This window comes from Tannerella forsythia 92A2 (assembly GCF_000238215.1).
Classification (GTDB): Bacteria; Bacteroidota; Bacteroidia; order Bacteroidales; family Tannerellaceae; genus Tannerella; species Tannerella forsythia.
Genome location: NC_016610.1, coordinates 2536521 through 2594191 on the forward strand (window position 1 = coordinate 2536521; position 57671 = coordinate 2594191).

The window sequence follows — 57671 nt, forward strand, 5'->3', positions numbered from 1 at the left end:
ATGGGGCAACAGGAGGAGTGGCATTAAGTTTCCGCTTTAGCCAAGGTTCTTCATTTAATTCTGCTGCGAGAACTTTGGCTGCTTGTTCTACGACTCCTGTGGAGCAGAATGGGAATACGTATAAAACAAGTATTACCGGATGGGTTCAATCTACTATTTCATCGGATTTGTTTTATGTTACATTGAATGTAACATATACCCACCCCAATAATTATTTTGTGGTAGATTATTTTGTGCGGGCTCCATCCAATCTTTCAACTCCTAATCAAACAGTTCATATATATCTTGATCATGATGCAAATATTTTAGGGTCTGATGGTTCTCGTGGCTATAAAACTGAAAATGCAACAGGACAATTTGTGGGTAATTATCGATTACCTACAGATAATAGTTCGACTTGCAGTCGTTATGCTTCAGGGATATCTCCATCTACTCATGGATTTAAAACTAAGGGGAGTTTTAGAAGTTATTTTACAGGGTATTATGGCTCTCGCAATAGTATAGGATCAGATATTAAATTGTCGAATACAGTCAATACATCATCATGTATAGATGACGGAGTTGCCGTAGAGTTTACGGTGGGTCCATTTACTACGGCCGGACAAGTACTCGCCAAGCAGGTATTACATGGATACGGTAATACGAAAGGAGAATTTGATAATACACCGGTAACGGATCCAACGGTTTCGAGCGTGTCGTCTTCTCCGGTAACGGTTGAACTTACCTCGAATGCCTATTCCGAATCTGAAGGAAACGGCGATCATGCAACCAACACGGTCAAGATACGTGTCAGTGGGGGGCAGTTAACTCAAGATCAGGTATGTAATTTTACGTTGCATAACGGTACCGCTCAGCAAGGTACTCATTTTACGTATGTGAAAGGAGTTACTATTCCTGCCGGAGATTATAACACAGCTAAGGAAATTACCCTGAATAACATCACGATCAAAGATAATACGACGTGTAATAACGACCTTACCTTCCAAATATCGATTGATGATCCCGGTAAATGCAATGATTTGATACGAAAAAGCCCGACCAATAATCAGGCTACCATTACGATTCGGGATGATGAAGTTCACCCTGTCATTACGACGAACTTGCCCGATCTGGAATACCATTACGGACAGACTGTACCTGCCATAACGTTTGCAACGAATCCAACCAATGCGACGGTGACCTGGACGAACTCGAACACGAGCATCGGCCTGAATTCTTCCGGAAATGGAAATTTGCCTTCGTTTACTGCAAAAAACGAGAGCAATGCCCCGATTATGGCAACGATTACCGCTACGCCGCAGGGAATTTGTCCCGGAGCGCCGAAGACATTTACGATCAAGGTGCATTCCAAACTTAAGATTACATACGACTATAACGGAGGGACAGCTCCGACGACATCCAATCCGGCGACATACTTATATGATCAGTCGATGACCATCCAGAATGAACCGACACGAAAAGGGTATACGTTTAAGGGATGGACATGTCAGGAGTTGAACATTACAACCCCGGCTAAACCGTTCGTCATTCCCGCACATACGGATAAGAACCTCACCCTTCGTGCCGACTGGGGACTTGACAGCTATACGATTACATATACACTCGATGGCGGAGTCGTGGAGGGCGGTTCGAACCCGACGTTGTATGACGTGAATACACCGAGTTTCTCGTTGAGAGCCCCCAGAAAACCCGGCTTTACGTTTACGGGCTGGACGGGCAGCAACGGAACGTCTCCGAGTACATCGGTTTCGATCCCCCAAGGCTCTACCGGAAATAAAAACTACACGGCAAACTGGACCGAAAATACGTATACGATTTCGTATAACTACAATTCCGGTAATGCGCCGGCTTCACCCAATAAGGCGAACTATAAGATTACGGAGGTGCCTTTTGACATCAATTCTACGGCCACCGCTAATCAACCCACCCGTACCGGCTATGATTTTACCGGTTGGACCGGGCCTAATGCTACATCGGTTACAAAAACCGTCCATGTAACAAATGCCGTCTTTCTTCCTACGGGCGATCCGCAAAACTTGTCGTATACGGCTAACTGGACGCCGATCAATTATACGTTGACTTATCATCTGAACGGAGGGACGGCTTCGAATCCGACGAACTATACCATTGAATCGGCCGAACTGAGTCTCAACAGGCCTACTCGTTCGGGGTATACGTTTGCCGGCTGGAGTGGAACGGAGCTAAGCGGCCAAGTGATGGACGTGAGGATTCCGCGAGGCTCGACCGGAAACCGTGAATATACGGCTAACTGGACACCTATCAATTATACCATCACATATCTGGATGGTTCGGCTACCATTACGGTACCGGGAGCACCGACGCAATTCAACGATCCGCAGTTGCCGCTTACCATTAACAATGAGCCGACCAAACCGGGCTGGACCTTTACAGGCTGGACAGGCGGCGCCGGAGCAGATGGCGGCAAAGTGATTACCATCCCCAACAATACGCATGCGAATCAAAGCTATACGGCTACGTGGTCGTCGATTGCCTATACGATCACTTTCAACCCGAATGGTGGAGTAAATCCGACGATTCAGCCGAACTGGACAAGTTACGATATGTCTAAGCTTCCGTTAAGTGGTGTCAGTGTGACTCCTACGCGTACAGGATATACTTTTAACGGATGGACAGGACACGGGCTGACGAATCATAAGGCACCATTTACCATCGCTTCTACGACCAACGGAGTACCCGGCAACCTGACCTATACGGCACAGTGGACCCTGGATACGTATAACCTGAACTATGACTTGGGCGGCGGAACGGTTGCAACCGCAAATCCTGCGACATATACCTATACAACTTCCACAATTACGCTCAACAACCCTACGCGTACAGGCTATACGTTTGCCGGCTGGACGGGAACGGGTATCGTGGGAACGAGCATGTCTGTACAGATTCCGCAGGGCTCGGTCGGGCATCGTTCGTATACGGCCACGTGGACGGCTGACAGATACACGATCACTTACGATCTGGCCGAAGGAACGGTGACTACACCGAATCCCGACGAGTATTACGTCACGACTCCTACGATTACGCTCCATAATCCGACGCGTTCGGGCTATACGTTTGCCGGCTGGACGGGAACGGGTATTTCCGGTTCGTCCATGTCGGTACAGATTCCGTTGGGCTCTACCGGCAACCGGACCTATACGGCCACATGGACCCCGATTACGTATACGATTAAATATGTAGATGATGACGGAGCGACCGTATTAACGACTGTTTCTGCCGGAGCCCCGACACAGTTTAACGATACCGAACTTCCTAAGACCTTCTCTGTTACGGCTACTAAACCCGGTTTCACATTCGTAGGCTGGGAGCAGGGCGCCGGTGCAAGCGGAGGACCGGCTATTACGATTCCGAAAGTATCGTCTTCACATGCGCACCAGACCTATAAAGCGATCTGGACATCCAATGCTTATACCATTACGTTCAATGCGAACGGCGGGATTAATCCATCAATCCCCTCTATATGGACAGGGTATGATATGCCTAAGTTGCCTTTGAACAATGTGTCTGTAACACCTACTTATCGAGGGTATACGTTTGCCGGCTGGAACGGACATGGGTTGACAAATCAGACGGCACCGTTCAATATCACCTCTTCTACCAACGGAGTGCCGGGAAATCTGACATACATTGCTCAATGGAACATTATCACCTATAATATAACGTATACACTCGCCGGAGGGACAGTCTCTCCGACGAACCCTGCCTCGTATCAGGTAACGACTCCGGCCATCACACTGAACAACCCGACCCGCACGGGGTATGCCTTTGCAGGGTGGACGGGTACTGACCTGACGACTCCGTCTACCTCTGTGACCATCCCCACCGGCTCTATCGGAGATCGTAATTATACGGCTACATGGTCGGAAAACGGATATACGATTACGTATAACCTGAATAACGGAATGGCACCGGCTACGCCTAACAAGGCGACATTTAAGATTACTGAGGTACCGTTTGTCATCAACACGACCGCTCCAGCCAATCAGCCTACCCGTACGGGATATGATTTTACCGGTTGGACAGGACATGACTTAACGGTTGCTAACAAGACCATCAACGTGCAGGCAAGTACGTTCTCGACCCCGGGTACGCCGGAAAACCTGACCTATACGGCGCATTGGAATCCGATTACGTATACGATCCATTATACGCTGGACCATGGAACGGAAGGAGCAGGGCACGTTACGTCCTACACGGTCGAGACGGCTACCTTTAATTTGGTGCCTCCGACACGTACCGGCTGGACGTTCGTAGGCTGGACCGGAAGCAACGGCTCGGTGCCGCAAACCACCGTTACCGTTCCTCAGGGATCAACGGGCGATTTGAACTACACGGCCCACTGGAGCGCCAATGCTTACACGATAACATTTAATCCGAATGGAGGAGTGAATCCTACGATTCCATCTAATCTGGCAGGATATAATGTGACGGATTTACCACTTGACGTAAACTTGACCCCGACCCGCCTGGGATATACTTTCAAAGGATGGACGGGGCACGGACTGCCGGGCACACCGGATCCGTTCCGGATCGAAAATACGACACCGGGTGTACCGGGTAACCTGACCTTTACGGCTACGTGGGACTTAAATAACTATACGTTACACTATCATCTGAATGGTGGAGTCCATGTGCCGGGAAATCCGTCTACTTATAATGTAACACAATTACCGGTTGACATTGCAACCGAACCGACACATTTGAATCCGAAAGCGATTTTCATCGGATGGACATGTCGTGAAATACCGACAGCACCCATGGCATTGACATTCACTATTCCGGCAAATACAGCAGGGGATTTGAACTTCGATGCACATTGGACCAGGGATTTGGACAGTCTGAACAATAACCATCCGGGTAAGATCAACGATACGTTGTTTGTGTGTGAGGGACCGCGTATCCTATATGGCGATCCGCAGGGAAAATCCTGGCAATGGATATTACCCGACGGACGGATACTGACGACGAAGAACATTGATGCAATGAAATCCGGACGTTATGTGTGCAGCACAAACTATGGAACCAGAATTGTCAACGATACGCTACATGTGTACTTCCTGATGGAAAACAGTAGTTCATCCATCCGTTATATTACGACAACGGGCGCTAAATTGAATCGTGTACAGGAGTTTGTGCTTGATATTCCGCGTGAGATGTGGCCACATGTTACTTCCAACTGGAGCGTCTCCGGAGGAGGAGTTATCCGAAAAGCTTCGGCCGACTCGCTAATGGTGACCTGGAGTACGATGGGTGAGAAAGCAGTTACTGCCGATGTGACATTTACGTATGCCGGTATCCAATGCAGCAAGCGGGTATCTACGAATATTCAAATCAGTCAGCACTCGCTTGGGTTCTTTGTCAATCATCGGGCTACGGGCGGACAGCGAGATGGTTCGTCGTGGCAAAATGCCTTCCTGAACATTACCGATGCGCTTGCTCATGCTACGGTGGGCGACCGTATCTGGGTGGCTCAGGGAACGTATCAGCCTATGTCCGGACGATCCTTTGAGATTCTGCAAGACAGTATCGAGATTTATGGCGGTTTTGAGGGAACGGAAGAATACTTGTATCAACGTAACATTGCCCTGTATCCGACGATCGTAAAAGGAAACGGGACGTCGGTGTGGAAGGTGAAAAATTCGATGAGAAGCCGTATTGACGGGTTCGTGATCGAAGACGGACGTGCCGAGCGAGGTGCCGGCGTGCTCTACGAAAGCGCTTCGGGTACGGTAGCTAACGCGATTATCCGTGATAATATAGCCACTAAGCAGGGAGGAGGAATCTATCTGCCTGCACCGTTACACGGTCATCCGGCATCATTGATTGTCAATACTGAAATCAGTGGAAATCAGTCATCCGAAGGTGCTGGGATTTACAATGATGGAGGAGACTTGCAGATGTTGAATGTGACGGTCAGCGGCAACAAGGCTATGCGTGGCGGCGGATTGTATAACAAGGCAAGCAGTCCCGTGATTACGAATACGATTATCTGGGGCAACGTGGCTACGGAAGACGCTCCGGCAACAAATGATGTAGTCAATGACAGCGGTTCTCCTCTTTATGCATTCAGTATCATCGGCGGTTCGAGAACTTCGGGCGGATGGAATGCGTCTCTCGGACGAGACAGTCAGGGCAATATGGACCGTAATCCGCTGTTCCTGCACAAAGGGTTTGAGAGTGACGGTGTGACGATGCGTCGTGGCGATTACAAACTTGCGAATTTAAGTCCAGCCGTAAACGGAGGCTATAACGGTGCTCTATTACAGATAAAGACACCGTGGGATATCCTTTTGCAATATCCGAAGTCGTCCTACCATTCAGGCGTACGCTTCGATTTGAGTCATAAGGAACGTATCAGCGACAATCGTGTAGATATCGGAGCCTATGAGTCCAATGCCGGAGATCTTACGTTTAATCCGATTGAGCGTCCGGTGACCCTGCCTGAAGTACCGGGGCTGATTACCGAACCGGGACCAGGTATACATATGGTGAAGGGACAAGAGAATTTTGTCTTTACCGTACGGCCGAAAGCAGGATACAGCCTCAAATATCTGACTGTAACAACCGGTATTCCCGTTCGTGACAAACACGGTATCATTATGAACAAAAACAGCGACGGCAGTGTGACCGTTACGATATTGAAAGTCTGGGAAGCGCTGGACGTGTCGATTAACGGTGTCAGTCCTGTTTCCAATGCGTCAATGCCTCAGCATAAGGTATGGGCACACAGGCAACATCTCTATATCGAAGCTCAATATGCCACCATCATGCAACTTTATACGCTTGATGGGAAGCTCCATACTCAGCAGATGATTCCACAAGGCAATACGAGCTTTCCGTTAGCGGCGGGATTCTATACCGTAGTCATGGATGGTCGGGTTTACAAAGTGATGGTAGAGTAAATTGTTTTTCTCCGGTTTTCCGGAGGGATATGATCAGAAGGCTGCCCCGTAAGTTTTTATGCGGGCAGCCTTTTTTGTATATCCCCGTGAACCAATTCATGCCGGTTTACAGTTCTTGCCGTATTGCGCTCGGGGGGGGGACATGTTTGGCTACAATTCTCGTCGATTGTAGGAGTATGTTGTGGAAACTATTTCAGGGAAGAACTTTTTTGAACGGTTTTTTTGCTATGTTTTACAACATAAAAAAAAATATTTTACGATTAAAAAATATAGGTGTATCTTTGCAGCGTCAACACAATTTTGAAAATCAATCGTGCAAACAAGCAAGACATATTCAGTTTATGCCGCATTTTTTGAAGATTATGGTAGGTGATGGGGCATATCTCCATGTGACAGACTTACCGGAAGAACGTTGAAGATTTTTAACGTGAAGTATATTTATATTGTATAACTAAAAATAAAAAAGCATGAAAGTAAAAAAACTTTTTGAGGCGAGAGGTTTACTTACACTGTTGCTGTGTATTTCGACACTTTCGCTTTCGGCGCAGACGATTACCGTGCGGGGAACCGTGACGGATCGGAACAATGAACCTTTGACCGGGGCTACCGTCGTGGTGGAAGGGAGTACGAGTCAGGGTACGGTGACGGATATCGACGGAAACTATACGCTGGCGGGCGTTAACAGCAAAGCGAGTCTCGAATTCAGCTACGTAGGTATGAAAGTTCAGAAAATAGCGGTCAACGGCCAAACGACAATTAACGTAACACTCGAAGAAGACAGCGAAGTACTGGGCGAAGTGGTGGTGACCGCGTTGGGAATGAAGCGTAGCCAGAAAGCATTAGGATATGCTATGAAAGAGATTAAAGGAGATGAATTGAATACGACGTTGATAAATCCTGTATCAGCGCTGCAAGGAAAAGTAGCTGGAGTGGAAATATCCGGTTCAGACGGAGGATTGTTCGGTTCGAGTAAGATTCTGATCCGTGGTGTTTCTACTTTGGGAAAGAATAATCAGCCTATCTATGTTGTCGATGGTGTTATCTTGAATAATGATATTAAAGAAGGGAATCCGGATTGGGATAGCAATAGCGGTGACTATGGCAATGAGTTGAAAAATCTGAATCCGGAAGACTTTGAAACGGTCTCCGTACTGAAGGGAGCTGCAGCAACTGCGCTTTATGGTTCCAGAGGAATGAATGGAGCGATTGTCATTACAACCAAATCCGGTAAGTCAAGTAAGGGTTTGGGGATACAGTTTACACAAACGTTGGGAGCCGATATTGTCACGTCATCTCCTCGTCTTCAGAGCGAGTTTGGAAATGGGACAATTGCTGGCTATGTCGGATACGGAGAAAAGGATGCTTCCGGGAATTATTATGCATTTGATTCGGAACATCAGTTTCCTCGTAATACGACAAAAAACAACATTCCCAGCTTGATACCCGATCAAGGATTGGCATGGGGGCCCGCATTTGATGGAAGCCAAATCGAATATTATGACGGTACGATGATTCCTTACAGAGGCATTTCTAACCGTTATAAAAAAGCATATCAGCCAGGATTTAATACAAATACAAATTTAGCAATAACCGGAGGAAATGAAAAAACAACGTTTTATACCTCTTTATCATATAAATATGCTGATGGTATTGTACCGAATAATAATTTCCAACGTTTATCTTTTATGGGTAAAGGAAGTCATAAGATTACCGATAAAATAGAATTGGAAGCAGGTATTACTTTTGCTAATTCTCAACCTAAAAATAGTCCAATTAATATTGGAGAAAATTTTGTAAATGGAACTTGGGGAGCCTCGTATGATCCTACAGAATTGAAAGATAAATATAAAGGAGAGCATGGTGGACTTGCGGAGTCTAAATATGGGGATCAATATGGTGTATATCCGGGCAGAGCGACATGGTGGAATATTTACGAAAACAATTACATGCGAAAAGAGACCTCTGTTCGTCCGTCAGTTAAATTGAATATTGATCTGACAGATTGGCTGCGTTTTAATATGGAGGGTAGTTACAATTACTACTATGTTCGTGCTGAACGTAAAAATCCGGGTAGCAATTATGCGAACGAAGGTGGTGAATATGCGATTGAACAGTCTGTGCGAGAACAAACCAATTTAAATGCCAATATACTTTTTAATAAAACGTTCGGCGATTGGGCATTTAATGGTTTTATCCGTGGTGAATATTATAATAACTTCGGTCAGGAACAGAATATGAAAACTAAAGAAGGTTTGATTGTTCCGAATCAATATTTCATTAAAAACTCCAAACAGACACCGGAATATAATGCTCGTATATTGGGAACAAAACGAATTCTCTCATTGGCTTTTCAAGCTGGATTCAGTTGGAAAGATTTGTTATTCATGGATGTAACCGGACGAAATGACTGGGCTTCTTCATTAGTATACAGTGATAAGCATGGTAACTATTCTTATTTTTATCCTTCCGTTAATGCTTCATGGTTAATATCTAATATGTTTAGAGAAGAACTTCCTGACTGGATTTCTTTTGCCAAAGTTCGCGGATCATGGGCGCAGGTCGGCAATGATACGGATCCGTATCTCGTCAATACAGCCTATAAACTTAATACATCGACGATGGCTAATAATAATAACTATTATGGACTTAAATTGTCGGATTCATCATATGATCAAAATTTGAAACCGGAGCGTAAAAACGCATGGGAGGTAGGTATAGATTGGCGTTTCTTTGACAATCGTATTGGTATTGATGCAACGTACTATAAAGAAAATACTTATAACCAGATAATGAGTATAGAAGTTCCCGGAGTCTCTGGCATCAAAAATCAGTTGATTAATGCTGGAAATATCGAAAATAGAGGGATTGAATTGGCATTGAATACAGTACCGTTCAGAAATGAAAACTGGGAATGGACATTAGATTTCACTTGGTCTAAGAATATGAATAAAATCATATCGCTGCATGAAAATGTAGCGGATTATATCCGGTTAAGCGGTGATGTATCATATGGTAATTATCGTATCGGTTCGGTTGCAAAAGTTGGTTCAGCATATGGATTACTTCTTACAGACAGTGAATTGAAGTATGATAAAAAATCCGGTTTACCTATTTTAGGTTGGAGAGATGCGCAAAGAACGGCTCACTACCTTCGTAACGAAGCAGAAATACAGGAAATCGGTTCGATGCTTCCTGATTTTATCGGAGGTATATCTACTGGTTTGACGTGGAAAAACTGGAATGTGAGAGTGGGGTTGGATATGCGTTTTGGAGGTTATGTTGCATCATATAATTCGCGTTACGGTACGGCTTACGGGTTTACTGAAAATTCATTGAAAGGACGTCCCGGGCATGGAGGAGTAGAATGGACTTCGAAATATGATGGTATTGCATACCGTGACGGAGTGATTCCAAATGGTATCCTTCCAGAGGGAACGAAAATAACACAACCAGACAAATCTGTTTATACTGTAGGTAAAGGAGGCGTATCTGATGCCGGAGAATCGTATGAAGAACTGATAAAAAAAGGGGTGATAGAACCGACACATGTATCTGGATGGACATATCGAAATAATGCATGGACAATGGCCGGCCGGAATTATGGTGTTGTAAACGAAGATTGGGTGAAAAAGTTGAATTATATTGCCCTGCGCGATGTGATGTTGTCATACCGTATGCCGACTAACATTTGTTCTAAATTGAATGCTAAAAGTATGAATTTGATATTAGCCGGTCATAACTTGGGATATCTGCTGAATACCGCTCCGAGTGGAGAAAATCCTGAATCTGTTTCTGGAACATCGGCCGCAGAATTCCGTATCCGTTCGTATACGGGAGTTACATCCAGTTTTACATTTACGGTAAATATTGGATTCTGAAAACTAATAAATGTCATCTCAAAAAAAAATAGATATATAACATTATGAAAGCATATAAAGTAATATTATCAGTTGGAGTAATAATACTTCTTTCTCTTGTCGGATGCAGGGATAATTTTGCTGAATTGAATCAAGATCCGAGTTCTGTTACAGAAGCGAATGTTTCTTATTTATTCTCTCAGGGAATATTAGAGTTTGAACCATCAGGTTATACGTATTGGTTTTATAATGCAGCAGAAATATACCAATGGATTCAAACCGGCGTACCTAGTGGCAGTGTTACAACAGATATTACAAATGGCGCCTCTTTTCAAGGTCTAAGAAGTATTGATGTTCTTAAATATGCAAATGAAATCAAGTATGCGCGGTCGACCATGAAAGAAGAAGATAGAGCCCAATATGAACAATGTGCTGCAGCATTAGACATCTTATGTGTATATTTAGGGTTATACGATACAGACTTTGTTGGTGATATCCCTCATACAGAAGCAGCACAAGCTATTCATGGAGGAACATTAACTCCTAAGTATGATACTGTAAATGATTTATACACTCTTTGGCTGAATAGTCTTGATCAGGCTATAAAGGCTTTTACTTCTCCTACGTCAAAGCAAGTGTTTATTGCAGTACAAGATCCTATTTATAATGGAGATGCTGCCAAATGGGCTAAACTGGCCAATTCATTAAAATTGAAATTAGCCGTTCGATTAATCTCTCAAGACAAGGGTAAGGCTTTAAAAATAGCAGAAGAGGTTATAGCTGCATCTTGTGGCGTATTGGATGGAGCAGGTGATGATTTTATATTTAACAAGGCCGTTAAGAATACGGAAAATGATGATTATGCTTATCATTGGCAAAATGGTATTCTGAATAACGTATCTCCATCTCAAAACGTAATTGATTTTATGGTTAAAAACCGAGACCCCCGTGTTCGTTTTATCTTTTTCAAAAATAGTTGGAATTCCCGTATTGTGGATTTGTTTTTTGAAGCTAAAAAACAAAATCAAATACCGAAATATATAATGGATAATATCGATTATGAAGTAGGTGCTGATGGTATGTATAAATTTAAAGCATGGAAAGGTGCCGGAGAGCCTTGGGTACGGTATTATGGTGTTCCTCTAGATTATGATGCAGCAAAAGAGACAGCTAAATTTGGTGATTGGTTTAATTGGGGAGAAAAGTGTAAGTATGATGATAAGCATACTTACAGACCTATATCCCAATTTATGTCGGAGATGATTTACGGCAGAAAGGATTTTACATATCCTACGCGTCCGAATGATCCTGTGATACAGACAAACAAGGAAGGAAGGCCATGGTATGGTATGTATATGACTACTGGTGAAGTCAATCTTTATTTAGCGGAACTTAAGCTATTAGGTGCAAACTTGCCGAAAATGGCTTCTGATTACTTTGATAAGGCTGTTAGAGCTTCTGTCGCTGAATATGACTATGTAGCAGGGAAAAACAAAATTCCGTATTATGACACAAATTATGGATATGATCCCAATGAAAAACCAATAAAACTAATGGATGGTGAGATTGATATATTGATGGGACATACAGATTATAAACTGACCGGCAATACAGTTGATGATTTGGAAAAAGTATATCTCCAACAACTATTTCACTTCTATTTGTCTCCAATTGATCAATATGCAACAGCACGTCGTTCGGGAATTCCGAAGTTTAACTCAGCTTTATTTCCTCGTAAAGCGTACACTCAAATACCGGTTACATCTATACCACGCCGGATGGCTTTAAGTGCGCCGTCTCCCACAGATTTGATGTATAATATCCTTGTAGAAGCATATAAGAGGCAAGGTTTTTCGATAGGATCCGGGCCAATATTGAATTCGGAACGTATATGGCAGGATAAGAATGCACCTCAATGGGGAGAGGGGCCGAAGTTATAAGCCTGTATTTTTTTTGTAATATAGCTTTATATAAGGAAAGAGGCTGTCTCAAAATGAAAGACAGCCTCTTTTTATTTTTATTTTTTATGATTATCCGTATTTATACCTAAATTCATTTCTATAGGTTACGCAAGCTACGAGCAATCTTCCAAAGAGAGCTTCTCCCCAGTATCTTCGATTAAACTTGTAACAGAATTCATCGAGATAGTTTTGCAGGAATTCGGGTTTGATGTCATGAAAAGTGTTTATCAGCTGCCTCTTGGCATTGCTGATGGCAATATGAACCCAGGGCAAGACCTCGCCTACTTTCTCTTTGGGGATAACCTGAGAGTTGTGTCTAGGTACAAAGTCTTTCAATTCCACATAAGAAGTAGAGTGATCCGTGTCAACTTCCCGCACATCTGCAGCTAATTCCTTAACCGCCTTGTTGATCGTTTCTTTCTTCAGGTCATCGATTACTTTCATTTTCAAATAGCCGACACTGCGGGGTTTTTGACCCCTTGCGGGCGATTCAACCATTTCACTTTCCGCCATAACCAGCACTTTGCTTTTTCTTTGGCTGCCACGTCCCCGTTTCAAGGGCTTATCTTTTTCCGCTTCGGGAGTCTCTGTGGAAAAATAACCTTCGTCCAGTTCAATGCGTCCTGCCAGTACATACTCATCGTCTCTTCTACCCATGACCTGACGAAGTTTGTGAACCATGTGCCAAATGGGATGGTAGCGATTATGACCCAATTGACGCTGAATCTCTTTGGCCGAAAAGGTCTTTTTCGTTGACGTGAGCAAATGCATGGCTATAAACCAGTAACGAAATGGAAGTTTCGATTTGTGCATAACGGTGCCACTCTTAAGCGTGATGCGTGTTTTACAGTGTTTACACTCGTATTGTTCCTTATCCTTTTTCCAATAATGAGAACTCCCGCCACATTTGGGACAAACCACGCCAACCTGGTCGCGATAGGCCTTAAACTTTTGCTTGCAACTTTCCTCGTCCGGAAAGTGAGTTAGAAAATCGATCAGTGTCATTGCCTTATTTTTTTTTGCAAAGATAATTGTTTTAGGTAAATATACGGAGATTCATTTTATATTTTTATGACGGGACTGTTGGTGCTTGCCAATGCTTGTTCCGATTTCGATGAGATCAACAATGATCCCAATGCAGCATCCGAAGATCAGATCAACGTGATGTGGATGCTTAATAAATCGATTACGGATGCTCAAATGGATCCTCATATCCATGAACGCATATTAGTCTATTACTGGATGGACGCTGCCAGAATGCAACGATTTGGTTATATTTCGCTGGGAAATAATAATGACGGATTTAATCATGATTATTTGAATAGTTATATATCCAATTGGATGAAATCGGCTAAACAGATGGTGGATCTGGCAGATAAACAACTTGCCGAAAACAAACTTACCGCGCCGCATGATATTGCCATGACAAAGAACATGAAAGAAGTCGGACGTATCTGGTATGTCTATTTGTTAAGCGAATTTACGGATAATTTCGGACCGGCTCCTCTGGATGCTTTCCAAACAAAAACACCGACGTATTCAAGCGTGAAAGACGTATATTATTTCATGCTTCAGGAATTGAAAGATGCTCAATCGAAAATTGATGTTTCCATAAAACCGGAAGACAGCGAGAAGAAATTCGATCGTGCTTACGAATTTGATTTTGCGAAATGGGTTAAATATGCCAATTCGATGCGGATGCGCTTAGCCATGCGTCTATCGGAAGTAGACCCTGCAAAAGCGAAAGCGGAATTTGAAGATGCTGCAAAGAACAGCTACATATCATCTATCGATGATGTATTCCGTGTCAAAGAACGTGATGGGTGGGATCCTCTGGCAGGAGTCATGTCTCGCGGGTGGAATACTTTCACAATGGGAGCAACGTTTGCAAATATTGTAGTTGGGTTAGGTGGCGTGAAAACATCCGATCTTCTGACGGCTGCTAAATACCAACCTTATATTAAGGCTAAGAACTATCTGGGACGTCGTCTGCAGGATCATTGGCCTTCTTATACGAACGATCCCTATACCGGATTCTTTATGGATGGTTTGCCTTATAGTATAGATCCCCGTTTCTTTACTGTTTACACGTTACCTTTGGATGATGAACATAGCTTTAATCCTACAACCGTTAAAAAAGATGGTAAAGATGTTGTAAACAAAGATTCGATTTTCTATCTGTATAAAGTTGCGGAGCAGGTTCCTGAAGGCGCCAAACCAACAAAAGTGGACTCGATCAATGTAAAATATGCGATCAATGGCTATTCTAATGGAAGCTGGGGAGATGCAGGTTCGGCCAACGGTGCGCTTTCGGTATCTTACAAGACAGCCCCTGTAATCTCAAAACAATATCGTAAAAGTGAAAACTATCGTGTGTTTTTCGGAAACTGGGAAAGTTTCTTTTTGATAGCGGAAGCAGCTCTCAGAGGATGGAATGTTGCTATGCCTGCCAAGACTGCATATGAAAATGGTATCAAAGCAAGTTTTGCTTATAATAAGGCAGACGAATCAAAACTTAGCGACTATCTGAAATCGGAAGATTACAACCGCGTGGGTACATCGGTTAACTGGGATCATACGGCAGAGCCTCCGGCATCTGTGGAAATGGATATTGTAAACGGATATACTCATAAGGCGGAAAAATACACGTATAAGTATCCGGTTGCTTCACAAACGCTTTATGGAAAGGCACTTAATGATCATTTAAGCAAAATTATTACACAGAAGTATATTGCGCAAATGCCTTGGCTGGCGTTAGAAGTGTGGAGCGATCATAGAAGATTAGGACTTCCGTTCTTTGAAAATCCTGCGGTTGAAAAACCGTTGACGAGAATGACATGGCTGACAAAAGACAATGTGAAAAACAGTCAGAGTTATAAATTCTTTTCACAAAGAATAAAATACCCGTCTTCTTTAGAGAATAGTAATCCGGAAGGATATAAACAAGCGATAGAGAAACTTGGAGAAAATGAGGTGTTTACTCCGCTCTGGTGGGCTAAACATTAATCACGGTAAAAGCTTAATCGCTTTATAACAAGGGGCTATCCGGAAAGTGAGAACTTGACGGATAGCCTTTGTTATTTTCAGGACGGTGTGATGTAGATGCTCGGATAGCCGGCAGTACTTTTTGTCCTCACATGGTTATCATAAAAAAGACGCTACATTTTCCGGAAAAACACACGTGTTTTTTTAAAAATGTAACGTCTTTTTCTTAAAGCACTCCGCTCTTTTGCGGAAGTGATATAACAGGTTTATGGATTCAAGATAGAAGTGCAATTTCCTCCGTCTTTCTGGTGTAGCGGAAAGGACGGAGGGAGGAAAGTCTGACAAGAGTCATTTGGCAATACCCTAAATAAGGGGGAAGCCTCCGTTTCTCCGAATGGATGAAGTAATTTTGTGTTGTTATGCATTATAATCATTTAACCCGTGAGCATAGATATGCAATTTATCTGGGATCAGAAGAAGGCAAAAGGCATGAAGCCATTGCTCGGCAGATAAATGTTCACCCCTCGTCTATATGTGTTAAAACATGCTGTAAATCAATCTTTTTTTTGTGTTGTAGTTGGCGTATGGTACAGGAAAATGCGGACATCTGCAAGGAATGTATGCTGGAGAACAAGAGCATTGCCCCAATTTCCTTAAGGAGGCATTGTCTCTTTTGATAAATGAAGATTGGTCTCCCAAACAAATCTCCGGATACCTTTCACTAAAGTCTGAACACATCTCACATGAAACGATATACAAAAGGATAAGGAGGCATACGCCTCATGACAGAAAGAGGCCATTGAGAATGAAAACAAACTTAAACTTATCAGGCAATACATACCAAAGGTACCGATTTTAGAGATGTGCCCATCTATTTTATTAAGGAGATACAATACAAAATCAACAGAAGACCAAGGGAAAAAATAAACTTTTCTACTCAAAAAAAGAAGTTCTTCAATTTAGTTTTGTATTTATTGTACTTGCCGATTGACTCTGCCGTCGGGAAATGACAGTAGGAGGGAAACAACCTACGTCATTTTCCTCCTACTCGATTAATCTGTAAGAATGAGTAAAATTGGGGAGAGGAGAGATCAGAATCTGATTTCCGTCAGTCCGTCGGCTGCCGCATTATATTCGGCAATCATCTGGGCCATGATTTGTCCGACCGGTTCGACCGTTCGGATCATGGATGCTGCTTGCCCGATTTCCAGTTCACCTTCATCCAGTTCGCCTTCGAAGATGCCTCGTTTGGCACGTCCCCGTCCGAGAAGTTGGGCGATTTCTTCGGCTGAGGCGCCGGCATTTTCGGCTTGCTCCACCTGACGGTAAAATTCGTTCCTGATCAGACGTGTAGGAGAAAGTTTCTTGAGTGAGAGTATCGTATCTCCCTCGTCGAGCGTAATACATTTCTGTTTGAATCGCTCGTGTGCCGAACTTTCCTCCGAAAGAGCAAAGCGCGTTCCTATCTGTACGCCTTCCGCACCTAGTGCCATTGCCGCCAGCATTCCCCGTCCCGAAGCAATGCCTCCGGCAGCAATCAGCGGCAGTGAGACGGCGCGACGCACTTGCGGGATAAGGGTCAGAGTGGTCGTTTCTTCGCGTCCATTATGTCCTCCGGCTTCAAATCCTTCGGCCACTACGGCATCGCATCCAGCCTCTTCACATTTGCGTGCAAAAGCGGTGCTACTGACTACGTGTACGACTTTGATTTTGTTTCTCTGTAACAGAGGCGTCCATTTCTTCGGACTTCCGGCCGAGGTGAAAACAATTTTAACCTTCTCACGCAAAATGATTTCGATGATACGATCCATTTCGGGATAGAGTAGAGGTACATTGATTCCCCATGGTTTGTCCGTGGCCCGATGCATCTTTCGGATATGTTCTTCGAGCGTTTCCGGATGCATCGAACCGGCACCCAGCAGCCCAAGTCCTCCGTGGTTGCTTACGGCCGAGGCCAGGCGCCAGCCGCTGCACCACACCATACCGCCCGAAATCATCGGGTAGCGGATTCCGAAAAGTTTTGTTATTCTGTTCATCGCTCACTCTTTTGTAGGTAAATAATCCATTCAAATCAGCCGGTAATATTCGGCTTTTCCAATCCGTATCCTTTCCGTTTGTCTTCGATCTTAAGCCAGAAGCCCATAACGAGTGCCAAAATGCCCAGCGAAGCCAACATCATGAGCGGATTCGTATAGTTATAAGAGACGGAGGCTACTTCGGGAGCTATAGTCCCGTCCGCCAGCTGCTGTACGATTTCGGGATTCGAGGCATTCAGTACTTTACCGATCAGTAGTGGGAAAAGCCATAATCCAATGTTTTGAATCCAGAAGATCAGGGCGTATGCCGATCCGATTACTTTGCTGTCGACCAACTTGGGCACACTGGGCCACAAGGCGGCGGGAACCAGAGAGAAAGAGGAACCGAGTACAAGAATCGTTACGAATGCCAGTGCGATACCGCCGATGTTGTTCCCTTTAAACTGGGGTAAAACGAATGCAAAAGTCAGGTGACAAATGATCAGGAGGATGGAGCCAAGCATTAACATCGTGGCTGCTTTTCCTTTGTTGTCTACATATTTACCCAGAATAGGCGTGATTCCTACTGCCAGCAGCGGGAATACGGCAAAGATTGACTCGGCCGATTGGCGTTCGTAGGACATGTAACAAAAGATGATCAGAAAGATGATTGAAGTAGCAAGCAAGGCTCCTTTCATAAGTCCTTTTTTGAAGTTACTGATGAATGATGTCGCCGCAACAACCAGCATCACGAAATATTGAATAAAGGCCACTTGGTCCGATGCCCAGAATGAAGACGGGTGAGGGGCTACAAAATCGATGTTGCATTGAAGCATATTCACGGCATACTTCTGAAATGGGAAGATGGCCGAATAATACAGCACACAAAGTAATGCCACGAGCCAGAAGACGCCGCTTGACAAGATTTTACCGAGATCACGTATTCTGAACGGATCGTCTTTCTCTTCTTCCTCGCCCGTTTGTGCATCCAGTTTTTTGTCCATAAAGAAGTAGACGATAAACATCATTAACGCAATTAACAGCAGAATGACTCCGAATGCGGCAGACCGTGAAACATCCGTGATACCGTACATTTTTGCAAACACAGGCGAAAAAATCATGCAAGTGGCAACCCCCAGACGGGCTAATGCCATTTCAGAGCCCATGGCCATGGCCATCTCGCGCCCTTTGAACCATTTCACAATTCCTCTCGAAACGGTAATGCCTGCCATCTCCACGCCGCAGCCGAAAATCATGAATCCGATGGCTGCAAACTTGGCCGACGCCGGCATTCCTCGATAAAAGGGGGAAACTCCTAACTCATCGAACAAAGGAATGTAATTCAGATGATCGGTAAACCATCTTTCCAGTTCGGAACCTTTGAACATTTCCGTGACGGCATACCAATTGATCGTTGCGCCGATAAGCATCACCAGACCCGATAAGAGTGCCGTGAAACGAACCCCCATTTTATCCAGAATAATCCCGGCTATGATAAGGAAGAAGATAAAGACATTGAGGAACGTTTCTGAACCCGCGTAAGTCCCGAAAGCGTCAGAATTCCATCCGCGTGTCGATTCTAATAAGTCTTTAATGGGGGAGAGGATGTCCATAAAAATGTATGAACAGAACATGGCAAAAGCTAAAAGCATCAGGGCCGTCCAACGTACCCAGTCTTTGTCCCTTAAAAGGGGTTGATTTTTTTCAGTCATAAGAATTTAGTTTGTTCGATTTATTTTCGTTGAATATTAGGAAACAGATGCAGAGCATCGGCTACAATGAACGTGCTGCCTCCGATAAAAATGAGATCGTCTTTACGAGCCTCTTCGGCTGCGGCTCGTACGGCTTCGCGCACCGTCGGGTAAGTCGTTCCATGCAGCCCGTATTTGAGAGCCTTTAGAGCAAGTTCTTTTTCAGGAAGGGCTCTCTTGACAGAGGCTTGGGTGAAGTAATACGATGCTTGCTTGGGCATCATACTTAAGACGCTGTCCACATCCTTGTCGCTTGCCATGCCGATCACGAGATGCAGGCGCGGATGATGTTCAAAGGCTTCGTTGAGCATTTGGCTTAAGTTCTCCCAAGCGCCGATATTGTGTCCCGTATCGCATATGACTGCAGGGGCATTTTGGATCGTTTGCCAACGTCCTATCAAGTCTGTCTCTTCCACTACTTTGGAAAACCCAATGGTCACTGAGTCAGGGTGTAACTTTACTCTTTGCTCTTTGAGTACGCGAATAGCCGTCAGTACGGTTTGTGCGTTTTCTTTTTGGAATGAGCCTCCTAATTCACCGTTGATTTCACCGAAATCGATCGATTCGAACCGCCATTTTCCATCCGGCATCATTTGTGCGGATCGCAAAGGCGCCTCGTCAGAGGCAAAGTAGATTGGTGCTCTCGATAGTTTCGCCTTATGGATAAAGACTTGTCGGACGTTAGCGTTGGAGGCATTTCCAATCACAACCGGTACGTGAGGCTTGATGATGCCAGCCTTCTCTTCGGCAATCCTCTCCGGAGTATTGCCCAGAAACTGCATGTGGTCCATGCTGATGTTGGTAATGATGCTCATGATAGGTGTCACGATATTGGTACTGTCCAACCGTCCGCCCAAACCTGTTTCGATGACGGCAAAATCAACTTTTTTATGCTTGAAATAGTCGAAGGCCATAGCCGAAGTCAACTCGAAGAACGAGGGGTTGATCGATTCGATCAACCCACGGTGGCTTTCGACAAAATCCACTACGTACTGCTGTGGGATTTTTTTTCCGTTTACCCGTATCCGTTCACAGAAGTCGGTCAGATGTGGCGAAGTATATAACCCTACTTTGTATTTCGATGTCCTCAAAATCGCCGCCAACAGATGGGATACGGAACCTTTCCCGTTTGTCCCCGCCACATGGATGATCCGATAGTTGCGGTGCGGACATCTCAATGCGTCGTCCAATGCGATGGCACGATCGAGTCCGGGCTTGTAAGCCGCTCCCCCGATATCTTGAAAGGAGGGGGTCCGCTCGTAAAGATATTGAAGTATTTCTTCGTATTTCATAATTTTAATTAGGGCGTAAATATAAAGACTTATTTACGATTGGAACAAGAATAGATGCTAAAAAAATGACAAATTGCTCGATTTCTTTTATTTTTCTCTACAAAAAGGACACTAAAGAGTCGTTTTAGCGCATTTTAGACTTGTTTTTTTCTTTTTTATCATGATTGTTTCCTGAAAAAGTCGTTAATTAGCGACCGAATTAACAACATCATGATTAAAGCATCAAAGCTATGGGAGTAAAGAAAAATTTTGTATTGGATACGAATGTGATTCTTCACGATTATAAATGTATCGAACATTTTCAGGAAAACGACGTTTATCTTCCGATCGTCGTATTGGAAGAGTTGGACAAGTTCAAAAAGGGTAGCAGTCAGTTGAATTACAACGCGCGGGAATTTGTGCGTGAGTTAGACCGGTTGACTTCCAGTGATCTGTTTCTGAAAGGTGCATCGCTGGGCGAGGGAAAAGGTATGCTTTATGTTGTGACGGGCGATAAGTATCAGGATAAGATTGCCACCTCGTTTCCGGAGCGTGTTCCGGATCATCGTATTCTTTCGTGTGCTTATACCGTGGGCTGTGAACATCCTGAGATGAAAACGATTCTGGTGACCAAGGACATCAATATGCGTATGAAAGCGCGCGCGCTCGGCATCGCCGTCGAGGATTATATCACAGATAAGGTAAAGAATACGGATTTGTTTAAAGATACGCAGGACACGTATGAAAATGTGGATCCCGACCTGATCGATCAACTTTACTCGTCGTTCGACGGGGTAGATGCCTCTCAATTTGACTTTGCCGATACATTACAACCGAATGCGTGTTTTATCATGAAAAGTTCGCGTAGCTCAGTGTTGGCACGGTACAATCCGTTTACGGAGAGGATCAAGAAGGTCGATAAGGGCACGAGAAATTATGGCATTCAACCGCGTAATGCCGAGCAGAGCTTTGCTTTTGAAGTTTTGAACGACCCAAACATTAAGTTAATAGGGATTACGGGCAAGGCCGGTACGGGTAAGACGCTTTTGGCGCTCGCCTCGGCACTGCATCAGATGCAGAGTTACAAACAGATTCTTTTGGCTCGCCCGATCGTCTCGCTGGCGAACAAGGATATTGGTTTTCTTCCGGGTACCGAAAAAGAGAAGGTGGCGCCATATATGCAGCCGTTGTTTGATAACCTGAATGTGATCAAATCACAATTTTCGCCATCGGCGAAAGAAGTTCGCCAACTCGAAGAATTACAAAAGGAGGAACGGCTGGTGATCGAGGCGTTGGCGTTTATTCGCGGGCGCAGCCTCTCCGAAACGTTCTGTATCGTCGATGAGGCGCAGAACCTGACACCGCACGAAATCAAAACAATCGTGACGCGCACGGGCGAAGGAACGAAGATGGTTTTTACCGGCGATATTCAGCAGATCGATTCTCCTTATCTTGATGCGCAAAGCAACGGACTGGCTTATATGATTGATAAGATGCGCGGGCAAAATCTGTTTGCTCATATCAATTTGGTGAAGGGCGAACGAAGCGAATTGGCCGAGTTGGCCTCAGACCTGCTCTGATCGGTTCGTCTGTGTCATCAGCATATCCGGTAAGATGTCAAGGGAAAAAGATTTGAAAAATATTACGGTATGGAGTTTCATCGGAAACTTTTTATTGCTGGTGTTTAAGTTTGTCGCCGGCCTGTGGGGACATAGCAGTGCGATGCTGGCCGATGCCGTCCATTCATTGTCCGACTTTGTCACCGACGTGGTTGTATTTATTTGTATTCATTTATCCTCAAGACCGAGGGACGATGATCATGATTACGGACATGGGAAATATGAGACATTGGCAACGTCGGTGATCGGAGTGATTTTACTGTTCGTAGGTGTGGGGATCTTTTGGAACGGGGCAAGTAAAATCTATGGTTTTTATGTATTGGACGAGCCGATCGCATCGCCGGGAAAGATTGCGTTGATCGCGGCGTTGGTTTCAATTCTGGTTAAGGAGTTGTTGTTTCAGGTCACTGCTGCGGTAGGGAATCGTTACGACAGTCAGACAGTTATTGCCAATGCTTGGCATCATCACTCGGATGCTCTTTCGTCCGTCGCAACGGCAGTCGGTATTGCGGGGGCGATTTGGCTCGGAGACGGTTGGACGGTACTCGATCCTCTTGCCGCCCTCGTCGTAAGCGTGCTGGTCGTCAAGGTTGCCATCCGATTGACCGTGCCGGCCATTAACGATTTGTTGGAAAAATCTCTGCCTGAAGAGATCGAAAACGAGATTTTGGACACCATCGGATCGGTGGACAAGGTGCAAGACCCTCATCATCTACAGACGCGCAGGATCGGGAACGATTACGCTATCGAGGCACATATTCGTGTGGATGGCCGGATGGCGGTCAATGAAGCGCACGAAATCATGAGCCGAGTCGAACGGAAGCTACGTGAAAAATACGGACAGGGAACGCACATCACGCTTCATGTTGAGCCGGTGAAACAGCCCTCGAAAACTCTTTAGCAAGGTTGTTGGAAGGAAAAAGATTCCTTATTTTTTTCTCTGTGATATTTTTCCAGTCCTTCGCGTCTCAGCTGACAGGCAGGGCATTCGCCGCAGCCGTCTCCCACGATGCCGTTGTAGCAAGTGAGTGTCTCGCGCCGTATCAGGTCGAAGACGCCCAGTTCATCGGCAAGCTCCCACACACCCGCTTTATCGAGCCACATCAGCGGGGTATGGATGACGAATGATTTGTCCATTGCCAAATTCAGCGTCACATTGAGCGATTTGACAAACGCATCCCGACAGTCGGGGTACCCGCTGAAATCGGTCTGCGACACGCCCGTCACCAGATGACGGATGGCGTGTTCGCTCGCATAGACGGCCGCGATACTGAGGAAAAATAAATTTCGGCCGGGGACGAACGTATTCGGAACGCTGTCCGCCGGTTTTTCTTTATCCATCGTCAGCGTAGGATCGGTCAAGGCGTTTCTGCCCAGACCACCGACGAACGACACGTCCATCACCTCACATTCTACCGAGGCCTGACGAGTTATTTCGCGTGCCACATCGACTTCGGCGCGATGCTTCTGACCGTAGAGAAACGTTAACGCCCGTACTTCTTTAAAATGCTTTTTCGCCCAATAAAGGCACGTCGTCGAATCTTGTCCGCCGCTAAAGACGACCAGCGCTATCTCGTCTTTCATCATGACGATTAAATTTCATTTACTTTCAATACATTGTACGAGACGTTCTCATCATATACGTCGGAACCGTCTACCTTTTTGATATATTTTACGACACGGATAGTAACGGGAAGGATGATGATTTCGTAAAGTGTTTTGAGTATGGCCTGTACAATAATCATCTTTAGTAGTTCGTTAACAGGCATCAATCCTCCGAATGCGATGGGGAAAAAGAGAATTGAGTCCGCACTTTCGCCTGCCAGGGTCGATAAGACGGCGCGATAAGAGAAATGTTTACCTTGCGAAGCAATTTTCATACGACTCATTACGTAGGCATTCAGGAACGAACCGATGAGAAAAGCAAGCAAACTGGCTGCTACGATACGCGGCGCGAGTCCGAATACGAAGTTAAACGCTTCTTCTCCTTCCCAGAAAGGAGCGCCGGGCAACTGAATAGCCAACTGACTCAGACCAACGACAAGAAAGTTCATCGCAAACCCCATCCAGATAATCAGACGTGCTTTACGATAGCCCCACACTTCGACGATACAGTCGTTGATGATATACGAAATTGGAAATACGAGCAACCCCGCGGTGACGGAGATCGAACCGATACCGGGAATTATCCCGAGCTGAATCAGTTTGGTTTCCAATAAATTTGATGCTACAAGGCATACGCAGAAAAGGATGCCGAACATCATAAACGATACAGATACTTTATTCTTCATTATTCTTGTTTTTTACGTGGTGTTCAAGCACACGGTCGCAGCAACTGTGCGACAAACCACTACATCACCCTTTTTAGGAAAATGCGGGCGCAAAGGTACGATTTATTTTCACACAAACGCTTTCGGGGCTTTTATTTTTTTCGGGGAAGCGTTACTTTTGTCTCTCGTACGATAATTAAAATCAGATTGCTATGAAACGTTACGGAAGTATCATCGGCGTAAGGCCGGAAAAACTGGAAGAATACAAAAAGTTACATGCGGCAGTGTGGCCGGAGGTTTTACGAACCATTCGCGAATGCCATATTCGCAATTATTCGATTTATTACAAAGACGGGCTGCTGTTCAGTTACTACGAATATGTAGGGACGGATTACGAGGCCGACATGAAGAAAATGGCTGCCGATCCGGTCACACAAAAGTGGTGGACGTTCTGCGAACCGTGCCAGCAACCGCTTGATACACGCGCTGACGGGGAATGGTGGGCCGTAATGGAAGAAGTGTTCCATACGGACTGATCCCTATCGACCGATCGACGGTCATTTATTTTCTTCAGTTTAACATGTACGCGAAACATGGATTTATCGTATCTTCCTCTATAAATCCTTTTTTTTGCGGCTTAAAAAGCACTCTTATTGTTTGTTTACATTACTTTAGCACAATAAAGATGCTAAGGAAAGAAGCAGGTCTTTCGTCCAAATATAATTATGGTATTGTTAAATTTATATAGTACTATTATCTTTGCTGAAAAAAAACTATGGATTGTCCAAGATGTGGAAGCATAAATCATCGTAAAGATGGCATTGTCGGTGGTCGTCAGCGCCATTATTGTAAAGATTGTCATTATCGTTATACTGTTCAACAGAAATCTAATACAAAATCAGCTGCTACTCGTAGATTAGCTTTGGAGATGTACTTGGAGGGCTTAGGTTTTAGAGCAATCGGACGCATATTGAAAATAAGTCATACAATTGTTTACTATTGGGTAAAAGAATGGGGTGAAAGGGTGGCTTTACCACAAAAAGAGGGACCTGTTTCAGTTGTTGAATTAGATGAGATGCACACATATATAGGTTCAAAAAAAACTACTGTTGGGTATGGATTGCTGTTGATCGATTTGGAAAACGATTTATCTCTTTTGTCTGTGGGGAGAGAAGCACAGATACAGGGATGAAGCTTTGGAAGAAGATAAAAAACATTCCTGCATCTGTGTATTATTCTGACTATTGGAAGAGCTATAAGGAATTTCTTCCTAATGTAAAACACATTCAAACGAAGGCAGAAACTTATACAGTCGAAGGTTATAATAGCAGAATAAGGCATTATTTAGCAAGGTTCAAACGAAAAGGGAAGTGTTATAGTAAGGCAAAACATATGATAGAAAAATCCCTAAAATTACTTTTTCTAAAACTAAACAACGAGCTAGCTATATGTGTTTAACAATACCTCTTTATTTATTCCACAGACTGTACCGATTTCTTTAAGGTATTCGTTCATCTTTTGGTTTGTCATCACAGGAAGCACTTTATCATCAGGTAATTTACCCGAATATTTAGCAATCAACTGTTTGGGTATCTCAAGTAACGGGACATGATAACTTATTCCTGTTTTTTCACGTTTGCCCATTATCCATAAACCGTCGTCAAAAGAAGTACGGATGTCGGTTGTTCGTAAATTCTTAACGTCTATATAAGCAAGACCCGTATAACAACTGAAAATGAATATATCTCTGACACGTTCCAAGCGTTCCGAAGCAAACTGTTTATTCATAATTATATCTACTTCCTCTTGCGTCAGATAACCGCGATCGGTTTTCTTAAACTTTATCTTGAAGTTTACAAAAGGGTCAATATGTATCCAGCCGTTGTTCTTTGCCAAAAGAATAATCGTGCGAAAACATTGTAAAAATTTTGCGGTAGTCAATACTTAAAAACAGATTTTTTATACGCTCGGAGTTTACATTATTCTCCTTTGTCAGCAGATTGTGATAAACTTGTAAATACTTGTCTTAATCTCATTCAAAAAGGAATTGATTTCCATCGCTTCTTTAGTTCTGCCGGTAGCTGCTGCAGCTTTCGCATCCCAATAAACCGGATTGATGTTCATCTTAGTATTGAAACGACTCGCTTGCCCATCGACTGTGATACGGCACATTATCGGAGCCGTGCCGTCTGCTCTCTGTTTGTCTCTTTTCACATAGAAAAGAATACGGAATGTACTTTTCATAAACTCATTTTTTGTGTTACAAAATTAATATCAACTATCTTAAAATGAGTTTTATGCAGACTGCCAAATCCGGACAGCCGTACGCCTTTTTACGACAAACCGTGCCCCTTGTTTCTCCTTTGCCGTACCCCATATCCATTTTTGAAACAAGGGGTACGGTTTAGAGCTATCATTTTGTCTTTTTCTGTCTTTTTCCTGTCTTTCTCATAAGACAATATATATAGAAAAAGCCCTTCAAATTCACTGAATTTGAAGGGCTTGGCTTAATCTTGTCTTCTTTTGACTTAACCTTCCGGCGGAAAGCGAGGGATTCGAACCCCCGGTACAGTTACCCGTACACCGCATTTCGAGTGCGGCCCATTCGACCACTCTGGCAGCTTTCCTTCCTTTTTTAAAGGACGCGCAAAGATAAGATGTTTTTCAGAAAATACAAAAAAACGAATAAACTTACTCGTCGGGATATTTTTGAGGCTTTCTGAAATTTGCGCTTTTCTTACAGCTTTTTTACTGTGTCCGAAAGACTCTTCATTATTTTGCGCTTTTTAGAGTGGAGAATGTAAAAGTTTTACTATTTTTGCTCGACTTATCAAACAGACAAAAGAATATTAATTTATAAGAAAATATAAACCTTTATGAAATTTGATGTATCAAGTTCCGCGTTGTTGACACGCTTGCAGTCGATCAGTAAAGTGATTGCTTCGAAAAATACGTTGCCTATCTTAGACAGTTTCTTGTTCCAATTGGAGGGGAATAAGTTGACGATTACGGCCTCGGATGTAGAAACTCGTCTGGTAACAACCGTCGATGTGATGAATGCCAACGGAAGCGGTCTGTTTGCTGTTTCTGCCAAGATTCTCTTAGAGCCATTGAAAGAATTGCCGGAACAACCGCTTGTGTTTGAGATCAACGATGATAATTTGTCGACGATTGTGCGTTACGAAAACGGGAAGTATGAGTTTATCGGCCAGCGTGGTGATACATATCCCCAACAAAAACCGTTGAGTGAAAATGCTATGGGCTTCACTATGGAATCGCAGGTATTATTGAACGGGATCGGACGGGCGTTTTTTGCTACGGCCGACGACGAACTTCGTCCGGTGATGAACGGAATCTATTTTGATATTCAAACCGATAATCTGACGTTTGTCGCTTCGGATGGTCATAAACTGGTGCGGTTACGTAATCTGGCTGTCAGGTCGGAAGGGCGTGCCTCGTTTATTTTGCCGAAGAAGCCGGCGAATTTGTTGAAGGCTTTATTGCCTAAGAATACCGATCCGGTCAAGATAGCGTTCGATGAAAATAATGCATACGTAAAGACGGTTAACTTCGAGATGGTTTGCCGTTTGATCGAAGGACGTTACCCGAACTACAACAGTGTGATTCCACAAGATAATCCCAACAAAGTAACGGTCGATCGCGTGTCGTTGCTGATGGCCTTGAAACGCGTATCCGTTTCTTCCAACCCTGCCAGCGGTTTGGTTAAGTTACAACTTTTAAAAGATGCCATGATGATCTCGGCACAAGACATTGACTTTTCCACTTCGGCCGAAGAGCGAGTGATGTGTCAATATGAAGGAATGGATTTGAGCATCGGATTTAAAGGAACTTTTTTGATCGAGATCTTAAGTAACATTAATTCAGGTGAGATTGTGCTGGAATTGGCTGATCCGTCTCGCGCCGGCGTGGTTGTGCCTGTAGAGAATGAACCGGAGGAGGAACTGCTGATGTTGCTCATGCCAATGGTCTTGAACGATTAAATAGCAAATGCATGCAACTCAATTTAGCAAACCCGCTGGTGTTTTTTGATTTGGAGACTACCGGTGTGAACATCTGTAAAGACCGGATTGTAGAAATCTCGTATTTAAAAATCTCGCCGAACGGAAAAGAAGAGGGAAAAACCCGCCGCATCAATCCGGAGATTCCTATTCCTCTCGAAGCCACGGCTATACATGGCATCACAGACGAGGATGTGAAGGATTGTCCGACGTTTAAAGAGATTGCCAAATCATTGGCGTCGCAGATCGAAGGATGTGACTTGGCCGGATTTAATTCGAACCGCTTTGATATTCCACTGCTGGCCGAAGAATTTTTGCGTGCGAATGTGAACATTGATTTATCCAAACGTAAGTTTATCGACGTACAGACCATCTTTCATAAGATGGAGCAGCGCACTCTGCAGGCCGCCTACAAATTTTACTGTGATAAAGAGTTGGATGATGCCCATAGCGCCGAAGCCGACACGAAAGCGACGTATGAGGTATTGAAAGCACAGTTAGACCGCTATCCCGATTTGAAGAACGATATGAAATTTCTATCCGAATATTCGAGTTTTACGAACAATGTCGATTTTGCCGGACGGATGATTTATAACGACAAAGGAGAAGAAATGATCAACTTCGGGAAGTATAAAGGACGTCTGGTGACGGAGGTGTTACAACTTGACCCGAGTTACTATGCATGGATCATCGGAGGTGATTTTCCGCTGAACACGAAGCAGAAACTGACAGAAATCCGGATGAGGATGAAGCAGTGACAAATCACGGACAAAGATAATAAGAAGCGAAACTGTTCGTTGTAAACGTATGCGAGGGAAAAAAATCATCTTGGGCATCACAGGCAGTATTGCTGCCTATAAGGCTGCATATCTGATTCGTGCTTTGGTAAAAGATGGAGCGGAGGTACAGGTGGTGATGACACCGGCGGCGAAAGAGTTTGTCACGCCTCTGACCTTGGCCACCTTGAGCCGTAAGCCGGTAATCAGTGAGTTTTTCTCCAACCGCGACGGCTCGTGGAACAGTCACGTCGATTTGGGACTGTGGGCCGATGCGATGCTTATCGCTCCGGCTACGGCTTCGACGATCGGAAAGATGGCGAACGGGGTGGCGGATAATATGCTGGTGACGACGTACCTCTCGTGTAAGGCGCCTGTTTTTATCGCTCCGGCGATGGACTTGGATATGTTTGCTCATCCGTCGACACGGCAAAATCTGGCCCGCCTGCGTTCCTACGGTAATCATATCATCGAGCCGGGCGAGGGCGAGTTGGCCAGCCAGTTGGTCGGCAAGGGACGGATGCAGGACCCTGACGAGATTATCCGTGTGCTGTCTGCTTTCTTTGCTTCCTCGAACGATTTACAGGGGAAAACGATCCTGATCACGGCGGGACCCACGTACGAAAAGATCGATCCCGTACGTTTTATCGGCAACTACTCTTCGGGAAAGATGGGATTTGCGTTGGCCGAGGCATGTGCACGAAGAGGCGCGAAGGTACGATTGATCACCGGGCCAGTCTCACTGAAGGTGGATCACCCCCGCATTCTCCGGACAGATGTTGAGTCGGCCGATGAGATGTATGAGTTGGCAGTGTCGGCTTTCTCGGATGCGGAGATTGCAATCCTTTCGGCAGCGGTAGCTGATTATCGTCCGGCAGAGCAGGCGGCGCAGAAGATCAAACGCGAGGGGCAGGAGGTGCTCTCGTTATCATTGGTGCGTAACAGGGATATTGCGGCCACCTTGGGTGAAAAGAAGCGTACGGGACAGTATTTGGTGGGCTTTGCCTTGGAAACGAACGACGGTGTGGCACATGCGAAAGAGAAGTTGACACGAAAACATCTCGACATGATTGTGCTGAACTCGCTTCGGGAAGAAGGGGCCGGTTTCGCGTGCGATACGAATAAAATCACCGTGATCGATCGCGAAGGGCAAATGACCGATTTTCCGTTGAAAGATAAAAAAGCCGTGGCCGACGACATCTTAGATTGTCTGAAAACGTTAATAACAAAAGGATGAACAAAAGAAAGAAGTGGCTTGTCTGTCTGTTGGCAACGATGGCGTTAAGCGCTTGGTCGCAGGTATCCGAACTGAATGCGAAGTTGTCTATTAACAGCAGTAAAATACAGGGCACGAACAAGGAAGTTTTTAACACCTTGCAGAGGGCCTTGAATGAGTTTATCAATAATAAGAAATGGACGAACGCCAAGTTTTCGCCCAATGAGCGGATTGACTGCGCATTTACGATGATTGTCAACACGCTCGAAGATAACAGGTTCAGTTGCGAGCTGCAAGTTCAGGCGCGTCGTCCGGTTTACAATTCGTCTTACACAACCACGATTTTTAACTTCCGCGACACGCAACTTGATTTCCAATATACTGAAATGGAACCGTTGGAATATTCCGAAACAACCTTGCAAAGCAATCTGACAGCAACCATTGTGTTTTATATATATGTGATTCTGGGAATCGATTTCGACGGCTTTTCGCCCAAGGGCGGGAGTGTCTTTTTCCAGCAAGCGCAGCAGATTCTGACGTTGGCGCAGTCCGAACCGTCGTGGAACGGCTGGAAAGCATTTGAGAATGATCGCAACCGTCACGCGCTGATTACGGCGCTGACTGAGAATCAGAGCGAAGGATACCGTCAATTCTGGTACGATTATCACCGCAAAGGGCTTGATGAGATGGCGGCAAATGCCGATCGCGGACGGACGAATATCCTTGAGGCCTTACCCGCTTTGACAGCGCTCAAGAGTGCACGGCCCAATTCGATTTTGCTGCAAGTTTTCTCCGATACGAAATTAGATGAGCTGGTAGCCATCTACTCCAAAGCCACGACGCAGGAGAAACAAACCGGTTATAAAACCTTGTCGAATCTTTATCCGGGCCAGACGAACCGGCTCGAATCACTTAGAAATTAACCTATGCTTCAATCGCTTTTTATACGAAACTTCGTCTTGATAGACGAACTCCATATCCGCTTTGACGAGGGCTTTTCGGTCGTGACCGGTGAAACGGGAGCCGGAAAGTCGATTATCCTCGGAGCATTGGGCCTTGTGCTGGGGCAACGTGCCGATTCGAAAAGTATTCAGTCCGGCGCCGATAAATGTGTGGTTGAGGCCGTGTTTGATGTCTCGGCTTATCAGCTCGAAGACTTTTTTCTGTCGCATGACTTGGAATACGATGCAAAGAATTGCATTTTGCGGCGCGAACTAATGAGCAGCGGCAAGTCACGCGCATTCATCAACGATACGCCGGCCCCGCTCTCGGTGGTCAAGGCTTTGGGCGACCGGCTGATCGATGTGCATTCGCAGCATCAGAATCTCTTGCTGGCCGATACGCAGTTTCAGATGAACGTCGTCGATATCATGGCCAAAACGGAGTCTTTGCTGGTGGCTTACCGGCGCGAGTATGACCGTTATCAATCCGTCGTGCGGCAGTTGGAGGAGCTGGAAGCGTTGGCGGCCAAAAGCCGGCAGGACGAGGATTATCTGCGTTTTCAGGTCGAAGAATTACGGGCGGCACAGTTGACGGCCGGCGAGCAGGAAGAGTTGGAGGCTGAGCTGGAAACGCTCTCGCATACGGAAGAAATTAAGTCGGCGTTGTATAAAGTCACCGACAATCTGATCGGAGAGGAGAGGGGCGTGGTGCAGCAGCTGAAAGAGGCGCTTCATGACGTCGAGGCGTTAGAGGCGTATTTCCCGAAGGCGAAAGATTTTGCAGATCGCTTGCGTTCGGCATGGACGGATATGGCCGATCTGGCGTCGGAGACGGATGTGCTGAAGGAAGACGTGGAGTTCGATCCGAACCGTTTGGAGTGGGTCAACGAGCGGCTTAACACGATTTATTCATTGCAGCAGAAACACCGTGTACCGTCGGTCGAAGAGCTGCTTGCGATACAGCAGCAGTTGACGACCCAGCTCTCGGCCATCGATTTGTTCGATGAACAGATGGAGACGCTTACGAAGCAGCGCGAAACGATTTACGAAGCGTTGATGGTACAGGCCGGCGCGTTGACGGCTCGCCGCCATGAGGCGGCTACCGAGATAGAGCAGCAGCTTGTCGACCGGATGGTACTGCTGGGCATTCCCAATACTCGCTTCAGGATCGAACTTTGGCCCAAAGAAAAACCGTCGGCCGACGGGATGGACGAGGTCTGCTTCCTCTTCTCGGCCAATAAGAACGAAGCACTCAAACCGGTAGCGCAGACGGCTTCGGGCGGTGAAATCTCCCGCCTGATGTTGTGCATCAAAGCCATGATTGCCGGTTTTGCCGCGTTGCCGGCCATCATCTTCGACGAGATCGATACGGGCATATCGGGCGAGATCGCCGACAAAATGGCTGATATCATGCAAGACCTCGGGCAAAAGATGCAGGTGATTACGATTACGCACCTGCCGCAGATCGCGGCCAAAGGACGGGCGCACTATTTCGTTTATAAGGAAGATACGGCCGAACGGACATTGACACGTATTCGTCTGCTGACGACCGGAGAACGTGTCAACGAAGTGGCGCGGATGCTCAGCGGAGCGTCGCTGACCGACGCCGCCGTGGCGAATGCGAAGGCGTTGTTGCAAAAAGAAAAATAAACCGGAAAAGATGAGCGATAAAGACATGATATTCGGCATTCGTGCCGTGATGGAGGCGATACAGGCCGGCCGCGAGGTAGACAAGATCATGGTGAAAAAGGACTTGCAAGGCGACTTGATCCGCGAGCTGGGCGAGCTGCTCAAAGGGCAGATGGTGCCGGTGCAACGTGTGCCGGTGGAGCGGTTGAACCGCATCACACGGAAGAACCATCAGGGGGTAATCGCGTTTGTCTCGGCCGTGACGTATCACCGGCTCGAAGACCTCATCCCTTTTGTGTTTGAGCAGGGGCGAGACCCGTTCATCGTGTTGCTCGACGGAGTGACGGACGTGCGCAATTTCGGGGCGATAGCCCGCACGTGCGAGTGTGCCGGGGTCGATGCGCTGGTCATCCCGTCGGAAGGGAGCGTTTCGGTCACGGCCGATGCGATGAAGACTTCGGCCGGGGCGCTCAACGTGTTGCCCGTATGCAAGGAGCGCACTATTCATCAAGCCATCCGTTTTTTGAAAGACAGTGGGGTGAAGGTGTTTGCCGCTACCGAAAAGGCCTCGGCAAGTTATACCGAGGTGATGTACGACGGACCGGTGGCCTTTGTCATGGGCGCCGAAGATACGGGGGTTTCGGCAACGAACCTGCGCATTTGTGATGAGATGATCCGGATCCCGCAGGTCGGATCCATCGCCTCGCTCAACGTGTCAGTCGCTACGGGAGTGATACTCTTTGAAGCACTCCGACAACAAGGCCTGCACGACGCTTCTTCATAGGTACAATACGTGCTTTGAATGCTATGATTTTGACTGACTTATCACGGCAAGCATTTTTCCTTGCATTGCACTTCGTAAAAAAATCTATATGACAAGTCCGTGAAACCTCATTAGGCAATACAACATACCAATTAAACCAAAAAGGGTGTATAAAAACATTACGTTTTGATACACCCTCTTCTTATTACAAAATAGACTAAGAGTAATGTCACATGTTATTTGGTGACTTTATTGACCACAGCCTTAAATGCTTCGGGATGATTCACGGCCAAGTCGGCCAGCACCTTCCGGTTGATTTCGATTCCGGCTTCGCGCAATCCTCCCATCAGGCGAGAATACGACAGTCCTTCCAGACGTGCGGCAGCATTGATACGCTGTATCCACAATGCGCGGAAATTACGTTTCTTGTTACGACGATCACGGAAAGCATAGGTCAACCCTTTCTCCCACGTATTTTTAGCAACTGTCCATACGTTTTTACGAGCTCCATAATACCCTCTCGTAAGTTTCAGAATCCGTTTTCTTTTTGCTCTTGAAGCAACATGATTTACTGATCTTGGCATAATTTTGAATTTTTGAATGTCAGCGCCACCTTTTCAGATGATCTTGGGAGCTAAACATTCGGTTAATAAAATAATGAATAATCTCTTGCTCCTGATTTATTTCATGCAAAGCATTTCCTTCACACTACGTACATTCGCACTGTCTACCAAACCGGTCGCGGTCAGGTTTCGTTTTTGCTTTTTCGTCTTCTTCGTCAGAATATGACTCTTAAAAGCATGTTTTCTTTTGATTTTCCCTGTTCCGGTAAGGGCGAACCTCTTTTTGGCACCGGAATTAGTCTTCATCTTTGGCATAACTCTTTTTTAAATTGTTAAGTTGTTAATATAAATATGTAAATACAAGTTTATCTTACTTTTTTCAAACGGATTGCTCTTTGGAGGCCATTTCGGCAGGTTTTGACGGAGGCGTAGTTCCTGTCGCCTTGGTTGAGGCCTGCTTAGCCGAGCTACTGCTCTTCTTCGGGCTGAGCATGATCGTCATACGCTTTCCTTCCAGCACCGGCATCTGCTCTAATTTTCCGTATTCCTCCAAATCGTTGGCAAACCGTAACAGAAGCACTTCACCCTGTTCCTTGAAAAGAATGGAGCGTCCCTTGAAAAACACATAAGCTTTCACTTTGGCTCCTTCTCCCAAAAACTCTTTGGCGTGACGCAACTTGAAATTGTAATCGTGGTCGTCTGTTTGCGGCCCAAACCGAATCTCTTTCACGACAACTCTCACCGATTTTGCCTTCTGTTCTTTCTGTCGCTTCTTTTGTTGATAGAGAAACTTCTGATAATTGGTGATTCTACATACCGGAGGATCGGCATTCGGTGAAATCTCTACTAAATCCATCTCTTGGGCTTCGGCGATCTGTAAAGCCCTCTCGATAGGATATACCCCTTGAGTTACATTATCACCGACTAAGCGAACTTCGGGCACCCGAATACGTTCATTAATCCGGTATTGCTCCTTCAGTCTGTCGTTTTTCATCTTCTTTTGATTGTCCAAATAATAAAAATCCTCCTTTTCTATCGTATCAATTTCTTTGTTCTTTCTCCCACCGGTTCATCATATCGCCTACTTCGGCAGTGATTTGCGCGGCAAAGGTAGCAATTTTCATCGTACCCTGATCGCCTTCTCCTTGTTTTCTTATCGATATTTCGTTATTTTCTTGTTCTTTCTCACCAACAATCAGCATGTAAGGGATTCGTTTCAGCTCATTGTCACGGATTTTCCGACCGATCTTTTCATTACGGTCGTCTACGAGCACACGGATATCGTGCTGTTCCAATTCTCTGGCAACCTGATGTGCATAGTCATTAAAGCGCTCTCCGATAGGCAGTACCACCGCCTGATCGGGTGTCAGCCACAACGGGAATTTACCTCCCGTATGCTCAATCAAGACAGCCACAAAGCGTTCGATCGATCCGAAAGGAGCACGGTGAATCATAACCGGACGGTGCTTCTGATTGTCGTCGCCCGTATATTCCAGTTCGAAACGCTCGGGTAAGTTATAATCTACCTGTATGGTACCTAACTGCCAGCGGCGACCGATGGCATCTTTTACCATAAAGTCGAGCTTCGGACCATAAAAAGCGGCCTCTCCCAGTTCCACTTTCGCCGGCAGTCCTTTTTCTTCGCAAGCCTCGATAATGGCGCGTTCGGCTTTTTCCCAATGCTCGTCCGAACCGATATATTTTTCTCTATTCTTCGGATCACGCAGCGAAATCTGTGCTTCGAAATTCTCGAAGTCGAGCGCTTTGAAAATAATAAAAATGATATCCATTACTTTCAAAAACTCATCCTTCAACTGATCCGGGCGACAGAAGATATGGGCATCATCCTGCGTGAATCCGCGCACCCTTGTCAGACCGTGCAATTCACCGCTCTGTTCGTAACGATAAACCGTACCAAATTCTGCCAAACGTAACGGCAGGTCTTTGTAAGAATGCTGAGTGATTTTATAAATTTCGCAATGATGCGGACAATTCATCGGTTTCAGCAAAAATTCTTCACCTTCCTGCGGCGTGTGGATAGGTTGAAACGAGTCTTTGCCATATTTGGCATAATGTCCAGAAGTTACATATAATAATTTACCTCCGATATGCGGGGTCATGACCTGCTGATATCCATACTTTTTCTGGATGCGTTTCAAGAAATCTTCGAGCCTGAGGCGTAACTGGGTACCACGCGGCAACCACAACGGCAAACCCGAACCGACAGCAGACGAGAAAGCAAACAATTCCAACTCACGTCCTATTTTACGATGGTCGCGCTTCTTCGCCTCTTCCATCATCGTTAGATATTCGTCGAGCATCTTTTTCTTGGGGAACGTGATCCCGTAGAGACGCACGAGTTGCTTCCGTTTTTCGTCGCCACGCCAATACGCGCCGGCGACACTTGTTATTTTAACAGCCTTGATATACGATGTATTAGGCAGGTGCGGCCCCCGACACAAATCAGTAAACGTACCTTGTGTATAGGTCGATATCTGTCCGTCTTCCAGCTCACTGATAAGCTCCGTCTTGTAGACTTCTCCGCGATCGCCGAACATTTTCATAGCGTCTGCCTTCGAGATGCTTGTCCGCTGAATCGCTTCTCCTTTGCCGGCCAGCTCCATCATTTTGGCCTCGATCTTCGCAAAATCGCTATCGGTGATAACGTTGTCTCCCAAATCAACATCGTAATAAAATCCGTTTTCGATAGCCGGCCCGATGCCAAACTTAACGTTCGGATAGAGTTGTTGTAGAGCCTCGGCCATCAGGTGAGCGCTCGAATGCCAGTAAGCATGCTTACCGTCTTCATCATCCCACTTCAAAAGCTGTATCGCCGTGTCGTGCATAAGCGGACGCGTTAAATCCCACACTTCTCCGTTTACTTTGGCTGCCAATACTTCCTGTGCCAAACGAGGGCTGATATTTTTTGCAATCTCCATCGGAGTCGTACCTTCTGCAAATTCCTTGACAGACTGATCCGGAAATGTAATTTTTATCATTGTTTTTTACTGAGAATCTGAAATTAGGGCACAAAGGTAACTATTTTTTGCAGAATCTTTAATTTCCTTCCTTCAAAAAAATTCTTTTATGCCCGATTTTACCGTATATCTTTCTTTATTGGCAAGAAGCAAGTCTTTTATTGCACACGCCTTAAGCCAACACCAACTTAAAATATCCACTAATTACTTCAATTTTCATACGCTAAACCGTGGCTTCATCTATGTCTTGGATTGTGGATACACGATGCTTCATAAAGCGTGATCGATTTTAGTACGGATTTCATGCACATCCGTATGCACATAAACTTCCGGCTGTATATGAACATTACATAAAGTAAGTATTCAATAAATGAATGTCCGTATATCCATCTAAAAATGATTCGCTCGGTTAGAATCCTACACAAAAGAATATGAATCTGTTTCGTGAATCAATTCTCCTTTTCTTTTTGGTAGACGTATTCGTAAGCGCCGATTGAAGGGCCGGTATGGTTATTCAAACGGTCAACTCCATGGCGGTCGGTCGGATACAGAGCCGTTATGGTCCGGTCAGCTCCGCTGATTCCGACGGATTGATTCGCCAGCCGAAAGTCAAACGCATAGGCATGATCCTCGCCGCCAGTCCGGATATATGTTGGTTTCCGATTGAAGATACACTGAACGAAACGCGAGTTATCCGTTATTTTTTTCGTCTGGATAAGGCATGCGTTGAAACGATAGTTGAATCCATCTCCGCCTTCGGGACGGTTTTCTTTCGTGAAAAATGCGATTTCGCCCCGGTAAAGTTTCGTCGTATCGTCATGCAGGCTTCCGTCGACGATGCAGTTGTCGAAAGCGGCCTGCCGTATCGGAAGATGCACCGATCGATTATTAATTTTCGCCGTATCGGAAAGTACCAGCGCTGCCACCCGTTTACGTGGCGCCAGCTTCATGTAGTTCGCTATCGTGCAATGCGTGAACTGGTAGAAACCGCCAATGAGACAGACCGTGTTCTCGGCCGCGTTCGTAAATTCACTGTTCGACGCTTCGATGCGACAGTTAACGGCTGTCAGCAAGCTGCCTTGACTGTTCGTGATCTGTGAGTTGTGGATGCGGATTTTCAGGTTATCCGGTGTCGATTCGTGGAAAAACAACCCGGAAGTCGTATTTTTCACAATCACTTGTTCAAACTCGTTATCAAAGCTTGATGCCCCGAAATAAATACCATCCCATTGTCCGGGTATGCGGTCGTAGGCCAATGTGACATTGGCATAGATACTGTCTAAGCGGTCGCCGCGAAAAACAATGGGCTTCTCAAGCGTTCCTTTGGCTTTGATGTTACCCAAGACGATGAGGCTGGCATGTTTATGGAAATACAGTGTGACACCTGGCTGCAATGTGGCTGTCACCCCTTCGGCAACGACCAAGCTATCGTAGATAAGATATGGGCGATCGGCTGTGAGCGTCGTATTCTCGGTGTACGTCACCCCACCTTTAAGCAGATGTACATCCTGCCCGCAAGCCTGCAGGAGTACGGATTGCCTGATCCCGTTCGTATAAAACAGTATGGAATCTTCGACAATCATCGGTTGGTCGGAGTTGTTCGGATCAACCGTCACCTCGACAAGTATGTAGAGGCTGTCTCGCTTCCAGATGTCGATGTCGCGAAACGAGCTGCCTTTTCGTCCGTCTACATTGATACGGAATCCGCTCTTTCCGGGATTAGCAAGCGTCACCGACTCAATACGCAGATTTTCGTTGTGTGGGTTATAGACCTTGAAGTGTTTCGTGGCCGAACCGATCGTGGTAAATACGGTATCGAACGAAAGCGTATCGGTCGAAAAATCAAGTCGGAGGTCGGGGTTGGTCGAATAATCGTCCACCCCTTCACAGCCGACTGTCAGGTTGATAAACAACCCGATAAACAAACAAAAAATGATAATTTTTTTCTCCACTGTTTCTTAGCATTCTACCGTAATAGAACGCCTTTTTGCGCGGAATATTTTATGCCGGAATGTTTTTCAACACCTCAAGTAAATGTTTCCACCACAAATCGACTGTGGCGATCTCGATCCGCTCGGTAGGCGAGTGTACATCGCGCAGTGTCGGGCCGAAAGAGATCATATCCAGATAGGGATACTTTTCGAGGAACAATCCGCACTCCAATCCGGCGTGAATGGCCATAATCTGTGCATCCTTGCCGAACAGTTTGCGATACGTTTCCTGCGCCACCTTCAAAATTTCCGACTTCGGGTTCGGCGCCCATCCAGGATACCCTTCTCCATGCTGTACTTCGGCATCGGCCAGCAGGAATACGGCAGCCACCTGATCAGCCACGGCATTTTTTGCCGACTCGAGCGAGCTGCGCTGGCTTGTGCCTACGACGATCTTGCCATTCTCCGGCATTTTTACCGATGCCAAGTTAGTCGATGTTTCCACCAATCCTTCGATATCCTGGCTCATCCCCATCACTCCGTGCGGACAAGCCAGCAACGAACGAATCAATCGCGTAGCCATTTCTTTCGGCATACATGTCTTTGGGGCTTCGACCGTCTCCATGGTCATGCGCACATTCGGGTCGACGTGTTTGAGTTCGTTCTCCACATCAGCCTGAAAACGGTTCAATAAAACACGCACCTGCTCGCGGTCTTCCCCTTTCAGCCCGATAACGGCATAAGCCTCACGAGCAATCGCATTATGCAGGTTCCCTCCTTCGACAGCAGCAAGCACAAAGTCAAATTTCTTGTTCAATGTATAAAGGAAACGCGCCATGAGTTTGTTGGCATTCCCGAGTTGTTTGTGAATATCACCTCCCGAATGCCCGCCGTTCAGCCCCGTAACAACAATCTTAAAATACTGTAACGAAGCCGGTACAGATGCCGGTTCGTACGTAAATGTCGCTACCGTTCCTTTACCGCCGGCACATCCCATAAAGAGCTGCCCTTCGTCTTCGCTGTCGAGGTTGAGCAGGATTCTTCCGGTCATAAAGCCTTCGGCTAACGCTGCAGCTCCTGTCAGGCCAGTCTCTTCGTCAACCGTAAACAGGCATTCGATTGGGCCATGCTCGATATTGTCCGAAGCTAATAACGCTAATTCGGCCGCCATGCCGATTCCGTTGTCGGCCCCCAACGTCGTCCCTTTCGCACGTAACCATTCTCCGTCGACCACCGTTTCTATCGGGTCATTATCAAAATCATGCACAACGTCGTTGTTTTTTTCACAAACCATGTCCATGTGCGACTGTAGCACAACCGTCGGCAGCTGTTCATATCCGGGCGTAGCAGCCTTTGAGATCAGGATATTTCCGACGGCGTCTTTCTTGAGCGGGAGATGGTGTTGGTCGGCAAAGTTTTCCAGATACCGAATGATTTTCCCCTCCTTCTTCGATGGGCGAGGCACTTGAGTAATTTCGTAAAAATACTTCCACACAATGGCAGGTTGTAAATCTAAAATTGTCTTCATGTTTTTAATTCTTTATACATTGTATTAAACCGTTGATATTATTAAAGATACGAGCATCAAACAGAAAAAAGACAGAATTATTCGCAAAAAGGAATGTTCTATTTGGCGAAACTTGTATCTTTGCGTCCACAAAGATAAGAAAAATGTTTATCACGCTAACAATAGGAACAGCAATTATTATTTTGACTATTTGTCTCGTTCTGCTCTGTATAAGGGTCATTATAAAAAAGGACGGACATTTTCCGAATACACACATCGACAGCAGCCCTGCTTTGCGCAAGCAGGGAATATGTTGTGCGAAAACACAAGACCGGCAAGCTCTACACCATAAAAACCTTGCAGAGCGCATGAAAGAAATGAATATAAACTAAATTTTGGCTGATATATGAAGAATAATGTAAACTATGTGATTCAAGGGATTCTCGCAATTGCTGTGATTATCCTGTTTGTAATGTATTTCTCCGGAAAAAAGAGCAATACTCCCGCCATGAGGAGTGCGACGGCCGAGTCGGGCGAACAGATTGCCGGATTTCCGGTGGCATATATTAATGTAGATTCATTATTGCTGAAGTACAATTTTTCCATCGATCTGAACGAGCAAATCCTGAAAAAACAGGAGAATGCACGTGCCAACTACACACAGAAAGCGCGTAGTCTGCAATCGGAAGCCGAAGAATTTCAGTACAAATTGCAGAACGGAGCTTTTGCTACGCGCGAACGGGCAGAGCAGGAACAGCAACGTCTGATGAAAAAGCAACAGGAATTGCAGGAACTTGACAGCCGACTGACACAAGAGTTGATGGAGCAGACCCAAGCTATGAATGAGCAACTGCGCGACACGGTAGTCCATTATCTGAAACAATATAATCAGGGCAAGGGCTACCAGATTATTTTCAGTAATACGGCCGGTAGCCCGATCTTTCTGGCAGACGATGCTTACAATATTACCAACGAAATTGTGGAATACCTGAACAAACGGTATTCGGGCGCAAAGTAAAGAAAGAGGCCCGAAGACAAAATCGGAAAACCTACTCTCCACCTACCGGCACTCCTTTACAGAAGGTTTTTACGACGTTAAACTGCGCATCGACGATGTTGATATCGGCGTCTTTGCCGACAGCAATGGAGCCTTTGCGGTCGAAAATTCCCATCATTTTGGCAGTCGTGCCGCTCGTCATCCTGACAACATCGATGGCGGGAAGTCCGACGTTGAAGATGAGATGACGAACCATCTTGTCGACCGGAGTGATCGATGAGGCTAATGAGGTGCGTGTACTGTTCATGACAACGCCGTTTTCGACCACATACGTCTCTCCGCACGAATGAATCGTGTCGCCGTGCGTTACGACGCCGGCCGCTCTGCTGGCATCGGAACAGACCGAAAGTCTGCCCACCCCTTTGCAGCGATAGGCAATCTGAATCAGTTCGTTGGGCAAGTGATAGCCGTCGCAGATGATTTCGGCATACAGCGCGTCTTGCGTCAATGCCGCCTCAACGACACCGCCGATGCGGAAGGATCCCGTTTTCTTCGTCTGCGACATGGCGTTGTAGAGATGCGTCACACTCGTCGCTCCGGCTTCGATCGCCGCCAGCACTTCGTTGTATTCCGCACAGCTATGCCCTACCGACAGTTGGATGTTCATCGCCCGCAACGCCGGAAAATAATCGAGGTTATGCCCGACTTCGGGCGCAATGGTAGTGCGCCGGATGACGTCGCTGTAAGTTTCGTAAAACCGCAGATGATCGTCTGTCATGGGGAGAATAGCGTCTTCGGCCTGACTTCCTTTGTAGACCTTGTTCAGGAAAGGCCCTTCGAGATGACAGCCTGCGATCTCCGTCTCTCCCGCTTGGTTCTGCCGCATGACCGAACGGACGGCTTGCAACCCTTGTTCAAGCGCGGGCAACAGATCGGCTGCCAATGTCGGGTAGAGGGTGGTCACTCCGTGTCTGCCGTAAAATGTACGCATCTTCACGAGGGCTTCTTCCGTTCCCTGATTGCAATCGTACCCGCCTCCGCCGTGGCAATGCGCGTCGATGTAGCCGGGGACCACTGAAAGCCCGGTTCCGTTGATGACCCTTGTTGCGTCTGCTGTCTCTTCAGAAGTACGGCAGACCGATGCAATAACGCCGTCGGACAGCAGCAGACTTCCGTCGCGGATGATTTCCTGTTCGGTATAAATATCGATGTGAGTAATCCGAATATTCATGGGTATTTTGTTGCTGAAGTGCATGACGGTTTATTGGTTGGCCATGCGGTAGATGGCTTCCATATCCTCGCGATTCAGTTTCTTGAAGTTACCGGCCGTCACGCTGCCGTTCCGACTGCATTTATCGGCCATCAGTCGGATCTCTTCGTCGGTGGCTTCGCGCCCGATCAATTCTCTGATGCTCACCGGCATGCCGATAGCCCGGTAGAAGTCTTCCATTGCCTTGATGCCGGCCAGCGCCGTACTTTCGGGATCGGTAAAGTCGTTGTCGATTCCCATCACATTAACGGCAAACCGAACGAAACGGGATACGTTCTCACGGTAGGTGTAACGCGCCCAACTTCCCCAAAGGGCTGCCAGCCCCGCACCGTGAGCTACATCGAACAGAGCGCTCAGCTCGTGTTCGAGCATGTGCGTGGCAAAATCGGGCGTTGTCCCGCATCCCGTTAGGTCGTTGTGCGCAAGACTGCTGGCCCACATGATCTGAGCGCGATAGCGATAATTCGTCGGGTCGTTCAGCACCTTAAACGTACTGTCCCTGACGACGCGCAGCAAACCTTCGGCCAACGTATCGGTAAGCGTCATATCGTCGTCCTGAGAGAAATAGCGCTCCATCGTGTGCATCATGATGTCTACCGCCCCGCAGGCTGTCTGATAGGGAGGCAACGTATAGGTGCGCTCCGGATTCATGATGGCAAAACGGCAACGTCCCAAGTTGCTGTCGTAAGCCCGCTTGAGCTCCCCTTCTTCTTTCGAGATCACGCTTCCGCTGCTCATCTCACTTCCGGCTGCGGGGATGGTCAGTACGGCTGCCACGGGATAGCAGGCTCGCGCTTTCGCTTTACCTTCGAAGAAGTCCCACACATCGCCCTCGTAGGCCAGTCCGTAGGCAATCGCCTTGGCTGAGTCGATGACACTTCCTCCTCCCACGGCAAGGATAAAATCGACCCGCTCGCTGCGTCCCAGCTCGATACCTTCGTACACTTTCGACAGTCTGGGATTAGGCACGACACCGCCCAACTCTACGAAAGGAATCTGTTCGCCGTTAAGCAGATCACGGATTTTCCCAAGCAAACCGGAGCGCTCGGCGCTGCCTCCTCCGTAATGTATCAACACCTTGTTCCCTCCGTAACGCTTGATCAGTTTCGCAACCTTCTCTTCCGAGTTTGCTCCGAATACCACTTCGGTAGGAGCATAATAAGTAAAATCTTTCATGACGCGGTCTTGTTTAATTTTTGGAGAGACAAATTTAAACAAAAGTTCCGACAATTTCAAACAGCATCCATTAAAATAATGTTCAACAATTTATCGCCTTACCCTGACCTGAAAAACGTCAAAACCTTTTTACAGAAACAAGGACCAACAGACATCAGTTAGCCCATGCGGCTGATTTTTTTCAGTCGTTCTTCGTCGATGATTTTGATTTTGCGGCCATCCAACGCGATGATGTGTTCGGTTACGAACGTCGAGAGGGTACGGATGGCATTCGAAGTCGTCATGTTCGAGAGATTCGCCAAGTCTTCGCGCGAGAGGTAGATGCTGATTGTTGCGCCGTCTTCTTCGAGTCCGTAATTATCTTTGAGGAAAAGCAGGGATTCGGCCAGACGTCCGCGAATATGCTTCTGTGTCAGGTTGACCGTTCGTTCGTCCGCGATTCCCAAATCAATCGAAAGTTGACGAATAAAAAACATGGCCAGCTTGAAATTGGCGCGAATGAGTGACTCGACAACGGTCATTGGAATGATACATACGGTCGAAGCTTCGAACGCCGAAGCATTGGTCAGGTACGGCTCCCGTGCAAAATAGGCACGGTAGGCAAAATACTGGATCGGCTTGATTACCCGAATAATCTGGCTACGTCCGCCCACTCCCTGTTTGGAGATTTTTACTTTTCCTTTCAGTACGCACATCATGTCTTTCGCCTCATCGCCTTCACAGTAAATCATCTCATTGCGTTTGAAATGCTGGATCGTCGAATTGGCTTTCAAGACCTCCCGTTCCTGCTCGGTTAAGACCCTCCACACCTCTGCTAAACTGGCCGATATATCAAATTCTTTTTTTCCCGATTTGCCCACTGCTGTTTTATAACATACTTTTGAAGCACAAAAATAGAACATATTTTCGAGATGTAAAAAAAATCTTTGATCGACAGATTTTGTGGCGAGGCTTTTTCTCAAACGTTTGCTCTAACAGCCGGTATACTGTGGGAAAACGGACGACTGACCGGTTGCTTTCTTCTTTGCAAACGGATATTTGCAAATGGAATGTACGAAGAGACAGCTTTTTTTATAGCAGAAACGATTGTCGGCGTCCTTCTCCGGATGTAAAGAAGTGTTATTTTTACATAAGTATTTGACTTTCCGAAAAAAAGTATCTATTTTTGTCGCCGAGAAAAAACAGATAAAAAATGAAAAAGACTTTATTCGTCGTCGTTGCCGTAGCATGTGCGGCTTCGGTCGTGGCGCAGGATGTGCCGAAAGACACATCGTATTGGAAGAAAAGCGGTTCGTCATCGTTGACGTTCGGGCAAACCTCGTTCACGAATTGGGCGGCCGGAGGGAATAATTCGGTATCGGTACTGGCTTCGTTTGCCGGGAAGTTGGGTTACGAAAAAGATCCCTGGATGTGGGACAATTCGGTTGATCTGGGTTACGGACTCTCGTATCAGGGAAGTGATCAGATCAAGAACGATGACCATATTGATCTGGCTACACGCTTGGGATATAAAGCTTCGTCGTTGTGGGCATACGCAGCCGAATTGAACTTTAAGTCGCAGTTTTATAAAGGATACGGTAAATATCCGGTTGAAGACGAAACGAAATATATTTCAAAATTCATGGCTCCGGGCTATCTGATCAGCTCGGTGGGTGTGAACTATACGCACCCGAGGGAAGATTTCAAAGTGTTGCTTTCGCCCATGTCGGAAAAGATGACTTTTGTAACCGACCGTCGTCTTTCGGACGAAGGTACGTACGGCGTAGACCAGGGCAAAAAGGTTTTTGCCGAGTTCGGTGCGCTGGCTAAAGCTACGTATTCGAAGAAGTTTACGGAAAATGTGTTGTTTGGTACGGAACTGCTGCTGACGTCGGCTTACCGGACCTTCGGGAACGTCGATATGGATTGGAGGTTGTCACTCGACTGGAAGTTGAACAAATACTTTACATTCAAGGCCAATACGTACCTGCTGTATGACGATGATATCAAGTTTGTCGACAAAGACGGTACCCGAAAAGGCCCGCGTGTTCAATTCAAGGAAGTCATCGGTCTGGGATTCGGTTATATTTTCTAAAAAAGAATTACGTGTCTAAGCGGATCACTTCCCTTTTGTTTTTCCATTCGTCGCAAAGCGCGGGGTATACGGAAGAGAAGAATCTTCACCCCGACGTCGAGCAGCAGCGAAATCCTTTGTATCAATAGAGAGATTCCACTCTGCAGCGGAAACTGTCGCTTAGCGTTAGTTCCTTGTTCTTTGATACTACCTGTATTTCGTTTTCTCCCTCTTGTAATGTTACATTTTGCCACTTCAGGACGGCATATTCGTCGGGGTTTGCTTTTCCGTAACTTCGACCATTTACGAATAGTTCCGCTTCGGGCTGATTCGTAAATGCAACGATTGTTTGCATGCGTTGTCGGCGTACAGTGTGTCGACGGCCGGCCAAATAAAGTACCGGTTCTTCTTTGTTCCAGTTGGCTTTGTAGAAGTAGAACGCATCTTTGCGTACTTTACGATCGAACGTAACCAGGCCTTTGTCGTTGATTCCCGGCCGATCGCCTTCTGTCCGGTGCGCGGCGCCGAAGTCGAACATATTCCATACGAAGCTCCCCCACAAATACGGACGGGAGGAAATGGTTTTCCAGTTTTCCGCATGGTAATACGTCTGCCAGTTTTCGGGATGCCACCAGCCGGCCGGTTCCGGTTTTTTAAGCGAGTCCTGCTGATGATAAATGCTGGCTCCGGCTCCGTATTCACTGACGGCGATACGCAGTTCCGGGTATTTTTTATGAGTGTCGTCCAGCCATTTTCCCAGATCGGACGGAGTGCCGCCATACCATCCGTCGTACCGGTTCCACGCGATGGCATCCGTAATGAAATTCATCGGTTCGGTTGCCGGTCTGTTACTGGCTGCTGTCGTAGGACGAGTCATATCTTCTTGCTTCGCTACTCTGTTCAGTTCTTCAATATATTCCGTCGGATCATCGCCGGCTTGAGTCAGTTCGTTGAAAAGTCCCCATACGCAGATAGAGGGATGATTACAGTGCTGGCGGATAAGTTCTCTGAGCTGTTCTTTCCCATTGCTGCGGAAAGCAGGGAGGTTCACAAACCCTTTGTCCATGTACCCGCCGGGACCTACGAAAGGTATTTCCGTCCATACAATGATGCCGTATCGATCCATCAGGTCATAAAAACAGGTTGCCTGCGGATAGTGTGCCAGACGAACGGCATTGACGCCCATTTCAGCCATCAACGCCGCATCTTCTTCATGATGTTGCAAGTGCAGCGCGTTGCCTATTTCGCTTCTGTCCTGATGGCGGCATACCCCGCGAAGAGACAGATGATTGCCGTTGAGGATAAACCCCAAATTGGGGTCGATTCGGTAAAAACGAAGCCCTAAAGGTTGTGTAACTTGGTCGATTACGTGTCCGTTTCGCATAAGAGTCACTTCTGCCCGGTAAAGGAAAGGGTCTTGACGGCCGTTCCACAAACGCGGGTTTATTATTTCGCAGACAAGCCTCCGCTGCATATCCGAATTTCCGGAAAGGGAGAATTTTTCATTTCTCTCCGTCACGATTCTTTTTCCGTCCCGCACGCATATTCCGAGTTCGATCTCCTGAGCTTTATCACTCCCGTTGGATACCTCTACCAACGCTTCTATTCTGGCATATTTATGGCTGACACTGTCTTGTATCAACCGTACACCCGGAGAGGCATAGTCTAATGGAGAGATACATACTTCGTCGGTAATCAGCAGATGCACATCCCGGTAAATACCTCCATAAAAGTTGAAGTCGCCGACCAAAGGTATGACATCCAACTGTTCGCCGTTATTTACTCTCACCAGAATAGAATTTTCCTTTCCATACTCCACCTTTCCGGTAATTTCAAAAATAAAAGCTCCGTATCCTCCTCGATGTTCGCCTACGTGGAGATTATTTATAAATAGATTGGTAACGCTATTCACCCCATCGAAGCGGAGAAACAGGCGTTTGCCCTGCCATTCGGAACGGATAAACAGTTTCTTCCCGTAATTGCCTATCCCGCGTTTGTAATCGGGTTTGCCGGATAAAGCGTCTTGTGCATTCCAAGTATGAGGCAGGTCGACGCGTACTTCCGTATTTTTCTGTACCTGATGTGAAAACCGGAAATTCCAGTGATCATTCAATAGAATATCCTGCCGTTGTTGGGCAGATGCCGGCATACAGCAGCATAACAACAGTACAATCGGTGTGAAATAATTGCGCAGCAAGAATGGTGTTGCCATGATTTTGTTTCTCTGATTATGATCAATTGCAAGTGATGAATATATCCGTTGACGATTACCGGTGGTCGCTCCATCCTCTCCTGCGGTTTGTCCGTAACCGGTTCGTGTCAACGCAACGGGCGGATTCTCTTATTTTTTTCCATTGATTGCAAAGTGCAGGCATATCGGAGAAGAGAAGATCCGCCCCGGCCTCGTGCAACAACAAGTCGTTCAGGGGACCGGTATTGACGGCAATGGTGAAGATACCCGCAGTATGAGCTGCCTCGACACCTAACGGGGCATTTTCTATGACAATGGCTTCCCAAGGCCGCAGGTCTCCTCTTTCCAATGCCATCAGGTAGGGCTCGGGATCAGGTTTTCCGTGTTTCACATCGGCGGCGGTGATCATCCGTTCTCTTGAAAAGATATTTGGAAAATGCATGTTCAGACGTTCGAGGAGAGAGGATTGTCCCGAGCCGGTAACGATCATCGGTAGAAGTCCGTTGTTTACGACTTTTCGTAGCAGTTCATAACTTCCCGGCATCCGTTGGGCCGGGGGACAGGCATTAAACGCTTCCGTTTTTTCTTTATATATGGCTTCGATCTCTTGCGGGGTGACGAAAACACCCTGTCTCCGGGAAACCATCGCAATAGTGCTTTCTCCCGTTTGTCCTTCGTTGAGGTAGACGTCCTCTTCGGTAAGATGCAGTCCGTGGCGTTCCATCGTCCGGCACCATGCTACCGTATGGTTGGGCATCGAGTCGTAGAGCACACCATCCATGTCAAACAATACCGCTTTCAGATCAAGGCGTCTGTAGTTGTTTCTTGATAAATAAGTTTCGATGGCTTGTTTACAGTCATTCATGTTGGGTTGTATCATATCCGGTTGTATTATCGTTTATAATGATTGATCGATCATGGAGCTGAGTTTGTCGATATACGCTTGTGCCTCCTGCCTGTTTTCTGCTGCCGGCGCCCATGGGGCCATGTTGTCCGGTGTCAGCGGTGCATAGGGTCCTTGTTTGATCTCGTAAATCACTGTCTCTGATGCTAATACGACTAATCCGTGCCAAACCCCAGCCGGTATTTCCCCACCGTAGCGGCCCCTTCGCGGGTCGAGGATAAAGGTATCTGTCACAGTCCCGCAGTCGTCGAAGAGAAACAGAGCCGCCTTGCCGCGTAACAGGATGAAAATTTCCGTTTTGTCCGGGTTCAGATGGCGGTGCGGACGCAGATATGTGCCCGGTTCCATAGCATTGAGCAGGCGGTTGACCGGATCGTCTAACGTCTCGTGAAAATTGTAGTTCATACGCAGGCGGGGCGACTGTTTCGCTTTCTGCGTCGTCTCGTCCAATAATTTTTCATCTATAAGCTTCATCGTTTATCGATTACGTTCTTGATATTCATTCATTTTATCTGTATGCGGAGCAAACGCGACTGTTTACGGTTTGTATTTGGACTTCGTCAGGATATCCTGTGCGTCGTTGTGATTCATTAATTCAGCTACGGAGACGTTTGTCCTTTCCATGTATCGCGTGACGATCCGCCAGCCGATCCAGGTGCCGAGGTTTCCCGGCGCTCCGTCCGAAATAAAAGACGACGGTCGTTCCAGAAAATATTTCGATGTCGTCACACGGTCGGGCGTGTAAAGTTGCTTACGTTCGATAATCTGTCTCCACAGTCGCGATTCATTTTCACTACACCACCGGTATTCTTCGGAAGTGTACTTCATCCACACCTCCGGGATGACTTCTGAAAAGGCCTGATGAGCCACGTATTTGATTTTCCCCTCGTAAATCATCCGATCGAGCAGAACGTTATCGTTCCCGCTGAACGGGTATTCCGACATCAGCCATGCTGTCAGATAATCAGGCACGACATAGTCCGGTGTCATGCCCCGCCGCCGGTAGGTATCGAAGAAGTCTCTATACAGCAGATAATCTGCCCCCAGGTATTTGTCGATCGAGATAGAGAGGAGGCTGTCGTTGACGAGCACGTTCTGATACAGTCCGGAGACGTGCATATAAACGACCGGGATTTGTCTCTCGGGAAATTGTTCCTGCAAATAGCCGAAAGCGCGTCCGAGATCACGTTCGATACGTTCCACCGTCTCGTATTTGGCCAACGCATCCCGATAGAGCTTGTTCAGGTTCGGCTCGGAATAGTAATTGACAAGACGGTCGAAAAATTCGTCCGACGTTGTATCCTGATGATTGAACAGGCTAAGTCCGAGCACTCGGAACATCTGTGGATAAGCTTGTGCCAAGGCTTGCTGTCGTTCGGGGTTGTCGACAAGAATCAGCTGAAACAAGTCTTTATCGAAACGACGGATACGGACGGGTTCGAATGACGTTTCTTTGCTGTTCAGCATACCGCATCCGTTGCATCCCGTCAGATGAATGAGCGTCCAGCCGAGGATCAGGATCTTATTTTTCATCGGTGTGTTCATTTATTTCTTCAGTAATACGGTAATTTGCAAGGAGAGATCGAAAAAAATCATCTTGGCATTTCCGTTTTGCGAAATATGCCTTTCGGCATCGGACAATTCGCGGATCAGATCAAAGACGTTCCGTTCGTTGACAAAAGGGGAGAAACGTGCCGAAAAAGCGGCTTCGTTGGGTTTCATGTAATTCAGATCGTCACTCCGGAAACGATAGACGAAGTTTTCGCGAATCAGGTGTTGGCAGTAGTTGAGAAAACTTTTCTGCTTTTCGCGTGTCATTGTCGACAGTTCTTCCGCCATGTTTTTCATTTCCTTTACGTTTCTGGCCCATGAGTTCCGCATCATCCGGATGAAAAATTCCAGGAACACGTCGCTTTCCTGTTCCGTGCTGAGGGTCTTTTCGGCTTCCAGCATGTTGCCGTGCGCCAAGTGTGCGATCTGCCGTGCGGCGTCCGGCTCGAGATGATACTGTTGTATGAGCGCCTCGGTGAGTGCCTTGGCAGTAATCGGCCGGACGTTCAGTCGCTGTGTACGCGACAGAATCGTTCCGAGTATCTGTTCGGGGGTGTCCGAAACCATCAGTATGACGGTGTTTTTCGGCGGTTCTTCAATGATTTTCAGTAACTTGTTCGCACAGGCAATGTTCATACGTTCAGGCATCCAAATCAGTAATATCCGGTATTCGGCCTCGTATATTTTCAAACTGACCTTTCGCAGTATCCGGTCGCTTTCCTCGGCGTAGATGAGTGCCTGCTTGTTGCCGGCTTCGATCCGGTCGAGCCATCTGTCCAAGTCGAAATACGCGTAAGTTTTCAGAAAATCGCACCATTCCGCGAGGTAGTCGTCGCAAACTGTTTTCTTTCCTTCCTTGTTGGCGACGATCGGAAAAACGAAATGCAGATCGGGGTGCGCAAGTTCATCGTATTGCAGACATGATTTACACTTGCCGCACGCATCGGTCTCCGACCGGTCGGTGCAGTTCAGGTAACGGGCGTAAGCCAGCGCCAGCGGAAACGCACCGGCACCGGGCTGTCCGCAAAACAACTGTGCATGTGCGACGGTACCTTTCCGCGCCGTCTCGGTCAATTGTTTTTTTAGCTCTTCCTGTCCGACAATATCTTTGAACAACATGATCAGTAGATGATTTTTGCTACTTGCCGTACGCTGTCGGAAGCCAGAAACGAGTAGAAATGGATACTCGGTACGCCTCGCTTCATCAGATCGCGACATTGCGCGATACACCATTCTATTCCGACGGCTTTGGCTTCATCGTCGTTTTTACACTGACGGAGGGCTTGGGTTAGCGGTTCGGGAAAAGTGCAATGAAATATCTTCGGGATCACTGTCAGCTGGTCTTTGAAAACGATCGGCTTAATACCCGGAATGATGGGGACGGTTACTCCTTCGGCACGCATCCGTGCGACGAAAGAGTCATATTTGTCGTTGTCGAAGAACATTTGTGTGACCAGATATTCGGCTCCGTTTTCCACTTTCATTTTGGCGTATCGGATGTCCGACTCCATCGACGGGGCTTCTTCGTGTATCTCGGGATAACAGGCCATCCCGTATGAGAACAGAGTTTCGATGTCTTCGATAGCAGAGCCGTCGAGTGCGATGCCTCGGTTGAAGTCATTCACCTGATGTTGCAGATCAGTTGCATGATCGTGACACCGTTTCGGATCCTTCGTCAGATCGAGCCGTTTGATGTCGCCGCGCAGCAACAGCAGGTTGTTCACACCGAGGAAATTCAGGTCGATCAGGCCGTATTCCGTTTCGTCTTTCGTAAAGCCTTTGCATACGAGGTGCGGCACGGCCGTGATCCCGTATTTGTTCTGAATAGCCGAGGCAATAGCTACCGATCCGGGACGTTTACGGAGGTTGACCGTCCGGATAGACCCGTCCGGCTCTACTCTCTGAATCACTTCGCTGTGATGAGAGGTGATGTTAATGTATTTCGGCTCAAATTCCCTCAGTTTATCGATGACCTGATATACGCTTTGGATACTGTTACCTTTCAGCGGCGGAAGAATCTCGAATGAGAAGGCTGTACGTTGGCTGTTTTTTATTAAATCAATGACTGTCTCCATAATGTTATTAAAATTAAAACGGGGTCTTCGATTCTTTTCATCGGCGTCCCTGCTCCGTTTCTTTTTTTTTGAGTGCAAATTTAGCCAAAAAGCGCGATATTCCGTATCGACAAGCTAAAAAGTATCCTCCTTATACCTCCGGTTCATTCGGGAGGGAGTCGGTTTTCCGATAATCTTTGCAAGTATGTTTCTTATCTCTTATCCCCTCTTTCAGTTGGCAGCCGGTACATTTATCGCAAGGCGACACATTGCTGCCGGATAAGATTTTATACAATTTCCATCCGGCTATTCCGAAGGCTGCGATGCCGATGAGGATGACTGCGATTTCTTGCCACATGATGTATTAAGTTAAGAGATACCGGCCGGACTGTTCGAGGTGTCTGAACATCTTCCGGCGTCGGAAGTGAAACAACAGGGCGGCGATGCTCAGCCCGAAAATAAATCCTCCCCACACGCCAACAGCTCCGAGGCCGAATACGAAGCCGAGCAGGTAACTGCACGGGAGATTGATGCAGAGGTAAGCGATAAAGGCATATATCATGACGATTCTGACATCGGTAAGGCCTCGTAAGATTCCGGCGCCGACCGTTTGTAATCCGTCCGATACCTGAAAGATCCCGGCCATGATGAGCAGTTGTCCGCCGATGTCGATCACAGCCGGATCGGACGAAAAGGCGCTTGCTATTTCGTGCCGGAACACGACTAACAGTGCCCCGGCAATGGCATTGTAGACGAGGCAGAGGTGCATGGAAGCATTCCCGGCCATACGTGCCGCGCGCAGGTCACGTACACCGATCTGGTGGCTTACGCGTACGGTGGTGGCCGAACTGATTCCGAGCACGATCATATACGTCAGGTGGGACATGTTTTGGGCAATCTGATGTCCGGCCTGAGGCGTAGCGCCGAGCCATCCGACCATGATGGCCGAGAGAGCGAAAGCCAGCACTTCGAGCAGCATGTGCGCCGCAATGGGAGCGCCTACTTTCACGAGTTCCCACAGGCGTTTCCAATTGAACAGTTTCCACCGGAAGGCGCGAAAACAGTTCCACCACACGTTACGCATCCGCATGGCGATAACAAACAAGAGAGGCATCGTCAGACGCGAGATCAGTGTGGAGATACCGGCCCCCAAGACTCCAAGCTCGGGGAATCCCCATTTTCCGAAGATAAGCAGATAGTTGAGGATAATGTTAATCACGTTTGAAACGATGGTGATGACCATGGCCACCCAAGTGTTTCCCATACCTTCCATGAACTGCTTGATGGCAAAGAAATAAAGAAACGGAATGAGACTGAGCGTAAGGCTATGGAAATAGGGAATGGCACATTCAACGACAGCCTTATCCTGACCCATGTAGGGCATCAGATATGTGCTCCCGTAAAGCAGGCTGCACGTAAAAAGAGCCGATAGCGTAGCCAACGTCAGCGAGTTCTGGAAAAGCTCCGTCGTCCGTGCGCGGTTGTTCTGCACATAAGCTATTCCCACCAACGGAGTAAGTCCCATCAACAGGCCGATGGAAAAGATAAATCCGATGATGAAGACGGAGGAAGCGAATGCAATGGAGGCTAAGGGTACCGTTCCGAGTTGTCCGACCATCAACGTGTCGACCAATTGCACGATCGCCCCGCCGAGCTGCGTGAATACAATCGGTAATGCTATTTTGAGGTTGCGCTTATAAAAGGGCAAGTATGTATTTAGCATAATATGTCATCAAAATTTATCTTTTCTGTTTGTTTGAAATTACAAAGGTACATCTTTTGCACAAAGTAGATTGGTTTATCTTTTTCCCTATAGTATTTAAAGAGATAAAAAATGTATGCTTTATTAAAAAAACATGTTATATAACATAGTGTGTTATGTTTGTATTTTAAAAATATAATGATAATTTTGCATATTCAATAATTGTATATGCCGTATTTTATAAATAGTATGATAATATCGATGGGGTTTGTTAGTGTTCTTAATGTATTGTTGGGTATATACACTGCTTTATATTAAAATATATTTAAGAAAATTTTATTATGAACTTTCGAGAGATGCTGTGAATGAGTCTTTTGACTCTTTCGGGGGGGTATAATTAAGTATATGTTTAATATTAGTTGTAGCCATGTAGCAGAGCGATTAAGCGATTTAAAAAAGCATGAAGCACGATACTACCTTGTTATATTAATTCTTTAATGCATTACCACTTATTGAATTATCGAAACACATTGTATAACAAAAAAACAGACGAAAATGGAAAAGGAAAAACATGTATGGACGAAGGGGTTGTTTGCATTCTTTTTGTGTATATCGGCCTTGTCGCTGTCAGCGCAGACGATTACAGTGCGTGGAATAGTTACTGATCGTAATAACGAACCGCTTATTGGAGTGACTATCAGGGTTGAAGGATATGAAAATCAAGGTACGGTGACGGATATGGACGGAAAATACATGCTTGTCGGTGTCCGTAACCACGCAAGCTTGGTATTCAGCTATGTCGGGATGAGGACACAGACCGTCGAAGTAAGAGGGCGTACGGTCATTGATGTTATTCTTCAGTCAAGCGAAGAATTGTTGGACGAGGTTGTCGTTGTGGGGTACGGAACGCAGAAACAGGGGCAAGTCGTAAGTTCTCTTTCGACCATCAAAGGAAGACAATTGGAAGTTCCCAGCCGGAGTTTGACGACAACATTGGCCGGACGAATATCAGGACTTTTAGCGATGCAGCGTTCAGGGGAACCCGGATACGATAATGCCGAAATATGGATTCGGGGGATTAGTTCGTTTGCCGGAGGCACGGGGGCTTTGGTTCTTGTTGATGGAGTACCGAGGAACATCAACGATATCAGTCCCGAAGAAATAGAATCGTTTACCATCTTGAAAGATGCTTCTGCAACGGCTGTATACGGTGCCGAAGGTGCCAATGGGGTGATTCTGATCAATTCCAAACGCGGTATTTCACAAAAAACAAGTATTGATGTGAGAGCCGATTATTTTGTAAATCAACCTACCCGGATCGTTCGGTTTGCCAATTCGGCCGATTGGACAAGGCTTTATAACGAAGCCCAATGGAATACGGCAGGAAATCCTGCACGGTCTTTTTGGGGACAACCGGGAAATTTCACTCCGTTGTATTCGGACGAAATTATTCGAAATTACGAAACGGGTATCGACCCTGACCTCTATCCCTGTACCGACTGGATGGATTTGCTTAAATCCGCAGCACATAATCAGCGTTTGGCATTGAACTTTCGCGGAGGAGGTGAGAAACTGCGTTTTTTTGTGGCTACGTCCTATTTCAATGAAGAAGGGTTGTTCAAATCTAATCCGATTGATGCAACGGAGTTTCAACGTACGCCTCAATATGAAGTTAATATTGGGCTTAAGAGATATAATCTCCGCACGAATGTTGATATGGATATCACTGCCGGGACAAAACTGAGAGTAGATTTGTCGGGACAATATCTTACGACCAATTATCCGGGCACGGGAACGAAAACGATTTTCAACACGATGATGAAAAGTGCTCCTCATCTGATACCGATGATTTATTCGAACGGATATCCGTCGAGATACAGTGCCACGGGAGGTTTTGAAAATCCTTATACGCTTCTTAATTTCAAGGGATATGCCAGAGAGTACAGGGTGGGGCTTCAAACTAATGTCGGACTCCATCAGGATTTGAACTTTATTACGGATGGACTTTATTTTAAAGCGAATGTCAGTTTTGATGCCGATTTTAATTCCGTTATCCGAAGAGACCGAAAACCCAACGAATACTATCAAGATGGCAGAAATGAAAAAGGAGAACTCCTGTTGAAAAAGGTCGTTAACGGACAAACTACTTCTACCGAAGCTCATGGCGGAGGGTTCGGGTCCGGGAACAAACGCATCTATCTCGAAGCTTCTCTGAACTATCAGAAGGAGATAGACGATCATACTCTTTCGGGACTCTTGCTTTACATGCAGAAAGAGAGTCAACTCCAAAACAATCCGTACTTGTATAAGAAACAGAGTGTTGTAGGACGTGTTAGTTATGCATATAAAAATAAGTATTTTACAGACATCAGTTTTGGGTTTACAGGTAGCGAAAACTTCGCTCCGAATCATCGTTTCGGTTTTTTTCCGGCCATCGGAATCGGATATACACTTACGAACGAGGCTCTTGTGGGTGACTGGCTGAAACGTAATAAGATTTCCAATCTTAAAATCCGTCTGTCTTATGGACGTACAGGCAATGATCAGGTTTCTAATACCCGTTTTCCTTATAAAGAGAGTTTGACTTGGTCGAGCGAAAAGATATTTCTTGGTATTTCTTCGGCTGGTGGAACCAATCAATCCGAAAACCTGATTTATGAAAAACGGGCGTTCAATCCCAACATACGCTGGGAAATAGAAGATAAACGGAATATCGGGATCGATGTGGGGTTATTCGATAACAGCCTTGTTATCCATGCTGATTATTTCAACAATCTCCG

The 57671-nt window shown here is 46.2% G+C and carries 43 protein-coding genes and 1 tRNA gene (1 of these 44 only partly in view); 18 read left to right on the forward strand and 26 right to left on the reverse strand.

What is annotated here, in order from left to right:
• Window positions 1–518 precede the first annotated feature (518 nt).
• The 4 genes from BFO_RS10310 to BFO_RS10325 all read left to right on the forward strand — a co-directional run bounded on the left by BFO_RS10310 (window position 519) and on the right by BFO_RS10325 (window position 12738).
• Window positions 519–6941 (forward strand): InlB B-repeat-containing protein, encoded by a 6423-nt coding sequence (locus BFO_RS10310; RefSeq protein ID WP_014225658.1) that lies wholly within the window; start codon window positions 519–521, stop codon window positions 6939–6941.
• Between the two features lie 176 nt (window positions 6942–7117).
• A complete protein-coding gene (locus tag BFO_RS15655; RefSeq protein ID WP_060828125.1) occupies window positions 7118–7357 on the forward strand; it encodes a hypothetical protein in 240 nt (79 codons plus the stop codon).
• 51 nt (window positions 7358–7408) lie between these two features.
• The gene (locus BFO_RS10320) at window positions 7409–10819 is read left to right on the forward strand and encodes a SusC/RagA family TonB-linked outer membrane protein (RefSeq protein ID WP_014225660.1); all 3411 of its coding nucleotides are present in this window, start codon (window positions 7409–7411) and stop codon (window positions 10817–10819) included.
• 44 nt (window positions 10820–10863) lie between these two features.
• A complete protein-coding gene (locus BFO_RS10325; protein ID WP_014225661.1) occupies window positions 10864–12738 on the forward strand; it encodes a SusD/RagB family nutrient-binding outer membrane lipoprotein in 1875 nt (624 codons plus the stop codon).
• A gap of 90 nt (window positions 12739–12828) precedes the next feature.
• Here the strand turns inward: BFO_RS10325 and BFO_RS10330 are convergent, their stop codons facing one another.
• Window positions 12829–13764 carry an IS1595 family transposase gene (locus BFO_RS10330; protein WP_014225663.1) on the reverse strand — a complete coding sequence of 312 codons (936 nt, stop codon included), beginning with the start codon at window positions 13762–13764 and terminating at the stop codon, window positions 12829–12831.
• Window positions 13765–13830: 66 nt separating this feature from the next.
• On the opposite strand from BFO_RS10330, the gene BFO_RS10335 reads away from it, so the two are divergent.
• Window positions 13831–15765: a SusD/RagB family nutrient-binding outer membrane lipoprotein gene (locus tag BFO_RS10335; RefSeq protein WP_014225664.1), complete on the forward strand. Its 1935-nt coding sequence runs from the start codon at window positions 13831–13833 to the stop codon at window positions 15763–15765.
• 1070 nt (window positions 15766–16835) lie between these two features.
• Here the strand turns inward: BFO_RS10335 and BFO_RS10340 are convergent.
• From BFO_RS10340 to BFO_RS10350, 3 genes are read right to left on the reverse strand one after another with little or no spacing between them, the layout of a single operon-like run.
• Window positions 16836–17780 (reverse strand): NAD(P)H-dependent flavin oxidoreductase, encoded by a 945-nt coding sequence (locus BFO_RS10340; protein WP_014225666.1) that lies wholly within the window; start codon window positions 17778–17780, stop codon window positions 16836–16838.
• 35 nt (window positions 17781–17815) lie between these two features.
• Window positions 17816–19471 (reverse strand): MFS transporter, encoded by a 1656-nt coding sequence (locus tag BFO_RS10345; RefSeq protein ID WP_014225667.1) that lies wholly within the window; start codon window positions 19469–19471, stop codon window positions 17816–17818.
• A 20-nt stretch (window positions 19472–19491) separates the two neighbouring features.
• Window positions 19492–20802 carry a bifunctional folylpolyglutamate synthase/dihydrofolate synthase gene (locus BFO_RS10350; protein ID WP_014225668.1) on the reverse strand — a complete coding sequence of 437 codons (1311 nt, stop codon included), beginning with the start codon at window positions 20800–20802 and terminating at the stop codon, window positions 19492–19494.
• Window positions 20803–21032: 230 nt separating this feature from the next.
• On the opposite strand from BFO_RS10350, the gene BFO_RS10355 reads away from it, so the two are divergent.
• Together BFO_RS10355 and BFO_RS10360 are read left to right on the forward strand one after the other, a co-directional pair.
• Window positions 21033–22361, forward strand: a complete 1329-nt coding sequence (locus BFO_RS10355; RefSeq protein WP_014225669.1) for a PhoH family protein — start codon at window positions 21033–21035, stop codon at window positions 22359–22361.
• Window positions 22362–22395: 34 nt separating this feature from the next.
• Entirely contained in the window at window positions 22396–23301 is a 906-nt protein-coding gene (locus tag BFO_RS10360) for a cation diffusion facilitator family transporter (protein ID WP_014225670.1), read from the forward strand.
• Here BFO_RS10360 and queC read toward each other — a convergent pair.
• Both queC and BFO_RS10370 read right to left on the reverse strand, forming a co-directional pair.
• The gene (gene queC, locus BFO_RS10365; protein ID WP_014225671.1) at window positions 23298–23984 is read right to left on the reverse strand and encodes a 7-cyano-7-deazaguanine synthase QueC; all 687 of its coding nucleotides are present in this window, start codon (window positions 23982–23984) and stop codon (window positions 23298–23300) included. The two genes, BFO_RS10360 and queC, sit on opposite strands and share 4 nt — an antisense overlap.
• Window positions 23985–23992: 8 nt before the next feature.
• Window positions 23993–24691, reverse strand: a complete 699-nt coding sequence (locus tag BFO_RS10370; RefSeq protein WP_014225672.1) for a queuosine precursor transporter — start codon at window positions 24689–24691, stop codon at window positions 23993–23995.
• A gap of 191 nt (window positions 24692–24882) precedes the next feature.
• Between BFO_RS10370 and BFO_RS10375 the strand changes: the two genes are divergently transcribed.
• Window positions 24883–25206 (forward strand): L-rhamnose mutarotase, encoded by a 324-nt coding sequence (locus BFO_RS10375; RefSeq protein WP_014225673.1) that lies wholly within the window; start codon window positions 24883–24885, stop codon window positions 25204–25206.
• Window positions 25207–25445: 239 nt separating this feature from the next.
• Window positions 25446–26128 (forward strand): IS1 family transposase gene (locus BFO_RS15090; protein ID WP_099046123.1). Its coding sequence is split into 2 segments (ribosomal slippage): window positions 25446–25773 and window positions 25773–26128, totalling 684 coding nucleotides; the frame shifts between segments, so codons are not numbered across the junction.
• Here the strand turns inward: BFO_RS15090 and BFO_RS16200 are convergent.
• The 3 genes from BFO_RS16200 to BFO_RS10395 all read right to left on the reverse strand — a co-directional run bounded on the left by BFO_RS16200 (window position 26111) and on the right by BFO_RS10395 (window position 27297).
• A complete protein-coding gene (locus BFO_RS16200) occupies window positions 26111–26566 on the reverse strand; it encodes a site-specific integrase (protein WP_052299278.1) in 456 nt (151 codons plus the stop codon). The two genes, BFO_RS15090 and BFO_RS16200, sit on opposite strands and share 18 nt — an antisense overlap.
• 96 nt (window positions 26567–26662) lie before the next feature.
• Window positions 26663–26914, reverse strand: a complete 252-nt coding sequence (locus BFO_RS16205) for an Arm DNA-binding domain-containing protein (protein ID WP_052299279.1) — start codon at window positions 26912–26914, stop codon at window positions 26663–26665.
• 296 nt (window positions 26915–27210) lie between these two features.
• A tRNA-Ser gene (locus BFO_RS10395) sits at window positions 27211–27297 on the reverse strand.
• 249 nt (window positions 27298–27546) lie between these two features.
• Between BFO_RS10395 and dnaN the strand changes: the two genes are divergently transcribed.
• From dnaN to rlmB, 6 genes are read left to right on the forward strand one after another with little or no spacing between them, the layout of a single operon-like run.
• Window positions 27547–28671 carry a DNA polymerase III subunit beta gene (gene dnaN, locus BFO_RS10400; RefSeq protein WP_014225675.1) on the forward strand — a complete coding sequence of 375 codons (1125 nt, stop codon included), beginning with the start codon at window positions 27547–27549 and terminating at the stop codon, window positions 28669–28671.
• Between the two features lie 11 nt (window positions 28672–28682).
• Window positions 28683–29447, forward strand: a complete 765-nt coding sequence (locus tag BFO_RS10405; protein ID WP_014225676.1) for a 3'-5' exonuclease — start codon at window positions 28683–28685, stop codon at window positions 29445–29447.
• 49 nt (window positions 29448–29496) lie between these two features.
• Window positions 29497–30702: a bifunctional phosphopantothenoylcysteine decarboxylase/phosphopantothenate--cysteine ligase CoaBC gene (gene coaBC / locus BFO_RS10410; protein WP_014225677.1), complete on the forward strand. Its 1206-nt coding sequence runs from the start codon at window positions 29497–29499 to the stop codon at window positions 30700–30702.
• Window positions 30699–31604: a type IX secretion system protein PorD gene (porD, locus tag BFO_RS10415; RefSeq protein ID WP_014225678.1), complete on the forward strand. Its 906-nt coding sequence runs from the start codon at window positions 30699–30701 to the stop codon at window positions 31602–31604. Before coaBC ends, porD begins: the two co-directional genes overlap by 4 nt.
• A gap of 3 nt (window positions 31605–31607) precedes the next feature.
• Complete coding sequence (recN, locus tag BFO_RS10420; protein WP_014225679.1) at window positions 31608–33272, forward strand: DNA repair protein RecN; 1665 nt, start codon at window positions 31608–31610, stop codon at window positions 33270–33272.
• Between the two features lie 10 nt (window positions 33273–33282).
• Complete coding sequence (gene rlmB, locus BFO_RS10425) at window positions 33283–34035, forward strand: 23S rRNA (guanosine(2251)-2'-O)-methyltransferase RlmB (RefSeq protein ID WP_014225680.1); 753 nt, start codon at window positions 33283–33285, stop codon at window positions 34033–34035.
• Between the two features lie 215 nt (window positions 34036–34250).
• Here rlmB and rplT read toward each other — a convergent pair whose 3' ends face one another.
• From rplT to BFO_RS10455, 6 genes are all read right to left on the reverse strand, one after another.
• The gene (gene rplT, locus BFO_RS10430; protein WP_014225681.1) at window positions 34251–34598 is read right to left on the reverse strand and encodes a 50S ribosomal protein L20; all 348 of its coding nucleotides are present in this window, start codon (window positions 34596–34598) and stop codon (window positions 34251–34253) included.
• Between the two features lie 96 nt (window positions 34599–34694).
• Entirely contained in the window at window positions 34695–34892 is a 198-nt protein-coding gene (rpmI, locus tag BFO_RS10435) for a 50S ribosomal protein L35 (protein ID WP_014225682.1), read from the reverse strand.
• A gap of 64 nt (window positions 34893–34956) precedes the next feature.
• Window positions 34957–35571, reverse strand: coding sequence for a translation initiation factor IF-3 (gene infC / locus BFO_RS10440; protein WP_014225683.1), 615 nt, complete (start codon window positions 35569–35571; stop codon window positions 34957–34959).
• 46 nt (window positions 35572–35617) lie between these two features.
• Window positions 35618–37576, reverse strand: a complete 1959-nt coding sequence (thrS, locus tag BFO_RS10445; protein WP_014225684.1) for a threonine--tRNA ligase — start codon at window positions 37574–37576, stop codon at window positions 35618–35620.
• 428 nt (window positions 37577–38004) lie between these two features.
• Window positions 38005–39507 (reverse strand): hypothetical protein, encoded by a 1503-nt coding sequence (locus BFO_RS10450; protein WP_014225685.1) that lies wholly within the window; start codon window positions 39505–39507, stop codon window positions 38005–38007.
• Window positions 39508–39556: 49 nt separating this feature from the next.
• Entirely contained in the window at window positions 39557–41014 is a 1458-nt protein-coding gene (locus tag BFO_RS10455) for an aminoacyl-histidine dipeptidase (RefSeq protein WP_014225686.1), read from the reverse strand.
• Between the two features lie 385 nt (window positions 41015–41399).
• Between BFO_RS10455 and BFO_RS10465 the strand changes: the two genes are divergently transcribed.
• Window positions 41400–42011, forward strand: coding sequence for an OmpH family outer membrane protein (locus BFO_RS10465; protein WP_014225689.1), 612 nt, complete (start codon window positions 41400–41402; stop codon window positions 42009–42011).
• A gap of 31 nt (window positions 42012–42042) precedes the next feature.
• Here the strand turns inward: BFO_RS10465 and nagA are convergent, their stop codons facing one another.
• The 3 genes from nagA to BFO_RS10480 form a co-directional block, all read right to left on the reverse strand.
• Window positions 42043–43221, reverse strand: a complete 1179-nt coding sequence (nagA, locus tag BFO_RS10470) for an N-acetylglucosamine-6-phosphate deacetylase (RefSeq protein WP_014225690.1) — start codon at window positions 43219–43221, stop codon at window positions 42043–42045.
• Window positions 43222–43251: 30 nt separating this feature from the next.
• Window positions 43252–44436: an iron-containing alcohol dehydrogenase gene (locus tag BFO_RS10475; protein ID WP_014225691.1), complete on the reverse strand. Its 1185-nt coding sequence runs from the start codon at window positions 44434–44436 to the stop codon at window positions 43252–43254.
• A 158-nt stretch (window positions 44437–44594) separates the two neighbouring features.
• Entirely contained in the window at window positions 44595–45296 is a 702-nt protein-coding gene (locus BFO_RS10480) for a Crp/Fnr family transcriptional regulator (protein ID WP_041591301.1), read from the reverse strand.
• A gap of 332 nt (window positions 45297–45628) precedes the next feature.
• On the opposite strand from BFO_RS10480, the gene BFO_RS10490 reads away from it, so the two are divergent.
• Window positions 45629–46510, forward strand: coding sequence for a DUF3078 domain-containing protein (locus BFO_RS10490; RefSeq protein ID WP_014225694.1), 882 nt, complete (start codon window positions 45629–45631; stop codon window positions 46508–46510).
• Between the two features lie 121 nt (window positions 46511–46631).
• On the opposite strand, the gene lacZ4 is transcribed toward BFO_RS10490, so the two are convergent.
• From lacZ4 to BFO_RS10530, 8 genes are all read right to left on the reverse strand, one after another.
• The gene (gene lacZ4, locus BFO_RS10495) at window positions 46632–48638 is read right to left on the reverse strand and encodes a beta-glucuronidase LacZ4 (RefSeq protein WP_157755354.1); all 2007 of its coding nucleotides are present in this window, start codon (window positions 48636–48638) and stop codon (window positions 46632–46634) included.
• A 118-nt stretch (window positions 48639–48756) separates the two neighbouring features.
• A complete protein-coding gene (locus BFO_RS10500) occupies window positions 48757–49545 on the reverse strand; it encodes an HAD family hydrolase (protein ID WP_014225697.1) in 789 nt (262 codons plus the stop codon).
• A 33-nt stretch (window positions 49546–49578) separates the two neighbouring features.
• Window positions 49579–50058, reverse strand: coding sequence for a WbuC family cupin fold metalloprotein (locus BFO_RS10505; protein WP_014225698.1), 480 nt, complete (start codon window positions 50056–50058; stop codon window positions 49579–49581).
• Between the two features lie 63 nt (window positions 50059–50121).
• On the reverse strand, window positions 50122–51117 hold the full coding sequence (gldB, locus tag BFO_RS10510) for a gliding motility lipoprotein GldB (RefSeq protein WP_041591302.1): 996 nt from the start codon (window positions 51115–51117) through the stop codon (window positions 50122–50124).
• Window positions 51118–51129: 12 nt separating this feature from the next.
• Complete coding sequence (locus BFO_RS10515; RefSeq protein WP_014225700.1) at window positions 51130–52254, reverse strand: DNA polymerase III subunit; 1125 nt, start codon at window positions 52252–52254, stop codon at window positions 51130–51132.
• A gap of 2 nt (window positions 52255–52256) precedes the next feature.
• Window positions 52257–53210, reverse strand: a complete 954-nt coding sequence (locus BFO_RS10520) for a methylenetetrahydrofolate reductase (RefSeq protein ID WP_014225701.1) — start codon at window positions 53208–53210, stop codon at window positions 52257–52259.
• A gap of 130 nt (window positions 53211–53340) precedes the next feature.
• Window positions 53341–53547 carry a hypothetical protein gene (locus tag BFO_RS15945; RefSeq protein WP_014225702.1) on the reverse strand — a complete coding sequence of 69 codons (207 nt, stop codon included), beginning with the start codon at window positions 53545–53547 and terminating at the stop codon, window positions 53341–53343.
• Between the two features lie 6 nt (window positions 53548–53553).
• Window positions 53554–54912 (reverse strand): MATE family efflux transporter, encoded by a 1359-nt coding sequence (locus BFO_RS10530; RefSeq protein ID WP_041590877.1) that lies wholly within the window; start codon window positions 54910–54912, stop codon window positions 53554–53556.
• Window positions 54913–55446: 534 nt separating this feature from the next.
• Between BFO_RS10530 and BFO_RS10535 the strand changes: the two genes are divergently transcribed.
• On the forward strand, window positions 55447–57671 hold the 5' portion of the coding sequence (locus BFO_RS10535; protein WP_014225705.1) for a SusC/RagA family TonB-linked outer membrane protein. Its footprint extends 964 nt past the window's final position; the window shows 2225 of its 3189 coding nt (coding positions 1–2225); the start codon lies at window positions 55447–55449; the stop codon falls past the right edge of the window.

What these genes read in the sequence shown, in the direction of transcription:
- lacZ4 (WP_157755354.1), bottom strand. Translation starts at nt 48,638, where the DNA reads ATGCCGGCATCTGCCCAACAACGGCAGGATATTCTATTGAATGATCAC.
- BFO_RS10530 (WP_041590877.1), bottom strand. Translation starts at nt 54,912, where the DNA reads ATGCTAAATACATACTTGCCCTTTTATAAGCGCAACCTCAAAATAGCA.
- BFO_RS10370 (WP_014225672.1), bottom strand. Translation starts at nt 24,691, where the DNA reads ATGAAGAATAAAGTATCTGTATCGTTTATGATGTTCGGCATCCTTTTC.
- thrS (WP_014225684.1), bottom strand. Translation starts at nt 37,576, where the DNA reads ATGATAAAAATTACATTTCCGGATCAGTCTGTCAAGGAATTTGCAGAA.
- BFO_RS10505 (WP_014225698.1), bottom strand. Translation starts at nt 50,058, where the DNA reads ATGAAGCTTATAGATGAAAAATTATTGGACGAGACGACGCAGAAAGCG.
- BFO_RS10475 (WP_014225691.1), bottom strand. Translation starts at nt 44,436, where the DNA reads ATGAAAGATTTTACTTATTATGCTCCTACCGAAGTGGTATTCGGAGCA.
- BFO_RS10345 (WP_014225667.1), bottom strand. Translation starts at nt 19,471, where the DNA reads ATGACTGAAAAAAATCAACCCCTTTTAAGGGACAAAGACTGGGTACGT.
- BFO_RS10325 (WP_014225661.1), top strand. Translation starts at nt 10,864, where the DNA reads ATGAAAGCATATAAAGTAATATTATCAGTTGGAGTAATAATACTTCTT.
- infC (WP_014225683.1), bottom strand. Translation starts at nt 35,571, where the DNA reads ATGAAAAACGACAGACTGAAGGAGCAATACCGGATTAATGAACGTATT.
- BFO_RS16205 (WP_052299279.1), bottom strand. Translation starts at nt 26,914, where the DNA reads ATGAAAAGTACATTCCGTATTCTTTTCTATGTGAAAAGAGACAAACAG.
- BFO_RS10320 (WP_014225660.1), top strand. Translation starts at nt 7,409, where the DNA reads ATGAAAGTAAAAAAACTTTTTGAGGCGAGAGGTTTACTTACACTGTTG.
- BFO_RS10350 (WP_014225668.1), bottom strand. Translation starts at nt 20,802, where the DNA reads ATGAAATACGAAGAAATACTTCAATATCTTTACGAGCGGACCCCCTCC.
- queC (WP_014225671.1), bottom strand. Translation starts at nt 23,984, where the DNA reads ATGAAAGACGAGATAGCGCTGGTCGTCTTTAGCGGCGGACAAGATTCG.
- recN (WP_014225679.1), top strand. Translation starts at nt 31,608, where the DNA reads ATGCTTCAATCGCTTTTTATACGAAACTTCGTCTTGATAGACGAACTC.
- gldB (WP_041591302.1), bottom strand. Translation starts at nt 51,117, where the DNA reads ATGAAAAATAAGATCCTGATCCTCGGCTGGACGCTCATTCATCTGACG.
- BFO_RS15945 (WP_014225702.1), bottom strand. Translation starts at nt 53,547, where the DNA reads ATGTGGCAAGAAATCGCAGTCATCCTCATCGGCATCGCAGCCTTCGGA.
- BFO_RS10330 (WP_014225663.1), bottom strand. Translation starts at nt 13,764, where the DNA reads ATGACACTGATCGATTTTCTAACTCACTTTCCGGACGAGGAAAGTTGC.
- rpmI (WP_014225682.1), bottom strand. Translation starts at nt 34,892, where the DNA reads ATGCCAAAGATGAAGACTAATTCCGGTGCCAAAAAGAGGTTCGCCCTT.
- BFO_RS10335 (WP_014225664.1), top strand. Translation starts at nt 13,831, where the DNA reads ATGACGGGACTGTTGGTGCTTGCCAATGCTTGTTCCGATTTCGATGAG.
- BFO_RS10465 (WP_014225689.1), top strand. Translation starts at nt 41,400, where the DNA reads ATGAAGAATAATGTAAACTATGTGATTCAAGGGATTCTCGCAATTGCT.
- coaBC (WP_014225677.1), top strand. Translation starts at nt 29,497, where the DNA reads ATGCGAGGGAAAAAAATCATCTTGGGCATCACAGGCAGTATTGCTGCC.
- rplT (WP_014225681.1), bottom strand. Translation starts at nt 34,598, where the DNA reads ATGCCAAGATCAGTAAATCATGTTGCTTCAAGAGCAAAAAGAAAACGG.
- BFO_RS10455 (WP_014225686.1), bottom strand. Translation starts at nt 41,014, where the DNA reads ATGAAGACAATTTTAGATTTACAACCTGCCATTGTGTGGAAGTATTTT.
- BFO_RS10515 (WP_014225700.1), bottom strand. Translation starts at nt 52,254, where the DNA reads ATGTTGTTCAAAGATATTGTCGGACAGGAAGAGCTAAAAAAACAATTG.
- porD (WP_014225678.1), top strand. Translation starts at nt 30,699, where the DNA reads ATGAACAAAAGAAAGAAGTGGCTTGTCTGTCTGTTGGCAACGATGGCG.
- dnaN (WP_014225675.1), top strand. Translation starts at nt 27,547, where the DNA reads ATGAAATTTGATGTATCAAGTTCCGCGTTGTTGACACGCTTGCAGTCG.
- BFO_RS10355 (WP_014225669.1), top strand. Translation starts at nt 21,033, where the DNA reads ATGGGAGTAAAGAAAAATTTTGTATTGGATACGAATGTGATTCTTCAC.
- BFO_RS10375 (WP_014225673.1), top strand. Translation starts at nt 24,883, where the DNA reads ATGAAACGTTACGGAAGTATCATCGGCGTAAGGCCGGAAAAACTGGAA.
- BFO_RS15655 (WP_060828125.1), top strand. Translation starts at nt 7,118, where the DNA reads ATGTTGTGGAAACTATTTCAGGGAAGAACTTTTTTGAACGGTTTTTTT.
- BFO_RS10490 (WP_014225694.1), top strand. Translation starts at nt 45,629, where the DNA reads ATGAAAAAGACTTTATTCGTCGTCGTTGCCGTAGCATGTGCGGCTTCG.
- rlmB (WP_014225680.1), top strand. Translation starts at nt 33,283, where the DNA reads ATGAGCGATAAAGACATGATATTCGGCATTCGTGCCGTGATGGAGGCG.
- nagA (WP_014225690.1), bottom strand. Translation starts at nt 43,221, where the DNA reads ATGAATATTCGGATTACTCACATCGATATTTATACCGAACAGGAAATC.
- BFO_RS10500 (WP_014225697.1), bottom strand. Translation starts at nt 49,545, where the DNA reads ATGAATGACTGTAAACAAGCCATCGAAACTTATTTATCAAGAAACAAC.
- BFO_RS10360 (WP_014225670.1), top strand. Translation starts at nt 22,396, where the DNA reads ATGTCAAGGGAAAAAGATTTGAAAAATATTACGGTATGGAGTTTCATC.
- BFO_RS10520 (WP_014225701.1), bottom strand. Translation starts at nt 53,210, where the DNA reads ATGGAGACAGTCATTGATTTAATAAAAAACAGCCAACGTACAGCCTTC.
- BFO_RS10405 (WP_014225676.1), top strand. Translation starts at nt 28,683, where the DNA reads ATGCAACTCAATTTAGCAAACCCGCTGGTGTTTTTTGATTTGGAGACT.
- BFO_RS10340 (WP_014225666.1), bottom strand. Translation starts at nt 17,780, where the DNA reads ATGAACAGAATAACAAAACTTTTCGGAATCCGCTACCCGATGATTTCG.